This is a genomic window from Microbacterium daqui (assembly GCF_050408675.1).
Lineage (GTDB): Bacteria > Actinomycetota > Actinomycetes > Actinomycetales > Microbacteriaceae > Microbacterium.
The window spans coordinates 56,622-98,072 of sequence record NZ_JBNTKF010000008.1; the positions used below are offsets into that span (position 1 = coordinate 56,622).

Here is a 41,451-nt window from a genome sequence, read left to right on the forward strand (position 1 = left end):
CGGCGGCATCGGCCGGTATTGATGTCGAGTTGTTCCCCGGCTCGTGGAGCGCGTGGTCAAACACCCCGGGTGCCCCGATTGCGACGGGTGCCGAGACGGGCGGTACCGCGTGACCTTTGCTACGGCGTGAGGTTCATCACGGCGTGATGATGAGCTTGCCGTCGCGACCCGCCTGGCTGGCGGCCTGCGCATCGGCGGCGCGTTCGAGGGGATAACTCTCACCGATCTCAACCGTGAGCGTGCCCGTTGCCATGAGCGCGAGGCTCACCGGCATTGCTTCGATGCGCCACGCCAGCTGCTGCGCGGTCATGGGGTGGGGTGAGCCGCCCATAAAGGCGCGGATTCCCCAACTGTCGGCCTCCTTGCCGCGCACAATCGTCACGATGCGGGAGCGATCGGCGACAACGGCGAGCGACGTTTCAATCGCCTCGTGCGTGCCCGCGCAGTCGATGACCGCGGTGACCTCGATGCCCAGCGCGCGAACGCGCTGGGTGAGGCCCGCGCCGTAGGTCACGTGGGTGGCGCCGAGCGCGGTGACGGTGCCGGCCCGACGGTCGCTGGCGGTGGCGATAACGCGAGCGCCGAAAAGCCGCGCGAACTGAATCACAAACTGCCCGACCGAACCAGAACCGGCGTGCACGAGCACTACATCGTCCGTCGTTATCGCCAGCGAGCGCACCACCTGATACGCGGTGCCCGCGGGCACACCCAGTGCGGCTGCGGCCGCGGCCGAGACGCCCGCAGGCCGGGGGAAGACGTGCGCCGCGCTCACCACAACGTCGGTCGCGTACGCGCCCGCCGCATTGCAGAACGCCACCGCGTCACCCACCCGAAAACCGTCAACACCCTCACCAACGGCAGCAATGGTTCCGGCGCCATCCGATCCGGTGCCCCGCGGCCCCTCAAACGGGGGCGTCGCGCGCAGCCCGCTGCGCAGCTTCCAATCGATCGGGTTCACGCCCGCCGCCTCGACCCGCACCGTGACGGTGCCGGGTGCTGGCTCCGGAAACGGAACCTCTACAAGGGTCAGAACCTCGGGGCCACCGAGCTGGGTGTACTGGATCGCCTGCGACATGCTTCGAGCCTAACGGCCACCGCGGGCACTCAGGTGTTGAGCGCCTTCTGCACCCGCTGCTGCGAGACGGGCTCCGCCGTGCCGAGCGTCTGTGCGAACAGGCTGACACGCAGCTCTTCGAGAAGCCAACGCGCGTGTACGAGGCCCGTGCGCGCATCATCCGCGGGCGGAACCATGCCACCGGCATCGAGGAACAGCTGGTTGGCGCGCTCCCACTCCGACATCCACGCACGGTCACGCCCCGCATTGGCCGATAGATTGTCAAGGCGGTGCTTGACGGCGGCGAGGTACCGCGGAAAGTGCGCGAGACGGTCGAGGCCCGTGCGCGAGACAAAGCCGGGGTAGACGAGGCCGGCGAGCTGCCCGCGTACATCGTTGAGCGTGCCCAACAGCGGCATCGAGGTGATCTGCTTGATCGTGCGCTCCGCAGCACGGTGGCCGTCAAGAATGCGAGCCACGAGACTCACTGCGGTGAAGGTTCCGTCAACCATGGCTGCGCTCGCAGCATCGCGCACCGCGATGAACTCGGCCTCGGTACGAATCGGCCCCGTCGTGGTGGTCGCGATCACGCGATCGATCACGGCGGCACGGGCGTCTTCGATGAGGGCCTTGACCGACGGATACGGCGAGGCTGCCAGCGAGAGCTTTTCGGCCGACGTCATGTGCTCCTGCACGTACGACGCGGGCGAGGGCAGCGCGAGGAGCAACAGGCGGCGCACTCCGGCGTGGTGCAGGCGCTCGGCGATCGCCGGGTCGGTCTGCACACGAATTGACACACTCGAGCCATCGTCGATCAGGCCCGGGTAGCCACGCACCGTGCCTCCGGCGAGAGCCGTGTCGACGTGCGGGGGAATGGTTCCGAGATCCCATGTCGTAATGCCCTCGCGCTCGGAGAATCGTGACGCCGTGGTTGACCCCGGCTTCGGCGCCTTCTCCGAGCCGGGCTGTGCCTTGCGAATCTGCGCGGCGACACTGTCGCGTGCCTTTTCGCTGAGACGCTGCTGCAGGGCCGCAAGCGAGCGGTCGGAGTCGATCGCACGCCCGCGGGCGTCGACCGCGCGGAAGTTCATCTGCAGGTGCGCGGGTACGCGCTCCCACTCGATATCGCTCGCGCTCACCCGCTGATTCGCGATCGGCTGCACGAGAGCGGCGAGTGCCTCGCCGAGGCCCTTCGCGGGGCGCCCGGCATGGTTCTCCGGGCCATCGGCGGCGAGCTGGGCTGCGAACTTGATAGCCCAGTCGCCGGCCGGAACCACGTTGCGGCGAATGACTTTGGGGAAGGACCGCAGCATGGCGGTGATGAGCTCGTCGCGCATACCGGGAACCTGCCAGTCGAATCCGACCTGGTCGACGCTGGCGAGCAGGGGGAGCGGAATGACAACGGTGACGCCATCGTCTTTCGCACCCGGCTCGAAACGGTAGCCGAGCGAGAGCGTGAGATCGCCCTGGCTCCACCGCGACGGAAACTCGTCACCACCCGACCGCGAAGAACCTTCGAGGAGGTCTTCTTCGCGCATCGTGAGGAGCTTCGGGGTGCGCGTGATCGTCGCCTTCCACCACGCTTCGAAGGAGCGCACGTCACTGACGTCAGCCGGAATCCTGGCGTTGTAGAAGTCAAAGACCGCCTCATCGCCGACGAGAATGTCGCGGCGGCGCTCGCGCTCCTCCTGCTTCTCCAGGCGGCGGCGCAGTTCGTGATTCTGGCGCACGAACGCGGTGAGGTTTTGCGGGAGCTTCGTGGGATCCCATTCGCCCTCGACGAGCGCGTGACGCACAAACAGCTCGCGTGCCGCGGCACGGTCGATGCGCGAGAACTGCACGCGGCGTTTGGCCACAATTTCGACGCCGAACAGCGTGACCTTTTCGTAGGCGAGAGCCGCGCCCTGCGCCTTGGACCAGTGCGGCTCGCTCACACTGCGGTGCGCGAGATCGCCCGCAAGCGACTCCGCCCATGCCGTATCGATCGCGGCGACGGTGCGGGCAAACAGGCGGCTCGTCTCGACGAGTTCGGCCGCCATGACCGCCTGCGGTGCCTTTTTGCGGAGCCCGGAACCGGGGAAGATCGAGAATCGCACACCGCGCGAGCCGAGATACGTCGAGATCGGACGCGTCGGCTTGGCGGTGCGGGGCTGGGTGTTCGAGCGGGTGTCGAGCACGCCGATCTGTGACAGCAGGCCGGAGAGAATCGCACGGTGCACCGCGTCAGGATCAGCCGCGCCACCGCTGGGGCTTGCTCCCGTGGTTCCATTTGCCACAGCAACCGTCGTTCCGGAACCCTGCGCCGCGCGGCGAGGCGGCTTGCGATGATCTTTACCACGGCGCGATGAGCGGTCGAGGTCGCTCGTCAATCGTTCGAGCTGACGATGCACGTCAAACCATTCGCGCACGCGCACGTAGTTGAGCATTTCATCGCGGCACAGGCGCCGGAAAGCGCTTGAGCCGAGAGCCGTGCGCTTTTCTTCGAGGTAGAGCCACAGCGCGTACAGCGAGAGAAAGTCGCTTGTCGGGTCGGCGAAGCGCGCGTGCAGGCGCTCAGCTTCTTCGCGCTTCTCTTCGGGCCGCTCGCGCACGTCTTGAATCGACATGCCGGCGACGATCGCCAGAACCTCGCGGCTGACACCGGTGCGTGCCGCTTCGATGAGCATGCGGGCAAAGCGCGGCTCAATCGGGAGTCGGGCGAGTTGGGTTCCGATTTTGGTGAGTTCTTTGCCGTTGCCGCCAACCGCGCCGAGTTCGAGCAACAGATCGAGCGCGGCCTTAATGCCACGCGAGTCTGGCGGCGTGAGGAACGGGAACTCATCAATATCGCCGAAGCCGAGCGCGAGCATTTGCAGCACGACCGAGGCGAGGTTGGTGCGGAGAATTTCGGGGTCGGTAAACGCGGGGCGCTTGTCGAAGTCGTCTTCGGCATACAGGCGAATCGCAATGCCATCGCTCGTGCGGCCGGCACGGCCGGAACGCTGCTGGGCCGATGCTTGCGACACGGCTTCGATCGGCAGACGCTGCACTTTGGAGCGCACGGAGTAGCGCGAGATGCGTGCGGTTCCGGTGTCAACGACGTACTTGATACCCGGAACCGTGAGGCTGGTTTCTGCGACGTTGGTCGCCAAAATAATGCGGCGGCGCAAACCCGCGACCTGTGAGGGCTCGAAAACGCGGTGTTGATCCGCGGCGCTCAGCCGGCCAAACAGGGGGAGAACTTCGGTGCGGCTGGTCGCCCCGTTAAAGGCGCCCTTGAGGGCGTCCATCGCGTCACGGATTTCTGCCTCACCCGGCAAGAACACGAGAACGTCACCTCGTGGTTCCGCATCCAGCTCGCGGAGCGCCTGCACGATGCCATCGACCTCGTCGGCGTCTTCCTGGGGCTCGCGGTAGCGAATTTCGACGGGGAAGGTGCGGCCAGAAACTTCGATGACCGGGGCAGGTACGCCATCGCGGCCAAAGTGCCGCGCGAAGCTCTCCGGGTCGATCGTGGCGGAGGTGATGATGATTTTGAGGTCGGGGCGCTCCGGGAGGATGCGCACCAGATAGCCCATCAAGAAGTCGATGTTGAGGGAGCGCTCGTGGGCCTCATCGATGATGATCGTGTCGTAGCGGCGGAGTAGGCGGTCACGATGGATTTCGTTGAGCAGGATGCCGTCGGTGAGCAGCGCGATTGCGGTGTTCTCGGACACCTTGTCGGTGAAGCGCACCTTGTAGCCAACCGTGGTGCCGAGTTCGACCTCGAGCTCTTCAGCAATGCGCTCCGCAATCGTGCGGGCGGCAAGACGGCGGGGCTGGGTGTGCGCGATCTTCGTGCGGCCTAGCTCGAGGCAGATCTTGGGGAGCTGGGTGGTCTTTCCCGAGCCGGTGGCGCCGGCAACAATCACGACTTGGTTGTCGCGGATCGCGTCAGCGATTTCCTCCTTTGCGGCGCTGACAGGAAGCTCCGGAGGATAGATGATGCGCGGCTCAGACATAGCCTTTCAGTCTAAACCGATTATTCGAGGGTCGCGGGCGCGGGCACCCCACGCGCGGCGCTGTCGGTTGCGGCGCCACCGAACGACGCTGGCACAATCAGCGTGAGGGCGCCGGGGTCGACCGCGATCGTCGTTGGGAACGACGTAATCGGATCGCCATCTGCGTAGCCGCGAGTATCGGCCGTGTCGAGTGTGACCTCGGAGATGCGGCGCGACGTGAATAGCGGGTCAGTCAGGTGCTTGGACTTAAACACGCGACTGAGCAGGCGCACCAGGCGTACACGCCCAGCAGGCTTCACCATGATGAGCTCGAGTGCGCCGTCGGTCGGGTCTGAGTTCGGTGAGATCGGTACCCCACCGCCATACGTGGGGGAGTTTGCAACGGTTGCCATCAGCAACGTGGAGTCTGTGGTTCCGGTGCTGCCGTCTTCTGCCGTCCATGACGCGGTGTAGCGCACGCGCTTGAGCAGGAAGAACTCAATCGCGATCGCGACGTTGTAGCGCATGTGCCCGCGCGGCCAGCGGATGTTGTTGGCGCGGTCGTTAACGAGGGAGTCGAAGCCGCTCGCGAAGACGCTCGCGAACTTGCGTACCGTGCCGTCGGGGCGCGTGACACTCGCAAGGTCGACCGCGCGGGTCACGCCAGCAGCGATCACTTCAGCCGCCGCGTGCGTGTCGAGCTCGGCGATGCCGAACGCCGACGCAAAGTCGTTGCCGCTCCCGGTCGGCACAATGCCGAGCGGAATGCGTGTTCCGGCCAGCACGTTGACGGCGATGTTGACGGTTCCGTCGCCACCGACGACGACGACGAGTGCCGTCTCGGGGAGGAGGGCCGCGAGCTCACGCTCGGGCTCAGCGGCCGATGCCGGAGTGATCGTGACGACACGGTTGATGCCCTTAGCACCAACGCGGGAGCGCACGACTTCGACCGCGTCGGTGGGAGACCCGCCACGCGCGGCCGGATTGACCAAGACAACGGCGAGCATTGTTCGAGAATAGCGCGTGCGCGGGCCTGTCTCGTACGTCTCCGCGTCACGAAACGACGCAGGGGCGAGAGCAATGCTGCTCTCGCCCCTCCGGTTACGCGATGCGTTAGTTCAGTGCACGCTTCAGCAGGTCAGCCTGCTCGACGGCGTGAACCTTGCTCGAACCGGTCGACGGCGATGCCGAAGCCGTACGGCAGACGACGCGAACGTCGCGGCCCAGCTCCGGTGCCACGGTCAGTGCGATGAACGGCCAGGCACCCTGGTTCTCCGGCTCGTCCTGAACCCAAACAACCTCAGCGTTCGGGTAGGTGTCGAGCACAGCGCGCAGTTCGTCGACCGGAGCCGGGTAGAACTGCTCGAGGCGCACGACGGCGATCTCCGGGTTCGGTGCCTTGTCGAGCTCACTGACAAGATCCCAGTGGATCTTGCCTGAGTGCACGAGAACGCGCTTGACGGCGTTCTTGTCCAGGCCGCGAGTGTCGTCGATAACCGGCTCGAACTTGCCCGACGTGAAGTCTTCGACGGGGCTCGAAGCACCGCGGAGACGCAGCATAGCCTTCGGGGTGAAGACGATGAGCGGACGACGCGGGCGCGAGTACGCCTGACGACGCAGCAGGTGGAAGTACGACGCCGGCGTCGACGGACGAGCCACGGTCATGTTGTCTTGTGCACACAGCTGCAGGTAGCGCTCGATACGTGCCGACGAGTGGTCAGGGCCCTGACCTTCGTAGCCGTGGGGGAGAAGCAAGACGACGCTCGACTGCTGGCCCCACTTCTGGTCAGCCGACGAAATGTATTCGTCAATGACCGACTGAGCGCCGTTAGCGAAGTCACCGAACTGGGCCTCCCACAGTACGAGAGCCTTCTCGTTCTCGACCGAGTAGCCGTACTCGAATGCCATCGCCGCGTACTCGCTCAGCAGCGAGTCGTACACGAAGAAGCGCGCCTGGTTCTCGGAGAGGTTTGCGAGGGGCAACCACTCCTGACCGTTTGCACGGTCGTGGAGAACGGCGTGACGCTGCACGAAGGTTCCGCGGCGTGCGTCTTGACCAGCAAGACGAACCGGGGTGCCCTCAACAAGGAGCGAACCGAACGCCAGCAGCTCGCCAAAGCCCCAGTCGATCGAACCGTTGCGGCTCATGTCGACGCGCTTGTCCAGCAGCTGCTGCAGCTTGCTGTGAACCGTGAAGCCCTCAGGCTTGTTAGCGAAGGCGTCACCGATAAGCTCGACGACCTCCTTCGAAACACCCGTCACTTCGGGGTCACCGGCAAGCTCCGGCGTTGCCTCTTCATCGATGACGTTGATCGCACCCGTCTGAGCGGCGTGCGTGTCAGCGAAAGCAACCTCGAGGCGGCCCTGGAAGTCAGCCTTAGCCTGCTCGTACTCGTCTGCGGTGATGTCACCACGACCAACGAGGGCTTCGGTGTAGAGCTTACGAACCGAGCTCTTCGCCTGGATGAGGTTGGTCATCAGCGGCTGCGTCATCGACGGGTCATCACCCTCGTTGTGACCGCGACGGCGGTAGCAAACGAGGTCGATCACGACGTCACGGTGGAACTTCTCGCGGTATTCAAACGCGAGCTGTGCCACGTGGATGACGGCCTCAGGGTCGTCACCGTTCACGTGCAGGACAGGAGCCTGGATGGTCTTGGCAACGTCGGTCGAGTAGACCGAGGTGCGCGAGTCTTGCGGCAGCGTCGTGAAGCCGACCTGGTTGTTCACAATGATGTGAACGGTACCGCCGGTGCGGTAACCACGCAGCTGTGACATCTGCAGCGTCTCAACAACGACGCCCTGGCCGGCGAACGCAGCGTCACCGTGAATCAGAACCGGCAGCCACGTGAACGAGCCGATCGGGTAGGTGTCTTGCTTCGCGCGGACGATACCTTCGAGAACGCCGTCGACGGTCTCCAGGTGCGAGGGGTTTGCTGCGAGGTAGATCGGCAGCTCGCTACCATTGTCGCTGACGAAAGTTCCCTCGGTTCCGAGGTGGTACTTCACGTCACCCGAGCCGAGCTTGTTGCCCAGAGCAACCGAGCCTTCAAACTCGCGGAACACCTGACCGTACGTCTTGCCAGCGATGTTGGTCAGCACGTTCAGGCGCCCGCGGTGGGCCATACCGATCGCCGCGCCGTCCAGGTTGGCGGCGGCGGCACCCTGCAGAATCTCGTCCAGCAGCGGAATCAGCGATTCGCCACCCTCCAGCGAGAAGCGCTTCTGGCCGACGTACTTGGTCTGCAGGAAGGTCTCGAATGCTTCGGCTTCGTTGAGCTTGCCCAGCACGCGCATTTGCTCGTCGTGGGTCGGCTTCTGGTACTTGACCTCAACGCGCTCCTGGAACCAGGCACGCTGCTCGGGGTCTTGAATGTGCATGTACTCGATGCCGATCGTGCGGCAGTACGAGTCGCGCAGCACGCCGAGCACGTCGCGCAACTTCATAGCGCGCTTGCCACCGAAACCGCCCACAACGAACTCGCGGTCCAGATCCCAGAACGTGAGACCGTGCGACTCGATCTCCAGGTCAGGGTGCGAGCGCTGTACGTACTCGAGCGGGTCAATGTCGGCCATCAGGTGACCGCGAACACGGTACGAATTGATGAGATCTTGAACGCGAGCCTGCTTGTCCACCCGCTCGGCCAGGTCGACCTTGATGTCGGAGGCCCAACGGATCGGTGCGTACGGAATGCGCAGTGCCGCGAAGATGCCCTCGTAGAAGCCACGCTGGCCGATGAGCAGCTCGTGAACCTTCTTGAGGTACTGGCCCGAGCCCGCACCCTGAATGACGCGGTGGTCGTAGGTGCTGGTCAGCGTGATCGTCTTACCGATCGCCATTTCAGCCAGCAGTTGCTCCGAAGCGCCCTGGAACTCGGCGGGGTACTCGAGAGCACCGGCACCGATGATGCAACCCTGACCCTTGCTGAGACGCGGAACCGAGTGCACGGTTCCGATTCCGCCCGGGTTGGTGAGGGAGATCGTTGCGCCCTGGTAGTCGGCGGCGGTCAGCTTGTTGTCACGCGCACGAGCGACGAGGTCTTCGTATGCGGCGAGGAACTCGTTGAAGGTGAGGGTCTCAGCACGCTTGATGGACGGAACCACGAGTGCGCGGGTACCGTCGGGGCGCGGCAGGTCGATGGCGATTCCGAGGCCCACGTGTGCCGGAGCGATGACCGACGGCTTGCCGTTGATCTCGTCGTAGTACACGTTCTGGCTCGGGAACTCCTTCAACGCCTGAATCATGGCCCAGCCAATGATGTGCGTGAACGAGACCTTGCCACCACGGGCGCGAGCCATGTGGTTGTTAATGACGATGCGGTTGTCGATCATCAGCTTCGCCGGGATGGTGCGTACGCTCGTTGCGGTCGGCAACGTGAGCGAAATGTCCATGTTCGCGGCAATGGTCTTGAAAATGCCGCGCAGCGGCGTGACAACGTCTTCGTCACCGGTCTCGGCTGGCTCGTTCGTTGCCGTCGGCTTCGGCGCCTGTGCCGGAATCGGCTGCGGTGCGGCCGGCTTCGCGGTCGTCTTAGCCACAGGCTGTGATCCGATCACCGGAATCGGCGCCGTCACCGGCCGCGGTTCCGTGGCAGCTGGAGCTACAGGTTTTGCAGTAGTGGTGGGAGCGCTCACGGCACCCGTCGGGGGCTGGTAGGCCTCAAGAACGGGCCACCATGCCTTATCTACTGAGTTCTTATCTGCCTTGAACTGTTCATAGAGTTCTTCGACAAGCCATTCATTGGCTCCGAACTCTCCATCGTTCGAAGCACCGATGCCCGTCAACTGGCTCGACACGCTCGATCGCCCACTTTCGTCGTGATGATCCTGGAGCCCTGGGGGCACACTTCTACCCACACGCAGGACCCCTCAAGCCTAACGCAGATCCCGGGGTGCTCGTGCGGCGCGCTGATCGTTATGTTCACAATGAGGGAACAGAGTTATCTTCACGTGCGGATAAAAAATCTTCTCCACCGGTTTCGGCCGTTTTTCGCCGCGAGGCGGGGCTGGGGCGTACCGTGTGATCATGGAGTTCATCGGCGAACAACCTCAGGTTGACCTGACGTACAGCGACGTATTCTTGGTGCCTTCTCGCTCCAGCGTGACGAGCCGTTTTGACGCCGATCTCACGCCGCCCGACGGTACGCCGGCGCGCACGCCGCTGGTCGCGTCGAACATGAACTCCGTCACCGGAGCAGGCATGGCGGCCACGATGGCGCGGCGCGGTGGCCTGGCGGTGTTGCCGCAAGATTTGCCGTTGCAAGAGCTCGACGCCGCCATTCGCTGGGTGAAGCAACAGCCGGTGCTCTGGGATACCTCGATCGTCTTCTCCGAGGCCGCCACCGCGGCTGATGCGTTGCGCGTGGTTCCGGCGCTGGCCGGTGTTGGTGTCGTCGTGGTGCGCGACCCCGATGCGCCGTTAAACACGGCGAACGTGCGCGGTGTGGTGACCGGTGAGCGACTCGGTGGCGTGCTCAGCGACGCCGCTCTGGGTGATTTGGTGTCGGGCCCGGCGCCATGTGCACGACCCGCATGATGACGGCGGTTGGTCGGCCGCAGTTCTCTGCCGTTTTGGAGACGGCAGCGGCCGCCGCCGACATGGGTGCCCACGTGTGGGCCGACGGCGGCGTGCGCTATCCGCGCGACGTGGCGCTGGCGCGTGCCGCCGGTGCCGCCTCGATCATGATTGGGTCGTGGTTTGCCGGAACCATTGAGTCGCCGGATGCGCTGCTACGAGATGAGAGCGGCCGGGTCTACAAAGAATCGTGGGGCATGGCTTCTACGAAGGCGGTGCAGGCACGCTTCAGTCGCCTCGGCGCATACGAACGAGCGCGCAAAGAACTGTTTGCTGAAGGTATTTCGTCATCGAAGATCTACGTCGACCAGCTGCGCCCGGGCGTCGAAGACCTGCTCGACATGATCACCAGCGGGGTGCGCTCATCGTTCACCTATGCGGGGGCTCGCACGGTCGCCGAGTTTCACGACCGCGCCAGAATCGGCCTGCAGTCGGCGGCTGGCTATGAAGAGGATAAGGCGCTGCCGGTCAGTTGGTAGCGACCACGGAATGAGCGGAGCGCTGATCACAAGTGACAAAAAGCGGCTCTTCAGGAAGTTCCGTTAGACTGGCACGTACGATGGACGACCCTCCTAGTTGTAGACATACGCCCCTCTGTTCCTGCGCCCCGATGGTTGGGGGTGAATTGCTGTGGAGCTAGCGCCCTGGTTAGGAATGACCATCGGTCTCCTGCTCACGATCGGCACCGGCCTCTTCGTTGCCAGTGAGTTTGCCCTGGTCAACCTTGATCGCGCCGATCTCGAAGCGCGTCGCGAACGCGGCGAAACCCGGCTCGCGATGACGATCGCAGCGTTGAAGATCACCTCGACCCACCTCTCCAGTGCCCAGCTCGGCATCACGCTGACGACGCTGCTGACCGGTTACACGATGGAACCGGCCATGTCGAAGATGATGGCCCCCATGTTTGCCGCATGGGGTGTGCCGACAACCGTTTCAGGGCCGATCGCGACGGTCGTGGCGATGTTCGTGGCCACCGTGCTGTCGATGATCATCGGTGAGCTCGTGCCGAAGAACTTTGCCCTCGCGCTCCCGCGCCAGACGGCAAAGGTTGTGATGCCGTTCCAAACGCTCTTCACGACCGTCTTCAAGCCCGCAATCGTCCTGCTTAATGGTTCCGCCAACGGCATTCTTCGTGCCATGGGCGTGGAACCCAAGGAAGAGCTGAGCGGTGCGCGTTCGGCCGAAGAGCTGTCGAGCCTCGTGCGGCGTTCAGCAAGCGCTGGTGTGCTTGAAGCTGACACCGCGAGCCTGCTGAACCGCTCACTGACCTTTGCACGCCTCTCTGCTGACGACGTGATGACGCCGCGGCCGAGCGTGCAGGCGCTGTCGTCAGAAGAGACGGCAGACGACGTTGTGAACCTGGCGCGCACCACCGGTCACAGCCGCTTCCCGGTGTATGGCGAGTCGATGGACGACATCATCGGCATCGTGCACTTGAAGGCTGCGATTGGTGTGCCGCGTGAAAAGCGTGCGGGTGTTCCCGCGGCTGCTCTCAGCACCGAACCCCTGCGCGTGCCCGAGACAGTTCACCTCGATGTGCTGGTCTCCGAGTTGCGTTCGCGCGGCTACCAGATGGCCATTGTGGTTGACGAGTACGGCGGAACCGCGGGTATCGTCACGCTGGAAGACCTCGTTGAAGAGATTGTTGGTGAAGTGCTCGACGAGCACGACCGCATGCGTGCCGGTGTTATCCGTGGCAAAGAATCGATGACGTTCCCCGGCGATCTGCGCCCCGATGAGTTGGCTGATCGCGCAGGCGTGCACGTGCCTGAAGGCGATGTGTATGACACCGTGGGCGGCTACATCATGAGTGTGCTGGAGCGTATTCCGCAGGTCGGCGACGAGGTTAATCTCGCCGATGGCACCCTCACGGTGCAGCGCATGGACGGCCGCCGCGTTGATCGCGTCAAGTTTGTGCCCGCCGCAACCGGGGAGATTGAGATTCAGGGAGGTGAGAGCAAATGAGTGACTGGATGGGAATTGTCTGGTTGGTGATTCTACTCATCGGTAACGCCTTCTTCGTCGGCGCTGAGTTTGCCGTCATCTCCGCTCGTCGTTCGCAGATTGAGCCCCTCGCTGAGAAGGGCTCGCGTTCGGCGAAGACCGCCCTGTTCGCGATGGAACACGCGACCCTCATGCTGGCCACGAGCCAGCTGGGTATCACGATCTGTTCGCTGTTGATCCTGAACGTTTCTGAGCCCGCGATCCACCACCTGTTGGCGTACCCGCTGGGTCTCACGAACCTCGATGCTGGTGCGGTCGACACGATTGCGTTCATCATCGCGCTGCTGCTGGTCTCGTACCTGCACGTCGTATTCGGTGAAATGGTTCCGAAGAACCTCGCGTTCTCGGTGCCGGACCGCGCCGTGCTGTTGCTCGCGCCGCCGCTCGTCTGGGTATCGAAGGTGTTCCACCCGGTGATCTGGACGTTGAACTGGATTGCCAACGCGGTGTTGCGCCTGTTCCGTGTGGAGCCGAAGAACGAAGCCGCGTCGACGTTTACCCTCGACGAGGTTGCCACGATCGTGAACCAGTCACGTGCCGAGGGTGTGCTTGATGACACCACCGGAACCGTCTCGAACGTCGTGGAGTTCACCGACAAGAAGGCGATGGACATCGCTGTGCCGCTGGACCGCCTCGTCACGCTCGGTGAAAACACCACGCCGCATGAGGTCGAGAAGGCCGTCGCCACGTACGGATACTCGCGCTACGTGATCGTCGACGAGGACAGCCTGCCGGTCGGCTACGTTCACCTCAAAGACGTACTGCGCGTCACGCAAGACGGTGACCCCGACGGCGTGCGGGCGATTCCGGCGAAGCGCGTGCACGACCTCGTGCCGGTGCAGACGTCGACCGACCTGGAAGATGCTCTCGCGCTGATGCGCCGAGCCAGCAAGCACCTCGCCCGGGTTCGCAACGATGAGGGCGATACCGTTGCCGTGCTGTTCTTGGAAGACATCATCGAAGAACTGATCGGTGAGGTTCAAGACGCCACCGCGCGCAGCGGTCGCGCCGGCCGCTAACGCCCAGGGGCGAACGAGACGAACATCTCGTTCGCCCCTCGCGGTTTTGCCCGCCCGTGCGCGGTAGCGTTGACGCATGGCCTCCACGCGCGCGCAGACATTTACGATCGCGCACGCGCGCACGGTCATTCGCGCCGCAACGGCGACGGATGACAAGTATTCGCGCGGCGTCGTGGGGCTCTGCACCGGGTCGGCGACGTATCCCGGTGCCGCCGTGCTCGGCGTCGAAGGCGCGTGGCGGGCTGGTGCTGGTCTCGTCCGCTACGTGGGCGCTGCACCTGATCTCGTGCTCGCGCGTCGCCCCGAAACGGTGACGGTGACGGGGCGCTGTGACGCGTGGGTCGTGGGATCAGGCCAGACGCGTGAAGACGCTGTGGCGGCCGGAACCACGGAGCTGTTGGTGGGGGAGACTCCGGTTGTTGCCGACGCCGGTGCGTTAGAGCTCGTCGATTGCCCGCACGCCCTCACCGTCGTGACGCCGCACGCGGGCGAGTTTGCCCGGCTGGCCGCGCACCACAGCATTGCGTTGACGCCCGACACTGAGGCTAACGTCGTAGCGATGGCCACGGCCCTCCGCGTGGTTGTGGTGCTGAAGGGCTCGCGCACGCTTGTCGCGTCGCCGGGCACTCCCAACGTGTGGTCGATTGACGTTGAGACGCCGTGGCTGGCGACCGCCGGCACCGGTGATGTGCTCGCCGGAATGATGGGGTCGGTTATCGCGCAGGTGCGCCCGACAACACACGAAGAGCTCGCTCGTGCGGCTGCCACTGCGGTCTTTCTGCATTCGCGAGCCGGTGAGCTCGCGGCAGCCCATGGTTCCGCGGTTCCGCATCCCATCGTCGCCCTCGACGTTGCCGCGGCCGCTCCCACTGCTGTTGCCGAGGTTCTGGGCGGAACCGCGTGAGGCCGCATATTCGCACCGGCATGCGCTGGGCGGTGCTGCTGTGGGCGCTCTTCATCGGCGCTCACGTACTCGTGGCGTGGCTTGGGTGGGTTGAGCCGAATGCGCCGCGCAATGACGTGTGGAACGTGTATCAGCCGTGGTCGGCGTACGCGATGCGCGGCCAGGGCATCGTGGGTGTTACTGAGCCGTGGGTGTATCCGCCGCTCGCACTGATGCCGATGATTCTGGCGCAGTTCTTTGTGCCGTTCTTTGGGTATGAAGTGTCGTGGGTCGTCGTGGTCTTCCTGTTCGACGCCGCCGCGTTTTACCTGTTGGTGGGCGGCGGACGATCGCGCTCGCGGCGGGCCGCCGCTCTGTTTTGGATCATCTTTCTGGTCGCGCTCGGGCCGATTGCGTTGTTCCGTCTCGATGCCGTGACCGTGCCATTCGCTGCCGTCGGTGTGCTGCTGATTCGGTCACACCCCGTGGTGGCGTCGGCACTGCTCGCGATGGCCGCGTGGATGAAGATCTGGACCGGTGCGATTCTTGCGGCGGCCTTCGCTTCGCTCACGAGTAAACGTCGCATTGTCGAGGGCACGCTCGTGGTGAGCGCCGTCGTCGTGGCTATCGTCGCGCTCGGTGGTGGCATCAGCTTTTTGTTCGGTTTCATGTCGATGCAGAACTCTCGCGGGCTCCAGGCCGAGTCAGTGTTCGCGACCCCATTCTTGTGGAGTGCGATCGCGGGTGTTCCCGGCGCTGGCATCGAGTACGACTACGAGTTGATCACCTTCCAGGTCGCTGGCCCCGGCGTCGACGTGCTGGCCGACATTCTCACCCCGATGCTGTTGGTTGCCGCTTTCGCGCTCGCGGTGCTCGGGCTCGTCGCCCATCAGCGCGGTGTGATCGCACAATTGCTGATGCCGCCACTCGCGATGGCCGCGGTGCTGGCGTTCATCGTTTTCAACAAGGTCGGCTCACCGCAGTTTCAGACGTGGCTTATCGCCCCCATCGTGCTGTGGCTGCTGTGGGATCGGCGCCGCGCCCTGCCATATGCCATCACCGGCATCGTTATCGCGGCCTGCACCCACCTGCTGTACCCGTTGTTCTACGACCTGTTCTTGCAGACCGACGTCGTGGTCGTCACGATCATCACCGTTCGTAACCTGTTGCTGATCGCGCTGATGTTTGCCGCGACCACGCGCGTTGCGCTCCTCGCGATTCGGGAGCCCCTACCCGTCACAACGCTGACGCATCCCACCGCCAACGCCTAGAGTCGAGGCGAACCTCGAAAGGAACATCATGCTTCTCGCTTTCTCTGTCGCTCCCTCCGGTACCGGCCGCGCCGATGGTTCCGTCCACGACGCCGTCGCGGCAGCCGTGCGCGTCGTGCGCGAATCCGGACTCCCGAACCGTACGTCGAGCATGTTCACCGAGATCGAGGGGGAGTGGGACGAAGTTTTCGACGTCGTGAAGCGTGCGACGGCGGCGGTGGAACCATTCGGCTCCCGCATTTCGCTGGTCATCAAGGCCGACATTCGCCCCGGCTTCTCGGGTGAGATCAACAGCAAGCTCGACCGCCTCGAGCGGGCGATGGACGAACAGGAACAGCCGAGCGGCGAGTAGCTGCAGAAACGCCGAAGGGGCTTTCCGTCACTGCGATGGAAAGCCCCTTCGTGCGTTGCGTGGCGTTATGCCGACATCGTCGAGCCACCGTCGGTCATGAGCGTCTGACCGGTGAGGTAGCGGGAGTCGTCGGAGGCGAGGAAGGCGACAACGGGTGCGATGTCGTCCTTCGGGTCGCCGAGGCGGCCGAGCGGAACACCGTCAACAACCTTCTGATGAAGCGAAGTTCACGATCGAGACCTGGGTCTTCTTGAGCTCGGGGTAAGCCGCGCGCATCAGGTTGTACGTGGCGTACATGCCGGTGCCGAGGTTGAGGTCCCACATCTCCTGCGTGGTCTCCATCATCGGTGCCTGCTTCGAAGCGTGAGCGTTGTTGACGAGTACGTCGAGCTTGCCGAAGTGTTCGACGGCCTTCGCGATGATGGTCGCAGCGTTGGCCTCGACAGCCTGCTCTGCAGGCTCTTCAAGCCTCCTCTCGTGGTTCCGCCCGAGTGCCAGGGATTTTTCGCTAACAGGGAACGGCTGTTTGCGGCTCGGTGGGTAACGTGTGCGGGAGATCGTGAGTAGCGTGGGGGGCATGACCGATGCCGCTCCCGGAGCCGATGCCCTGCGCGCCTTTATGGCGCAAACCGAAGCCGCGGGGGAGGCGAAGGCGGAGCCGGTGCCCATCTCAGCGCGGGCGGCAACCGTTGTTGTGGCACGCGAGGGCGAGTTTGGCCCCGAGATTCTGATGCTGCGTCGCCCGGAGCGGGGTACGTTTGCCGGTGCCTGGGTATTTCCCGGCGGCAAGGTTGACCCGGAAGATGCGGTGCCGGGCGGAACCATGGCTGACGAACTCAAGGCGACAGCAATTCGTGAGACGAAGGAAGAGACGGGGCTCGACGTCGTGCCCGCCGACCTCGTGCAGATTTCGCAGTGGGAGCCGCCGGAGGTAACCGCGGTGCGCATTCGCACGTGGTTCTTCGTCGCACTGGCGTCGTCTGGCACGTTTGTGCCGTCGCCCGATGAGGTCGCGGAGTGGATGTGGATTCGCCCCATCGACATGCTGGAGCGTCATGCGCAGGGCTCGGTGACGCTGTACCCGCCGACGTTCATCACCCTCACCGCGCTGACCGGGTGTGGTTCTTCGATTGCCGAGTGGAGCACGCACTTGCGCGACCTGCAGTCGCGCGAGTACAGCACGCGCATGCGCAAGAGCGACGGAACCACGGCGCTGTTTTGGCAGGGCGACTATGAATACGATGCCGAGCAGCCGGGTGCCACCGGCCCGCGCCATCGCATCGTCACCGGTTCGTTGCCGTGGACGTATATCAACGAGGTCTGGGCCTCGTAACGCTGCCCGTTAGGAGGCGAGCAATCGGCGCAAGTGCAGGCTGACGGCTTCGTCTTCAATCAGGAAGCCGTCGTGGCCGAAGTCGCTGGAGATCACCACAGCGTGGTTTCCGTCGAGCGTGTTCGGAATGCCCTTGGCGATGCGGTGCTGCCCGTCAACTGGGAACAGACGGTCGCTGTCGATGCCGAGCACGAGCGTCGTCGCGGTGACGCGGGCGAGGGCATCTTCGACACCACCACGGTCACGGCCGACATCGTGCGAATCCATCGCGCCGACCAGGATGACGTAGCTGTTCGCGTCAAAGCGGCGCGTGAACTTGTTGCCGTGGAAGTCCAGGTAGCTCTCCACCGCAAAGCGGCCACCGAGGCCAAAGGGGGAGACCGGTGACTGCCACGAGCGCTGGAACCGCTGGTTGAGCTCTGACGGGCTGCGGTAGTTGAGGAGAGCCATGCGGCGCGCGAGTGCGAGCCCGCGGTTGGGGCCTTCGCCGTCGCCGGCGTCGTAGTACTCGCCGCCGTTGAAGTGTGGATCAATCGCGATTGCTTCCAGCTGCACCGAGTTGAGTGCGATCTGATCGGCCGTATTGAGCGGGGGCGATGACAGTACTGCGAGGCGCGCCACGCGATCGGGAGTGGTGACGGCCCACTCGAGGGCGTGCATGCCGCCCATGGAACCACCGATGACGGCAAAGAAGCGATCGATCTCAAGGTGGTCGGCGAGCAGCCGCTGCGCCGCGACCTGGTCACGAATCGTCAGGTACGGGAAGCGCGAGGCCCACTCGTACCCGTCGGGCGCGATGCTGGAGGGGCCGGTCGACCCCTGGCATCCGCCGAGAATGTTCGGTGCGATGACGAAGTATTTGTCGGTGTCGATCGCGGCACCGGGGCCGACGATGTCTTCCCACCACCCCGACGTGGGGTGCGCGCGGCTCGCGTCACCGCGCACGTGCGAGTCACCGGTGAGCGCGTGCAGAATCAGAATCGCGTTATCGCGCTCCGGGTTCAGCGTGCCCCACGTCTCATAGGCGAGACGGAACGACGGGAGCTGGCCACCAGACTCCGTGCGAAAAGCGCCGAAGTTCGCGAAGTGACGGTCGCCCGCCGGATCACCGTCACGCCACGCACCCGTCGCTGGCGGACGACCCAACAGCGACCGAGCGTCGGCCTCGGTAACCGGTGCCGACGGCACCGTATCTTCAGAGACCTGCCAATCCATGGTTCCATTCTGTCCCGTAACGGCACCCAAACGCGAAGTGTGACTTTCTCAAAGACCCTTGGCCGGAACCACGCGCGGAACCAGGAGCGCGGAACCACGGGTTGGCGGGTGAAGAGTTGGGTCACCCCGCGAGGGGCGCGGCCGGTGGTCGGTAATGTCGCGAAACCCGGTAAATCTCGCCCGAAAAGTACGGGTATCGCGACAGAGTACGGGTTTCACGACAACGGAACCGGGGGTACGGAGCCGGCGAATGTCTCCGCCCGCCCCGCGGGGGCGCGAGACGAAAACGCCCCGACCTTTCGAAAAAGGTCGGGGCGTTTTCGGTGAGCGAATTAGACGCGGGTCTGTTCGATCTGCTNGGGTACGGAGCCGGCGAATGTCTCCGCCCGCCCCGCGGGGGCGCGAGACGAAAACGCCCCGACCTTTCGAAAAAGGTCGGGGCGTTTTCGGTGAGCGAATTAGACGCGGGTCTGTTCGATCTGCTCGCGGGCGGCGGTGAGGCCGGCCTCGAGGTCAGCCTTGATGTCTTCGATGTTCTCGAGACCGACCGACAGGCGTACGAGGCCCGGCGTGACGCCAGCGGTGAGCTGCTGCTCGGGCGAGAGCTGCGAGTGCGTGGTCGATGCCGGGTGGATCACGAGCGAACGCACGTCACCAATGTTGGCGAGGTGGCTGAACAGGCTCAGGTTGTTGACGAACGCGCGGCCAGCGTCGACGCCGCCCTTGAGTTCGAACGACAGCACCGCACCGACACCCTTGGGGGCGTACTTGTTGGCGGCGGCGTACCACGGCGACGACGGCAGACCGGAGTAGTTGACCGTCGCGATGTCGGGGTGGTTGTCGAGCCACTCGGCGATCTCCTGTGCGTTCTGCACGTGGCGCTCGAGACGCAGCGACAGCGTCTCGATGCCCTGGATGAGCTGCCAGGCGCTCGCCGGAGCGATTGCCGAACCAAGGTCGCGCAGCAGCTGCACGCGCGCCTTGATGATGAAAGCGAGGCCGTCACCGACAGCGGCGGTGTAGCTTGCGCCGTTGTACGACGGGTCGGGCTCGGTGAGGCCCGGGAACTTCTCGACGTTCTCCGACCACTTGAAGCGGCCACCGTCGACGATGGAACCACCGATGACGGTGCCGTGACCGCCGAGGAACTTCGTGGCCGAGTGGATCACGATGTCAGCACCGTGCTCGAACGGCTTGATGAGGAAAGGCGTCGCGATCGTGTTGTCAGCGATGAGCGGAATGCCCGCTTCGTGTGCCACGCCAGCGATGCCAGCGATGTCGAGCACGTTGATCTTCGGGTTACCGATCGTCTCGCCGAAGAACAGCTTCGTGTTCGGGCGAACGGCTGCGCGCCACTCTTCGAGGTCGTCCTGGTTCTCAACGAACGTGACCTCGATGCCGAGCTTGCCCAGCGTGTACTTGAAGAGGTTGTAGGTGCCGCCGTAGATCGAGCTCGACGAAACAATGTGGTCGCCAGCGACGGCGATGTTCAGGATTGCGGTGGTGGCAGCAGCCTGGCCCGAGGCGACAAGGAGCGCGCCCGTTCCGCCTTCGAGGGCTGCGATGCGCTGCTCGGCGACATCCTGCGTGGGGTTCTGAATACGGGTGTAGATGTTGCCGAACTCAGCGAGCGCGAACAGGTTCGCGGCGTGGTCGGTGCTGTCGAACACGTACGACGTGGTCTGGTAAATCGGGGTGGCGCGAGCCTTGGTGACCGGGTCGGGCGCAGCGCCAGAGTGGATCTGCTTGGTCTCAAAACGCCAGTTCTCGGGTGCAGACATAAGAGGACTCCTTGTGTTGTCGGGCGGCAACAGGAGCCGCTCAGTAGAGATTAGGTAGCTACCCCATGGCGGCCAACTTTGGGGACATGTTACGTAACACGATCGACACGCACACCTTGTAGCGTGGAGGCATGACGAGGCGTGCAGTTGTAACGGGTGCAAGTAGCGGTATCGGCCGGGCGACGGTTGTCGCTCTCCGCGACGCGGGGTGGGATGTCGTCGGTGTCGCCCGCCGTGCCGAGCGTCTCGCCGAGGTCGCGGCCGAGACTGGTGCCGCCGTTTTTGCTGCTGACCTCACGAAGCAGGCCGACGTTGATGCGCTCGCGCAGTACCTGGAGAGCACCGGAACCACGCATGCACTTGTGCAGGTGGCGGGAGGAGCCGCGGGTACGGAACGCATTGAAGACGCACGCACCGAGGACTGGGAGTGGATGTTCCAGGCTAACGTGATGGGCACCCAGCGTCTCGTAGCCGCACTCTTGCCGCAGCTTCGCCAGGCAACGCTCACCGACGGCCACGCCGACCTCGCGTTTGTCACCTCAACCGCCGCACAGACCGCCTACCCGGGTGGTGCCGGCTACAACGCCGCAAAGGCGGGGGAGTCGATGCTCGTCAAGGCGCTACGTCTCGAGCTCGCCGGTGAGCCGCTGCGCGTCACTGAGATCGCCCCGGGCATGGTGTTTACCGAAGAGTTCACCCTCAACCGCAACCGCGGCAACACGGACGCGGTTGCCGCCACCTACGACGGCGTTGAAGCCCCGCTCGTCGCGAGCGACGTTGCCGACGTCATTAGCTACGCACTTAACGCACCCGGCCACGTCAACCTCGACCTCATCACGATGCGCCCGGTCGCACAGGCCGCACAGCACGTGCTGATCCGCGGTGAACTGAAGCCGCGCCTGTAACGTGACGACGCTCGATCAGCTCGCAGCGAGCGGAACCATTGACGCCGGGTGGGCGCAGGCACTTGCGCCGGTCGCCGCGGATATTGCCGCGGTTTCTGCGCGCGTGCAGGCCGCGCGTGACGCTGGTGTTGAGGTGCTTCCCGCCGCGGAGAACGTGTTTCGTGCGTTTAGCCGCCCGCTCGACGACGTGCGCGTGCTGATCGTCGGCCAAGACCCCTATCCGACGCCCGGTCACGCGATCGGTCTCTCGTTCGCCGTGAACCGCGACGTGCGCCCGCTGCCACGCAGCCTCAGCAACATCTACAAAGAGCTGACCGCCGACCTCGAGATCGCGCCGGCCAGTCACGGCGATCTGTCGGCGTGGGCTGATCAGGGTGTCATGCTCCTCAACCGCGTGCTCACCGTCGCACCCGGCGATGCCGGTTCCCACCGCCGCTGGGGCTGGGAGAAGGTCACCGAGCACGCCATTCGGGTGCTTGCCGCGCGTGACCAGCCGCTCGTCGCGGTGCTGTGGGGCAAAGACGCCGAGAACCTCCGCGGCTGGCTCGGTGACACCCCGGCAATCGTCTCCGCTCACCCGTCGCCACTGTCGGCATCGCGTGGCTTTTTTGGCTCGCGCCCGTTCTCGGGCGCGAATGACCTGTTGCGCGCTCAGGGCGCAGCGCCCATCGATTGGCGAGTGGAGTAGGCACATGAAGCCGGACGAGTACCTCAAGCCCCGCAAGCTCCCCAGGCACCTGCAGAAGGCTGAGGTGCCCGACGAGTTCTCGTTCTCGATCCGCGATGCGGTCGCTGCAGACTTGCCGGCGGTGCGCGAGATCTACAACTACTACGTCACCATCTCGTCGGTCACTTTCGACGAGTCGACGTGGACGCTCGCGCAGTGGAAAGAGAAGTTCGCGCACCTCACGAAACTCGGTCTGCCGTTTATCGTGGCGGTGTCACCGAGTGGCCAGGTTCTCGGATACGCCCTGCTGTCGCAGTGGAAGCCGAAGTCGGCCTACCGTTTCACGACCGAGAACTCCATCTACCTCGGCCCGAGCGCCGGCGGTAAAGGCATCGGGCGGGCACTGCTGACCGAGCTCATCGCCCGCGGCGAGGCAGCGGGAATCCGCCAGATCCTGGCGGTCATTAGCGACAAGGGTGCCGAAGCATCGATTGCCCTGCACGAAAAGCTCGGCTTCGTTGAAGTGGGCCGCATGGGCCGGGTGGGCTTCAAATTTGACCGGTGGCTCGGAACCATCATCCTGCAGAAAGAACTGCCGAAGACCCGCAAGAAATAGCGGTTACGGCGTGGTGTCGATCGTAGGGATCGCCGCCAGCAGGCGCTTCGTGTAGTCCTCACGCGGATGCTGCAGCACCTCGGCGACGGGGCCGCGCTCAACGATCGCCCCATCCTTCATAACCACCACCGATTCGCACAGCGACTGCACCACACCAATGTCGTGCGAGACGAACAGCATCGTCATGTTGTCTCGTGCCAACAGGTCGCGCATCACTTCGAGAATCTGGGCGCGCACCGTGACGTCGAGCGCCGACAGCGGCTCGTCACCGACGAGAATTGACGGCTTGTGCACGAGCGCACGCGCAATCGCGATGCGCTGACGCTGGCCACCCGAGAACTCGTGCGGAAAGCGCGACGCCATGTCAGGCTCGAGATCCACGTCTTCGAGCACTTCGGCAACACGCTTGCGGTGATCACCACCGATACCCAGTGCCCACAGCGGCTCGGCAACGGCGCGGCCAACCGACATACGAGGGTCAAGCGACGCGTACGGGTCTTGGAAGACGATGCCGGTCTCGCGGCGGAGCCAGTGCAGGCTCCGCGCTGACTTTCGGGCGTCCACCGGGCGACCGTTAATCTCAATGGTTCCGCTCGTCGGTGTATCCAGCGCGAGCAACAGTCGAATTAGTGTCGACTTGCCCGAGCCTGACTCGCCGATGATGCCGACGGCCTCACCGTCTTCGGCCGTGAAATCGACACCATCAAGCGCCGTCGTGTACGTGCGCTTCTCAAACGGTGTCTCTTTGGCGCGCGCGTAGCGGCGGGTCAGGTCTTTCGCAACGATCGTCATGCCGCACCACCGTAAGTCATGGTTCCATCCGGCGCCCGCCACAACGTTGCTTGCGCATCACGCAACAGTCCCTGCGTGATGGGGGACTGCGGCGTGGTCAGCAGGGTCTTGAGCGGCCCCTGCTCGATCACGCGGCCGTGCTTGAGCACGACGCCGTGGGTGGCAACCTGCCTGAGAACGGCGAGGTCGTGCGTGATGAACACGAGCGACATGCCGTCGTCAGCCACGAGCGAGCGCAGCAGCGTGAGAATGTCGGCCTGGATCGTGACGTCGAGCGCGGTGGTCGGCTCATCTGCAATCAGCAACTTAGGACGGCATGCGAGTGCCATCGCGATCGCCGCGCGCTGACGCTGACCGCCAGAAACCTGGTGCGGGTAGCGCTTCACGATGCGTTCGGGGTCTGGCAGCTTGACGCGGGCAGCCTCGGCAATTGCGCGGGTCTTCGCTTCGCCGCGCGATACGTTTTCGTGGATGCGGATCGACTCCGCGATCTGGCGCCCGAGCGTGCGAATCGGGTTGAGCGCCGTCTGCGGCTCTTGAAACACAATGCCGATTTCGTCGCCGCGGAGTTCGGCGAGCTTGCGATCAGGCATACCGATGAGCTCGGTGCCGTTCCACGTGATGCTGCCGGATACTTCGGAACCATCGGGCAACAGGCCGAGGATCGCGAGCGCCGTGAGTGACTTGCCGGATCCCGATTCACCGATCAGGCCGACGCGGGCACCATCGGGTACCTCGAAACTGATGTCTTCAATCACGGTCTTGCCGTGAATCGTAACGTGCAGGTTTTTGATGACGAGGCTCATGCGGTCACCGTCGGCATGGGTGCGGGCATGGCCTTTGCCATGCGCTGACTGAGCGTGGGGTCTGTGGTCTCACGCAACTTGTCTCCGAGTAGGTTCAGCGCGAGCACCGTCAGGGAGATCGCGAGACCCGGCCAAATCACGGCGAGCGGGTGAATGTTGATGAAGGCCTGTGTTTCAGCGAGTAGACGGCCCCATGACGGGTCGTTGGCCGAGGCGCCGAAACCGATGTAGCTGAGGCCCGCTTCGGCAAGCACCGCGACACCCATCGACCACGACAGCTGCACGATGTACACCGGCGCGATATTGGGGAGCACGTGACGGAACACGTTCTGTGACGTGGTGAGACCGGCAGCCTTGCCAGCGAGAACGTAGTCGCTCGAGAGCACGCGGCGCAGTTCGGGGCGGGTGACGCGCGCCATGTTGACGCCGAAACCGATACCCACAGCAAAGACCACGACCCACAGCGACTGGCCCGCGATCGAGGCGAGCATCGCCGCGATGATGAGCACGGGGAAGGCGAGGAGCACGTCGATGAGCGTTGCCATCGCTTCGCGTACGAGACGCGTCGTCAGCGTTGCGAGGCACGCGAGTGCGATACCGATGACGGTGGAGATCACGGCAGCACCAATAGCGACCACGACGGTGGTGCGGGCACCGAGCATGATGTGCGTCAGCATGTCGCGGCCAGCGTTATCGGTGCCGAGCACGTGCGGCCAGCCGGGGCCGAGCCACCGGTCATCGACGTTGGCGAGTTCGGGTGGGAATGGCGTCCAGAACAGCGAGACGAGTGCTGTCAGCGCCACGAGGGCCACGACGATGACGCCGAATTTTCCGGTTGTGGAGCGCCATAGCGGGCGGAACCATCCGGCACGTTGCGTGCTCATTCGGTTGCCTCCCGAAGTCGTGGGTCCAGAATGCGGTGCACAATATCGACCGCAAAGCCGATGAGGAGAACGACCGCGGTCAACACGAGCAGTTCGCCCTGCACGAGCGGCAGGTCGCGAGCGCCGACGTCATCAATGAGCATGCGGCCGATGCCTGGCAGGTTGAACAGTTTTTCAATCACCACGGCACCCACCACGATGCCAGCAACCTGCAGACCCAACACCGTGATGATGGAGAGACCAACGTTCGGTAGGCCATGCCGCAAGAGCGCCTGCGTACGGGTGAGACCCTTGGCCGCTGCAGTGCGTACAAAGTCACGTGTAATCGCGTCGAGCGTGGCACTGCGCACGAAGCGCATCAACACGGCACCCTCGACGATGCCGATCGTGATCGCGGGAAGAACGAGAGCCATAAAGGCTTTGCCCGGCTCTTCCCACCCCGAGCGGGGGAATCCCTGTGCGCGGAACCAGCCGAGCCACAGCGAGAAGACCAGGATGAGAACCATGCCTGCCCAAATTACCGGCACCGCAGCGACACCCTGCGCCCCAACGCTCAACGCGGTTCCGCTCAGCTTGTTTCGACGCAGTGCCGACAGAATGCCCAGCGGCACCGCGATGACGAGGGCAACGGCCATAGCCATGAGGCCGAGGGGAATCGTCACTTCGGCTTTTTCCAGCAGCTCGTCAACAACCTTGGTGTTGGTGATGAGCGATGTGCCCATGTCGCCGGTGACGACGCCACCAATCCAGCTGAAGTACTGCACCGGCAACGGCTGATTGAGCCCGAGCTCTTCGCGCAACTGCGCAACCTGCTCGGGTGTTCCTTCTGCCCCGGCGATCACCTGAGCGACATCGCCGGGCAGAACCCGCAGCGCCAGGAAGATCAGCAGGGACGCCACGATCAGCCCTCCAATGAGGAGGACTGATCGTGTCAGGATGTAGCGAATCACTCGACGATTGCTACGTTCGCCAGGTTGATGCGGGAGTTAACCGAGTTGACCGGGAAGCCGGTGACGTTCGGCAGGTGCGCCGTCAGTGTCTCGCCGGTGTACAGCCAGTCAGCGGCGTGGTCTTCGGAAACAATGCGTGCGGCTTCAGCGAGCAGCTTGTCGGACTCCGCTTCATCGGTGGTGGCGAGGGCCTTCGCGTATAGCTCCTGCACCTTCGTGTTGTCGTAACCGAAGTAGTAGTCCGGGTTTGCCCAGTTACTGAAGTCGCGCGGCTCAACGTGCAGCACGAAGCTCAGCTCGTAGTCGTGGTTCGTGTAGACGTCGTTGAGCCAGGTCGGGAACTCCACGTTCTCAATCTTGAGCGTGACGCCGACGGCGTTGAAGTCGGAGACGAGCTGCTTCGTGACCGTGGTGCCATAGAACGACGGGATCGTGAGCGTCAGCTCGAGGTCTTTCACGCCGGCCTCTTCGAGGAGCTTCTTGGCGCCTTCGGGGTCGTAAGACACAACATCCGAAAGGTCTTCGTAGCCCGGGTCAAGCTCCGGGATCGGACCAAACTGCTCGGCGCCCGAACCGACGGCGGTGATGACGGCTTCGTGGTTGATCGCCATGCGCAGTGCTTCGCGCACCTTAACGTTGTCGAGCGGTGCCTTCTTGTTGTTGAACGCGAGCGTCGCCTTGTCGGTCGTCTTACCGGTCGTGATGACGAAGTCGGTGCCCTCGAAGTTGGCGGCGAGGTTCGGGTCAACGGCGGACAGCACGTCAAGGTCGCCGGTCGTGGCGGCATTCACGCCAGCGGTGAAGTCAGGAATGTAGACGAACGTTACCTCGGCGAGCTTCGCGGCGTCGCCCCAGTAAGCGTCGTTGCGCTTGAACGTGATGCTGTCCTTGCGCTTCCACGAGTCGAACAGGAACGGGCCGGTGCCGTTGGCTGCCGTCTTGAGATCGGTGGTGTCGCCCGCGGAGAAAACCAGCCCCGCCGGAGTCGTGAGCGTGAACAGGAAGTTGATGTCTGGTTCCGTCAGCGTGATGACAACGCTCGATGCGTCCGGAGCCGTGATCGTGGCGACGTTGGCGAAGTCACGGTTGCCGATCACCGTGGCGTCGGTCTGAACGGCCGTGTACGACGCGACGACGTCAGCCGACGTCAGGGGCTGGCCGCCGTGGAACGTTACGCCCTCCTGGAGCGTGAACGTGTAGGTGAGGCCATCGGGGGAGATGGTGTAGTCGGTCGCGAGCTCAGGAACAATCTTGTTCTCTTCATCGCGGGTGACGAGACCCTGGTAGATGTTGTCGACGAGGATCTGCTCGAGAGCCGCACCAGAGGTGTGACGAATGTCGAGGTTGTCGGGCTCAAGCACCAGACCAACGACGAGCTCGCCGTCGGCTACCGGAGCGCCGGTGGCGGCGGGGCCGGACGTTGAGGGGGAGGGCTTTTCAGACGTAGCTGGCGCGCATGCGCTCAGTGCGATGGCGATCGCGGCCAGGCCAGCGACCACTGCGGTGCGACGGAACATGTCAGTCCTTTCCGGACATCAGGGTAAATGGATGACGGGCTGGGGGCGAGTGGCGTGCAGAGAATGGCGCCACCCGGAGCCCGTTAATCGGTGTCGGAACTAGCGGTAATGATGGCGCCCAGCGCAACCGGCTGGGTTTCTTGGACGTTATGGCCGGCGTCGACCGTGATGATGGTCGCGTCGGGGAGGCGCTGCGCAAAAGTGGCGAGGGCGGGCTCGTCGATGTAGCCATGGTCGCCACGCACGAGGGTGATGGGCGCCGTGATGGCTGCAAAGTTCTGCCACGACTGCTCGTTTTGTACGAGCGTGCCTTCGGCGGCCCCTTCGGGCAGGATTGCGAGGGCGAGCTGTGCGAAGTGGTGCTTCCATTCCACCCGGCCATCATCGCGAACGCGGGTGTTGAAAAGTACGCCGCGGGCGGTGCCTTCGCGGTCGCTTCCCATGCCGAAGCTCATCGCGTAGTCAACAACCTCATCGCGCGATGCGAAGTCTTGCTGCGAGTAGAACGCCCGAAGCTCGGCAGGACCCACCTTCGGGTCAAGCGCCGGCACGATGTCAACGAAGACGATGCGCTCGACGAGGTCAGGGCGGCGGGCGGCAATGGCGGCGGAGGCGAGGCCACCGAGCGAGTGGCCGACCAGAATCTGCGGGCGCGACGTCAATGCCTCAAGTGCCTGGATCACGTCGTCGGCGAGATTGCTCGGCGAATACGTCGCGTCATCCCGCCACGAGCTGTCACCGTGCCCCGGCAAATCAATCGCCAGCGCGGGCAGGCCCATGCTGAGCACGGTCGCATCCCACGTGTGGGCATTGAGGCCCGCGCCGTGCAGCAGGGTGACAACCGGCTCATCGTCGGTGTACTTCAAAGCGCTGACGGTGCGGCCCTCGCCGGCGGTGACCGAGACGCGCGTCATCGGCTGCGCGTCAACGCCAAGCACACCGGCTTGACCGGCAAGAAACGAAAACTCACTCACTGCTTCGATGGTCACAGGGTGCCTTTCGGGGCGGTAATAGGATCGATTGAATTATCGACCCGTTTTTGGCGCTCGCGGAAATCGAAGATCAATATGCACAGTAATGAAGAGGTTTCTTTGCGCATAACTACTAGATTCCTCTTAAATTGCTTGTCATGTTGAATTTTGACCCGACGGAACCAGCAATGCGGCCCGCAATGAGCGGAGCGTCGTAGAGTTGGTGCATGGCAGAGACGCGCGTACACCTTTCTAAGACTGAGCCCACCGCATACAAGGCGCTCGCAGCTTTTTCGTCGACGGTGTCGCAGATCTGCGCCGACAACGGCATCGACAATCGCATCAAAGAATTGCTGATGCTGCACACATCGCAAATCAACGGCTGCGCCTTCTGCGTACGGGTGCACGTCGACGGGGCCCTCGCCGCGGGCGTCACCGCCGATGAGATTGCTCAGATTCCGGTCTGGCGCGAGACGGGGGTCTTCTCAGAGCGCGAGTGCGCGGCGCTGGAGCTCGCCGAGGCCTTTGCTTACATCCATGAGGGTGGCGTGCCTGATGATGTCTATAACCGCGTCGGAAGTGTCTTCACTGAAAAGGAGTACGCCGCATTGTCGTGGGCTGCTGTGTCGATCAACGCGTTCAATCGTGTCGCGATTGCTGGCCGCTACCCGGTTCCGGCGAAGTCATGATGGCTAATTCTTTGGTTCAGGGCACGGTCAATTTCCGTGACACCGGTGGTCTGCCGGTCGGCGATAGCCTGACCCGCCACGGGGTGCTGTTTCGCTCCGGCAACCTGGCCACCGTCACGCCTGAGGGTGAGACCGACCTGGCATCGCTGGGGCTCAAGCGCATCATTGACCTTCGTGATGACGAAGAGGTCAATCGCCAGCCCAGCCGTGCTGGCGACATCCCCATTTCGCGCGTGCCTCTCTTTGTTGGTTCCGTCGCCTCCTTCTTCACGGAGAGCCTCGGTCTGACAGAGATGTACCGTACGCTCATCGACGACTCGTCGGACCGGGTGCTTGACGTCGTGCGCGGCGTGCTGGCCGATCAGCCGGTGCTCGTGCACTGCACGGTCGGCAAAGACCGTACGGGTGTGACCGTAGCGTTGACGCTTGCGGCAGCCGGTGTCGACGAGAGCGCGATCATTGCCGACTACGCCCGCACTGAAGGGCTGCTGCCCGCGGAGCGCAACCGTGCGGTGATCGAACTTGTGCGCAAGGTGCACCCCGACTCTGAGAGCATCGTTGAGCTCGCTACGAAGTCTCCGGCGCACATCATGCAGGGGCTCCTCGCTGACCTCTCCACCCGGTTTGGTTCGCCGACTGATTACTTGCGCGCCAACGGGTTGAGCGACGACGAGATCGCCGGGCTCCGTGAAGTTCTGATCGATCGCGGAACCCGCACGATGCTGTAGGCGCGCGTAGCTACCGGCGGGGGCGAGATACGCTGGTGAGGTTAGGCATACCTATCTTTAGGTATACTGGTGGTGTTATGACGAACCCGATCCGCCGAGTCTCCCGCCGCGCAGCCGCTCGCGCCGCGCGTGTTCAGGTATTGGTTACAGCTGACGAAACATCGTTGACCGACCTCGAGTTGCTGGCTGCGACGCTTCCGCTGTGCTCCACCGGCCGTGTGTTTGTCGAAGTGGCCGATGAGTCACAGATCACCACGATCGATCTGCCCCCGCGCATGACGATGACGTGGCTCGACCGCTCGGCGCGTGCCGCCGAAGCGGGCCAGCTTGCCGGCCGTGCCGCGCTCGCTTGGGCGAACGAAATGCTGTGCGACGACGACAACGCGAACCGTGTCTACCTGCTGAACGGCGCGTCAGCCGAGCACCTGCAGCGTCACCTGACGATTGGGCTCAGCCTCGGCGCTGACCGCATTCACGCACGGTGATGCCGCGGCACATAGTTGCCGTCTTCTAGACCCGCTTCGATCTCGAACCGGTTCGTGAGTGCGTTTCTGCCCGCGATTGTGTAGAGCAGCGGCATGAGAAAGCCGTAGCGCCGCCACTGCCGCATGTGCACGCGCTCGTGCTTGAGAACGGCGGCTGACGGAACCCTGGGACCGGTGAGAAAGCATCGACCGACACACACGCCACCCCGCGGAAATGCCCACGATGGCAGGCCTCGGAAAACCCAGAGGCCTTCGCTCTCGGTGATCTTGCCGCGGCTCCAGATGAAACCCCATGTCATGCCGACGGCCGTGCCCCACCAGTAGCCCACGCGGCTGATGGGGGAGTCCAGGAGAAAGGGCGGGATGAGGTGATCGATGCGGCGGCCTTTGATGAGCGCCTGGTCTGCGTCGTGCTTCCAGTGGGGTTCGTGCGGATCCGTCATGCGGCTGCCAGCGCCCCAATAATGCGCAGGATGGTTCCGAGGTCTTCAACGGCCGCCGCCGGCGTCGACGGCGCGAAGCCGGCAAGTGAGGCGCCCGAAAGTTCGAAAGCGTCGCGCAGCGCCACAATCGTCGCGGTGAGTTCAGCGGGGTCGAGGCCAAACGGCATCGGGTTCTGCACGCCGGTGACGTGTGCCGGGTCGAGCACATCAAGGTCAACGTGGATGTAGATGCGCGAGGCGCCACTGGCTCGCACGGCGTTAACGAGCGCGACGGGGTCGCGCAGCGCGTCGACGGGGAAGAGCGAAACCTCGGATTCCTCGACGAAGGCGGCTTCGTCATCATCCAGCGCACGAGAGCCAGCCACGAACAGACGGTGGGCGGCGAGGTTTTCGCCGCTGAGAGCGAGCTCGGAGGGGACGTCGCCGAGGAGCGCCCGAGCAGCCATGCCAGCGAAGGCGCCGGAGGGGGAGGAACTGGTGGAGTTGAGGTCGGCGTGAGCGTCAAACCAGATCACGGCGAGATCGGGGTGGTAGACGTGGTCAATACCGGCAACAGCGATGCTGCAGTCGCCGCCAATCAACACGCAGCGGTCGGTCTCGGAGACCAAAACGTCGGCGATACCGCGGCGAACCTTTTGTAGGGAGCTGGCCCGAAGAACGCCGCTCTGCAGCGACTCACCGGCTTCCACCGGTACCTCGACACGGACGACGGCAGATCGGGGCAGGTCGCCGGAGATGGCGTCTGCGCCATCGGCGAGTGCCATCGCTCTCGGGGAGGGGGAGCCCTGCCACTGCGGAACAATCACAAAGCGGGTCATGTTCTCATCTTCTCACCGGGACGAGCCGTGCGGGGCAGATCCACAGCGGCTCATAGCAAATGCAAGAGGGGTGCCGGCCAAAGCCGACACCCCCTGGGAAAGCGAAGTGCCTAGTCTTCGATTGCGGACTGGTTGCCGTGCTTGAGCGCAGCGAGACGTGCTTCAACTTCGGTCAGCTCGCCCAGGTCTTCCAACTCGTTGAACTGCATGTCGAGCGACGAAGCAGCGATCTCCTGCTTGCCCTGTGCGATGGCCTCCTGGCGGCGCACCTTCTCTTCGAAGCGACCCAGGTCGCTCGTCGGGTCGAGAACGTCGATCGACTTGACCGCGTCGTGAACGCGCGACTGTGCCTCGGCCGTCTTGGCGCGAGCAACGAGTTCGGAGCGCTTGTTCTTCAGCTGCTCCAGCTTGTCCTTCATGCCGTTGAGGCCGTCCTTGAGCTTGTCAACGACCTCGGTCTGCGAAGCGATGGTGGGCTCAGCCTGCTTGGCTTCGGTCTCCGCACCAATCTGGCGCTGCAGGGCGATCTTCGCGAGGTTGTCGAACTTGTCAGCGTCAGCGGTGTGACCGCCTGCGCGCAGTTCGTCTGCCTTGCGGCTGGCAGCGAGTGCCTTGTTGCCCCACTCACCAGCGGCCTTGACGTCTTCAGCGTGGTCGCGCTCGATCAGGCGCAGGTTGCCGATCGTTTCTGCGATCGCCGACTCAGCGTCAGCGATGCTGTTGGTGTAGTCGCGCACGAGCTGGTCGAGCATCTTCTGCGGGTCCTCGGCGGAGTCGAGGAGCGCGTTGATGTTCGCACGAACGAGGGTTGAGATACGACCGAAAATGGACTGCTTAGCCATCGGTTTTCCTTCCTGGTGTTTTCTGAAGATTGGGATTAAAGACTGTTAGAAGCGCCCGCCGCCACGACGGGATCGTGTGCCGCCGCCGCCGAAGCTGCCGGGACGGAACCCTCCGCCGCTGGGTCGGCTGCCGCCACCGGAACCACCAAAGCCGCCGAAGCCGCCGCCGGACGACGAACTGCGGCGGCTACCGCCCCCGAGCACGTTGTTGAGCACAATACCGCCGAGCACAGCGCTCAGAACATCGTTGTTGCCGCCGCCCCCGCCATAGGAGGGCTGGTTGAACATGCCGACATCCTGTTGGGCGGCGTTCATGGCGTCGTTCGCGAGCTGGGCGGCGCGCTGTGCATCGCTAAGCGCGCGCTCGGGGTCAGTGGACTGCAGACCGCGTGCACGAGTCAACGATGCTTCGGCCTCGGCAACGCGGGTGCGTGCTGTGGCACCAATCGCTCCGCGTCGCGTCACGATGAAGTCTTGTGCGGCGTTGATCTTGGCCTGCGCGGTCATGATCATGTCAGAAAGCTGACGGCGGGCACGCTCGGCGCGAGCCAGGGCGTCGCGAGCGTCTTTCACAACGGTATCGATCGCTTCGTTCGCAGTCTCAAGAAGTTCGACGGCCTGAATCGGGTTGGCCTGCGACTGCGCGAGCGCACTCTGCGCGGCTCTAATTTGACCCTGCGTGGAGGCGATGACCTGAGCGATGCGGCCGTCGGTGTCAGCCAGTGACTGCGCCGTGATGATGTCACCCTGAAGCTCGGCGACAAGCGCGGTGCTGCGCTGGACCGCCTCGCTGAGGTCGGTAGCCATCGTCTGCAACGCAGCGTGGAGCTGACCTGCTTGTGTCACCGCATCTTCGGCGGCACGAATTGCGACCGCGGCGCCTGCGGAGTTGCCTTCGGTGATGGCGGAAGTCGCGTGGGCAATCTGCTCATTCGCAAACTGCAGTCGCAACTCTGCTTCGGAGACATTCTGATCGACCGCGTCGAGCGCCGCGGCGGCGTACGTCTGCTGCAGCTTTTGCCACTGACTCACTGCTGTTGCGTGCTCGGTCTGACGCTCGTCGCGTGCCGCGGTGACCGCCTGCAGGGCCGCGGGTGCGTTCTGTTCTAGTCCGCGCAGTTCGTCGAAAGCGGCTGCCTTTTCATCGAGCCAGCCGTTGGCTTCGTTCAGCAGCTGAATGATCTGCTGGTTCCACGCGATCTTTTGTTCTTCGCTGTCGGGAACGTCATCGTCGAGCTGCTGCTTAATGCCGAACGCGTCATCGAGGTGCTTCTTCGCCGCGGTGACCGTTTTCTCGTACTCGGCGGTCGCAGCTTCACCGAACTGTGCGCGGGCAAAGCCCAGCTCATCGGTGCTGGTCTTAATCGCATCATCGGTCTGCACGAGCGCCGAACCTGCGGCCCGCTCCAGTTCGGCCAGTGAAGGTGCGCCGCCGCTCAGGCCCTTTTTGTTCTTCTTGCGGCGCTGCAGGAAGAAGAAGATCAGTGCGATGACCGCGACACCGATTGCGGCGTAGATGATCCACGAATAGTCAGCGGCGGGCTTTGTGCCCGGGGTGCCAGACGATGAGCCGTTGAGCGAAGTCGTCATGTCATCGGCTGCCACGATCGGCGCGCCGGCCCAGTCGTCATCTCCCAAGACATCCAGCGCCGCGTTCTCGGCAGAGACCACTTGGGATTCGGTCAGCGGGCCAGCCGAGTCGGCCGACAGGTACATCGTGCGGCCGTCAACGGCAATCGCTAGGAGGTACTGGTTGGGGCCGAGGCCGCTCGCTTCGGCAACCTCGTTGGCCCAGCCTTCGGGGTCTGACGGGTTCGTGAACTCGTCGACGTAGAGCACGTAGAGCTTGGCGTCGGTTTCGGTGCTCAGCTTTTCGAGGCGTTCGGCGACGGTGGCTTCTTCGGCAGGCGTCAGGGCGTCAGCCTCGTCGTGCACGTATCCGGGGCCGGTCAGGGAGCCCGGATCAACCGCGTGGGCGGCGGGCGCAATCGCGATGCCAGCGCACACCAGTGCGGCACTGAACGCGAGGGTCAAGATCCCCTTCCCCCTCGTAACTGGCGAATGCTGAGTCCACATCACTGTCACGATCCATACTCTAGGGGGAGTCGCCGCCGGAAAACAGCCATCTTGTGAACCGCAATCCGAGATATCAGCCAATTCTCTGGTTCCGGAACCATATCTGCACGCCACGTGGGGAGGTTCCGTTCAAAACGGGTGAAGTCGCCATAGGGTTTTCGGATGGAGTCTTGCCATGGATGATCGGTACGGGGCGGATGTACTTGCCGCGGGCTGGCGGCAGCAGGGGCGGCCGAAGGCCGTCAAGGTGGCTGCTGAGCTGGATCTTGTTGTCGAGGTCGCGGATGACGGCTACTGCGGTGCGGTGACCAAGGCGAATGCGCGCGAGGTTGAGTTGGAAGATCGCGCGGGACGCAAGCGCCTATTCCCGTTGGGGCATGGGTTCTTGATTGATGGCAAACCGGTCGAGCTGGTTGCGCCCGTGCCCACCGCGTCGCGGCAGCCGACGAAGCGCACCGCGTCGGGCTCGTTCGTCACCGAAGACCAGCGTGCTCGCGTCGCGTTGCCGAGTCGAATCTTCGTTGAGGGCCGGCACGACGCCGAACTCGTTGAGAAGGTGTGGGGTGCCGACCTGCGTGCCGAGGGCGTCGTCGTCGAGTATCTGCAGGGCATTGACGTGCTTGACGAGGTGCTGCGCGACGCACCGCCGAGCGCGACGACCCGCTACGGGATTCTGGTTGACCACTTGGTTCCGGGGTCCAAAGAGACGCGCATGGTCGAGCAGTTCATGCGCGGCCCGCACGGCAAACACATGAAGTTTGTCGGGCACCCGTATGTGGATGTGTGGCAGACGGTGACCCCGAAGGCGATGGGGATCGCGGCGTGGCCGCAGATTCCGCGCGGTATTGAGTGGAAGGTCGGCATCTGTCAGGCGTTCGGGTGGCCGCACGCTGAGCAGGCCGACATTGCGGCTGCGTGGCAGCGGATTCTCGGTTGCGTGACGACGTTCCGTGATTTGGAGCCGTCGCTCATTGGCCGCGTGGAAGAGCTCATCGACTACGTCACAGCGCCGGAGTAATGCCGGTCTGAGTTCGCGTGTTGCGGAGCGCTCTCGTAGCCTTATGTAGTGTCTGATGCTCCTGAACGCCGTTTTCGCGATGAACCCGTCTCCTTTGTGCGCCGTTCGGGCCGCATGTCTGACGGTCAAGAGGCCGCGTGGGAGACGCTGAGCGACACCTACATGTTCCCGGTCGAGCGTGATGCTGCGGCGACGAGTGTGCACCCCGACCAGCGTCTCGACCCGGCTGAGTTCTTCGGCCGGGATGCGGAGCTGATCGTTGAGATTGGCTCGGGCCAGGGCCACGCCATCATTCACGCCGCGACGCAGGCGCCGGAGAAGAACTTCCTTGCGGTTGAGGTTTTCCGTGCTGGGCTTGCCCGCACAATGCTCGACGCCAACACGGCGGGTCTCACGAACGTTCGCGTCATTGAAGCGAACGCCCCCGAGGTTCTCGAGCACCTGTTGCCCGAAGGTTCCGTCTCCGAGGTGTGGGTGTTCTTCTCTGACCCGTGGCACAAGAAGCGTCACGCGAAGCGTCGCCTCGTGCGCTCGGGCTTTGGCCCGGTTGTCGCGCGTGCGCTGAAGGATGGCGGCGTGCTGCGCCTCGCCACCGACTGGCAAGATTACGCCGACCAAATGGTTGAGGTTCTCGATGCTGACCCCGATTTTGAGCGCGGATTCGAGGGGGAGTGGGCCGAGCGTTTCGACGGCCGCATCCTCACCGCGTTCGAGAAGAAGGGCCTGCGCGTCGGCCGCGACATTCGCGACCTCACCTACATTCGCAAGGCGCGCTAACCGGGCGGTGCGGGTGGATCACTGACCGCGCGCATCGTGCGCGGATGTCGGAAGAATGTGCGCAGTTCGGCCCCTGCAGCCGATTTTTCCGTGTGCCGATTGGATTCCCCCGCCGGCGGTGCATGAATTGTCGTGTGACGCGCAAATTAGCCACTTGCAGAACCGAAAGTCGGCGTTCTGTCTGCTGTCATGGTTCCGGAACCGCCCCAGCGGTGCTGTGATTTAACAAACGTCGAACTTCGGTGCTGGGGAAGTGCCCCGGGGCGAGGTTGACGGCGTGTCGGCGCGGTTTGTTCGACATTTGGTAAATCTGCCGCGGCTCTCCCCGTTACCGGGAGACGGAACCATGTGTGCGGCGAAAACGTCTGCTGCGGTGGGTGCGTGGCGGGTGACACGCCCGAGCTCACCGCTCGACGCCCGCTGGCGTGGTCGCGGTGCCCGCGGGTGATAGTCTCGATCGGTACGCCTCTGTAGCTCAGTGGATAGAGCGCCGGTTTCCGGTACCGTAGGTCGCAGGTTCGACTCCTGTCAGGGGCACAATGGGTTGTTCGCGTAACCACCGTGTGTACGTTCGCACAACCTCGTAGTGAAAAAGAATCCCGCCCTCGTTGGGCGGGATTCTTTGGTTTGTGGCTCGTTTTTGGCGCTGCGAGTCTGCGTTTTTGGGTGTTCAGGTCGGTCAGCGGCTTAAGTCGGCGTTTCATGGATGCGGAAAGCCCTGCGTGGCGTGTTTTTGGGCAGGCTGGCGCAGGGCTTTGAGCGTGTGTGGATTGCGGTGTGCTTTAGGTGCGCAGTGGCGAGTTCTGTGGGCGGAGGCGGCCTCGGCCGCGTTCCGCGACGCGCTGCCCGGATGTGGAGCGGCGTGTGCGGCTCTTTCTTGGCAGGGGTGCTGCGATGCCATCAGCCGTGTCGTGTGTGATTTCTTCCTGTTGAAGTACGAAGTCACGGATTTTTTCGATGTTTGCAGCGACGACGGCGACGGTTGCGAGCAGGAATTGCGCGGTAGCTCCGCGCAGACGACGTCGGCTGGGGTCGGCGAGGGTGTAGCGTGCACCGTCTTTGATGTACGCATTGAATCCTTCAACACAGTTACGGCCGTGTGAATAATGGGCTTGCCATTCTTCGGAGCGGTACTGGTAGTGCTGGGCGTGTTTTGCTCCGGCTTCGAGGGGGATGGCGATGCTGGACTTGTTGCTGCAGACGCGGGGTAGTTCTTTCGGCGGGTTCGTGATGACGGTGAGCGCGACTTTCCCGGCGGGGATGTCAGAGATGCGTCGCGTCGATGCCGCGCAGGTCGCTGTCGCGGACGGCCCGACTGCGGGGCACATCATGGGAGTCGTGCCTCGTTCGTCCATCCGTTCCTTTGCGCGCAGCAAGTACGGGGCGCGTGCTTCTGCGTCTCGGCGTCGTTGCAATGCGATTTCACGCGCTCGCGCGACGCGCTCGCGGCGTGGCGTCGACAGCTCGGTGGCGTCTTCGGCGCCGCGGGTGACTTGTGTCGCGTTGACGAGTTGCGTTGGCATTACGGGGCAGTACCAGGAGCCGTCGACTTGGATGGCGCCGCCGTGTGTGGCCTGGAAGCCCAGTTCAGTTTTCTTGTAATCCATGACGAGTTTCGCTCCGGCGAGGCGGAGGAAGTTTTGGAGCTCTTCGGGTTTTGCGCCCGGAAGGTAGGCGCGGTCGCTGACGACATGGTCAAGTTTGAGGCCGCGGGCGACGATGTTTTCGAACATGGCTCGGGCGGCTTTGCCGGGCCCGTATCCGGGGGCGTGGTGGCCGATGCCGATGGCGATATGTGGGACAGCGTCGGGGCGGGTGGGGTCGTTGCTGTTGAGGACTCCGATTTCTAGCTCGTACGCGTATTTCGTTTTCGAGCGTTTCGCTTGGCCGGTGTCTGTGTGGTCTTCTGTTTGGCGGTTCCAGAAGCCGGCGTCGGGTTCGATTGAGACCAGTTCGTCGGGACCGCGATTGGCGAGGGCTTCTTTGCCGACTCCGTGTGCGTGGATGGGGAGGGCAGTCGCGTCGATGGTGACGGATACGTCGTCGATGCGGTGTTTCGTGGGGATGAGGAGGCGGGTTGCTTCGAGGAGTCCGTTCATGAGCGTGTCGGCGCGCTGGGTGCGAATGGCGAGGACGTCGGCGTTTCGCTCTCGCTCTGCCAGGGCGTTTTCCCACTCGGCCTTGGTGAGAGCGCGCTGGCGGTTGGGGAGGGGCTTGTCGTCGATGAGACGGAGGAGCCGATTGTGGCTACGGCGCGCGCGCTCGTACCAGGCGGATGCCGTGATGTTTCGGTCCCGACGAATCTCGAGAAGTCGGAGGCCCTTCTTCCTGAGTCTTTCGGTGAGGAGATATTGAATCTCGCGAAGATGCAGGGGGCGCTCTTCCAATGCCAGGACGAGCCAGAGGGTGAGGATTGCTCGAATCGGGATGGATGCGGGGCGACCGCCTTCGCGTGCGGGGTTGTCAGCGGCGTCCCACTCATCCACGAGGTTCCCAACGCCGTTGGTGTCAATGATGTTCTTGGCGCTCTGAAGTGTTGCGAGGGGCACGGGGCCTCCGAGCGCGGGGTTGTGAAGCGCATCTTCGAAACTCATGCCTTCTGCGGTCGGGGTCATGAGGTTGCTCCCGCAAGGCGAAGAGCGTTCATGGCTGCCGCATAGGGGAGGGGAGCGAGATGGTGCAGGTTGCGGCGCAGAGTTTCGAGGGAGGTAAGGCCCGCTGCTGCGAGCACGGTGGAGAGGTGAGTGCCGGCATCAACGTGAGTGAGGAGCCACGTGGTGCGCATGCGGCGCGGGTTGGGGACGAAGTTTGGGGTGCTTTTGAGGATGGCGCGGAGCGCTGCGTCTCTGCTGGCGGCGTTCGGCGCGATGATGAGTTCGTCGTCCGGAACGAGGGATTTGAGGGCGGCAAGTTCGTCATGCCATCGAGCCATCACAGGAACCGTGCGTCCGGCGATTTGAACGGCGAGAGCGGAGTACTCTGCGATTTCGATGATGTCGCGCCCGCGCGTTGCTAATGCTTCGCCCGCGGTGAGTCCGCATCCCAGGCACAGGGTGAAGATAGCGAGGCAAGCACGGTGGAGGTATTCGGTGCGCTGGTGGAGCGCCCAGCTATGAAGCTCGATGATGTCGGCTTCGTGGTACGGCGCTGCTGGCGTGGAAGGTGCGGCGAGCTTCGAGGTCGAGAAAGTGTTCTCCAGCCCCGCGAGCCTGCGCAGCATGGCACGTTCGCGCGTCGCAACACTGCCTTTGATTTCGCGCGCACGCTCAACGATGTACGTGTCGATAACGTCAGCGCGCAGGCTCTGCTCTAGCGGCACCATCTGGGTGGCGATGACCCAGTCGCAGAAGTAGGTAAGGGCGTGGAGGTGCTGGTAGCGCCACGCGTGCGTGCTCTGGCTGCATCGCGCCTCGACGGTCGCTTCGACAAAGCCCGCGATTTGCGTCCAGGAAGCGGCACCAATCAGCGGCCGATAAGAGGAGTTCTTCATACCGGTCGTGTACGAGGCGCTACACAAGCATCGACGTGGTGTGCGTCTTAAAAACACAAAATAAAGATATGTGTCGTTCAATGGCGCAAATCGGGAGATAATCGGGGTATGTCGAGATCGAGGTACGTCCCGCGCTCCTACCTTCCGGTTGGTCACGTGTTCGGCGCTGCGAACCGTCCTATGCGCCAGGAAGCGCCAGCCGACGCCGTGGAGCGGGCTCGCATGCGCGCCAGCTACTTGCAGGAAAAAGCCGCGTACCTGGTGCTGGTGAGGGTGCGGCGCCGGGAAATCACCCGCACCGAAGTCCAGGCTCGAACGGGGTGGAGCCGCGAAAGGCTTTCGCGGATCCTGAACGGTGCCGTGGCCACGGACCTGGAGGACCTCCATTTGTTGCTCGACGCCGTGGGTATTCCGTTTGCTGAATTGGCGTGGACGGGCGCGCGCGCGGATGCTGAAGAACGCCAACGGCTCACCCTCCTCATGGACTACTTCACGGAACAGCAAGAAGCGATGACGGCAAAAATCGCTCAAATCGAGCGAGCGCGTCGAGCGACTTCACCCCGGCGACATACAAAAGGTCCTGAATCGGTAAACCGTCTGACATGACGGCGACAAGCCACGTCGCACGCAAACGCTGCACGGTCGGGCGAGGGCCATCACCCCACGATGAGCGAACAAAATCACCAATCTTGTTCGCGTAGGTCGCGATGTGCGGGCGGAACAGCGGCGCGGTGGCATCGACCTCGGCGGTCAGTGCTGACAGCTCCGGCCACCATTCGTGACGCACCGGCACCCGACGCGGGTTTGCGCCCCGCACTAACACGGTGCCGTCGGTGTCGATGTCGGCCGCACTGGTTGTCATGAGTTCCCGTGCCGTAAGGCCCGCGCCCAGCCCGAGGCTGAGGAGCATCCAAGCGTCCCGGACCCGGTCTTCACGCTGCACCGAAGCCCACACCCGCAACGACGCGATCTCCTTCAACCCATACGGGCTACTGGGTGTGGAGCCAGCGAGCGGCGGCAGGGAACGTTCCGTAACTCCCAGCGCTTCAGCAACGCGCAGTAGAAGCGCACGACGACGCGCAAGGGTGGCCGGGGACGAGTACGGCAGCTGGGAAACAGCAACACCAATTACGTCGCGGCGAAACAAAACCTCCACATCGAGAGGTAAGCGCCGGTCAACGTGCGCCCACATCGCATGCTCTTGAAGAACTGCGACCGCCACCGACAGCGAGTACGGAATCCGGCGCGCCGTTCGACGATAAACATCAGCAGCGAAAACGACCGCCGCCTGCGCTGACTGCCCGTACACACGCTCCAACGGTTGGGCCGTCGTGTCGCGCGTCAGACTATGTGGCAGGGGTAGTTAGTTGCTGAGGCAGCGCCCCTATTGAAAGGTCTGAATCATTATGAGTCGTCCCCCGACGATCCCGGCGGAGAAGAAGCTCCGCATTGTGTTGTCCGTGTTGCAGGGTGAGATCTCGATCGCTGAGGCCGCCCGGCGTGAGAAGGTCTCGGAGCAGGCCATCGGGAA

At 63.8% G+C, this 41,451-nt stretch carries 37 protein-coding genes, 1 tRNA gene and 1 pseudogene (1 of these 39 cut by a window edge); 18 read left to right on the plus strand and 21 right to left on the minus strand.

What is annotated here, in order from left to right; all coding sequences use genetic code 11:
- Window positions 1-113, plus strand: the 3' end of a protein-coding gene (locus tag ACQUSY_RS07180) for a sulfurtransferase (protein WP_428903805.1). 730 nt of this gene lie to the left of the window's left edge; 113 of the gene's 843 nt are visible here — the last part of the coding sequence; the start codon falls outside the window, past its left edge; it ends in the stop codon at window positions 111-113.
- 23 nt (window positions 114-136) lie between these two features.
- On the opposite strand, the gene ACQUSY_RS07185 is transcribed toward ACQUSY_RS07180, so the two are convergent.
- The 4 genes from ACQUSY_RS07185 to ACQUSY_RS07200 all read right to left on the minus strand — a co-directional run bounded on the left by ACQUSY_RS07185 (window position 137) and on the right by ACQUSY_RS07200 (window position 9,810).
- The gene (locus ACQUSY_RS07185; RefSeq protein WP_428903806.1) at window positions 137-1,075 is read right to left on the minus strand and encodes a quinone oxidoreductase family protein; all 939 of its coding nucleotides are present in this window, start codon (window positions 1,073-1,075) and stop codon (window positions 137-139) included.
- A gap of 29 nt (window positions 1,076-1,104) precedes the next feature.
- Complete coding sequence (gene hrpA / locus ACQUSY_RS07190; RefSeq protein WP_428903807.1) at window positions 1,105-5,034, minus strand: ATP-dependent RNA helicase HrpA; 3,930 nt, start codon at window positions 5,032-5,034, stop codon at window positions 1,105-1,107.
- Window positions 5,035-5,054: 20 nt separating this feature from the next.
- Window positions 5,055-6,020: a diacylglycerol kinase family protein gene (locus ACQUSY_RS07195; protein WP_428903808.1), complete on the minus strand. Its 966-nt coding sequence runs from the start codon at window positions 6,018-6,020 to the stop codon at window positions 5,055-5,057.
- 106 nt (window positions 6,021-6,126) lie between these two features.
- A complete protein-coding gene (locus ACQUSY_RS07200; RefSeq protein ID WP_428903809.1) occupies window positions 6,127-9,810 on the minus strand; it encodes a multifunctional oxoglutarate decarboxylase/oxoglutarate dehydrogenase thiamine pyrophosphate-binding subunit/dihydrolipoyllysine-residue succinyltransferase subunit in 3,684 nt (1,227 codons plus the stop codon).
- A gap of 229 nt (window positions 9,811-10,039) precedes the next feature.
- Here ACQUSY_RS07200 and ACQUSY_RS07205 point away from each other — a divergent pair.
- The 6 genes and pseudogenes from ACQUSY_RS07205 (at window position 10,040) to ACQUSY_RS07230 (ending at window position 16,117) form a co-directional block, all read left to right on the plus strand.
- A pseudogene (locus ACQUSY_RS07205) lies at window positions 10,040-11,067 on the plus strand (IMP dehydrogenase).
- A 175-nt stretch (window positions 11,068-11,242) separates the two neighbouring features.
- On the plus strand, window positions 11,243-12,553 hold the full coding sequence (locus tag ACQUSY_RS07210) for a hemolysin family protein (RefSeq protein WP_428903810.1): 1,311 nt from the start codon (window positions 11,243-11,245) through the stop codon (window positions 12,551-12,553).
- A complete protein-coding gene (locus ACQUSY_RS07215) occupies window positions 12,550-13,611 on the plus strand; it encodes a hemolysin family protein (RefSeq protein ID WP_428903811.1) in 1,062 nt (353 codons plus the stop codon). Before ACQUSY_RS07210 ends, ACQUSY_RS07215 begins: the two co-directional genes overlap by 4 nt.
- A 76-nt stretch (window positions 13,612-13,687) precedes the next feature.
- Window positions 13,688-14,515 carry an ADP-dependent NAD(P)H-hydrate dehydratase gene (locus ACQUSY_RS07220; RefSeq protein WP_428903812.1) on the plus strand — a complete coding sequence of 276 codons (828 nt, stop codon included), beginning with the start codon at window positions 13,688-13,690 and terminating at the stop codon, window positions 14,513-14,515.
- Window positions 14,512-15,765 carry a hypothetical protein gene (locus ACQUSY_RS07225; protein ID WP_428903813.1) on the plus strand — a complete coding sequence of 418 codons (1,254 nt, stop codon included), beginning with the start codon at window positions 14,512-14,514 and terminating at the stop codon, window positions 15,763-15,765. Before ACQUSY_RS07220 ends, ACQUSY_RS07225 begins: the two co-directional genes overlap by 4 nt.
- 28 nt (window positions 15,766-15,793) lie before the next feature.
- Window positions 15,794-16,117, plus strand: coding sequence for a thiamine-binding protein (locus ACQUSY_RS07230; RefSeq protein ID WP_428903814.1), 324 nt, complete (start codon window positions 15,794-15,796; stop codon window positions 16,115-16,117).
- Window positions 16,118-16,182: 65 nt separating this feature from the next.
- Here ACQUSY_RS07230 and ACQUSY_RS07235 read toward each other — a convergent pair whose 3' ends face one another.
- Together ACQUSY_RS07235 and ACQUSY_RS07240 are read right to left on the minus strand one after the other, a co-directional pair.
- Window positions 16,183-16,278, minus strand: coding sequence for an SDR family oxidoreductase (locus tag ACQUSY_RS07235; RefSeq protein WP_428903841.1), 96 nt, complete (start codon window positions 16,276-16,278; stop codon window positions 16,183-16,185).
- A gap of 40 nt (window positions 16,279-16,318) precedes the next feature.
- Window positions 16,319-16,696 (minus strand): SDR family oxidoreductase, encoded by a 378-nt coding sequence (locus ACQUSY_RS07240; RefSeq protein ID WP_428903815.1) that lies wholly within the window; start codon window positions 16,694-16,696, stop codon window positions 16,319-16,321.
- On the opposite strand from ACQUSY_RS07240, the gene ACQUSY_RS07245 reads away from it, so the two are divergent.
- On the plus strand, window positions 16,695-17,450 hold the full coding sequence (locus ACQUSY_RS07245) for an NUDIX hydrolase (protein WP_428903816.1): 756 nt from the start codon (window positions 16,695-16,697) through the stop codon (window positions 17,448-17,450). The genes ACQUSY_RS07240 and ACQUSY_RS07245 overlap by 2 nt on opposite strands.
- A gap of 9 nt (window positions 17,451-17,459) precedes the next feature.
- Here the strand turns inward: ACQUSY_RS07245 and metX are convergent, their stop codons facing one another.
- Together metX and ACQUSY_RS07255 are read right to left on the minus strand one after the other, a co-directional pair.
- Window positions 17,460-18,665, minus strand: coding sequence for a homoserine O-acetyltransferase MetX (gene metX, locus ACQUSY_RS07250; protein WP_428903817.1), 1,206 nt, complete (start codon window positions 18,663-18,665; stop codon window positions 17,460-17,462).
- A 458-nt stretch (window positions 18,666-19,123) separates the two neighbouring features.
- On the minus strand, window positions 19,124-20,446 hold the full coding sequence (locus ACQUSY_RS07255) for a bifunctional o-acetylhomoserine/o-acetylserine sulfhydrylase (RefSeq protein WP_428903818.1): 1,323 nt from the start codon (window positions 20,444-20,446) through the stop codon (window positions 19,124-19,126).
- Window positions 20,447-20,577: 131 nt separating this feature from the next.
- On the opposite strand from ACQUSY_RS07255, the gene ACQUSY_RS07260 reads away from it, so the two are divergent.
- Genes ACQUSY_RS07260 through ACQUSY_RS07270 form a run of 3 tightly spaced genes read left to right on the plus strand, consistent with a single transcriptional unit; the run spans window position 20,578 to window position 22,634 of the window.
- Window positions 20,578-21,351 (plus strand): SDR family oxidoreductase, encoded by a 774-nt coding sequence (locus tag ACQUSY_RS07260; protein ID WP_428903819.1) that lies wholly within the window; start codon window positions 20,578-20,580, stop codon window positions 21,349-21,351.
- 1 nt (window position 21,352) lies between these two features.
- Entirely contained in the window at window positions 21,353-22,039 is a 687-nt protein-coding gene (locus ACQUSY_RS07265) for a uracil-DNA glycosylase (protein WP_428903820.1), read from the plus strand.
- A gap of 4 nt (window positions 22,040-22,043) precedes the next feature.
- Entirely contained in the window at window positions 22,044-22,634 is a 591-nt protein-coding gene (locus ACQUSY_RS07270; protein WP_428903821.1) for a GNAT family N-acetyltransferase, read from the plus strand.
- Between the two features lie 3 nt (window positions 22,635-22,637).
- On the opposite strand, the gene ACQUSY_RS07275 is transcribed toward ACQUSY_RS07270, so the two are convergent.
- The 6 genes from ACQUSY_RS07275 to ACQUSY_RS07300 all read right to left on the minus strand — a co-directional run bounded on the left by ACQUSY_RS07275 (window position 22,638) and on the right by ACQUSY_RS07300 (window position 28,572).
- Window positions 22,638-23,426, minus strand: a complete 789-nt coding sequence (locus ACQUSY_RS07275; protein WP_428903822.1) for an ABC transporter ATP-binding protein — start codon at window positions 23,424-23,426, stop codon at window positions 22,638-22,640.
- Window positions 23,423-24,232 (minus strand): ATP-binding cassette domain-containing protein, encoded by an 810-nt coding sequence (locus ACQUSY_RS07280; RefSeq protein ID WP_428903823.1) that lies wholly within the window; start codon window positions 24,230-24,232, stop codon window positions 23,423-23,425. Before ACQUSY_RS07280 ends, ACQUSY_RS07275 begins: the two co-directional genes overlap by 4 nt.
- Window positions 24,229-25,116 (minus strand): ABC transporter permease, encoded by an 888-nt coding sequence (locus ACQUSY_RS07285; RefSeq protein ID WP_428903824.1) that lies wholly within the window; start codon window positions 25,114-25,116, stop codon window positions 24,229-24,231. Before ACQUSY_RS07285 ends, ACQUSY_RS07280 begins: the two co-directional genes overlap by 4 nt.
- Entirely contained in the window at window positions 25,113-26,066 is a 954-nt protein-coding gene (locus tag ACQUSY_RS07290) for an ABC transporter permease (protein WP_428903825.1), read from the minus strand. The genes ACQUSY_RS07285 and ACQUSY_RS07290 overlap by 4 nt, the downstream gene beginning before the upstream one ends.
- Window positions 26,063-27,583, minus strand: a complete 1,521-nt coding sequence (locus tag ACQUSY_RS07295; protein WP_428903826.1) for an ABC transporter substrate-binding protein — start codon at window positions 27,581-27,583, stop codon at window positions 26,063-26,065. The genes ACQUSY_RS07290 and ACQUSY_RS07295 overlap by 4 nt, the downstream gene beginning before the upstream one ends.
- Window positions 27,584-27,666: 83 nt before the next feature.
- Complete coding sequence (locus ACQUSY_RS07300) at window positions 27,667-28,572, minus strand: alpha/beta fold hydrolase (protein ID WP_428903827.1); 906 nt, start codon at window positions 28,570-28,572, stop codon at window positions 27,667-27,669.
- A gap of 209 nt (window positions 28,573-28,781) precedes the next feature.
- On the opposite strand from ACQUSY_RS07300, the gene ACQUSY_RS07305 reads away from it, so the two are divergent.
- From ACQUSY_RS07305 to ACQUSY_RS07315, 3 genes are all read left to right on the plus strand, one after another.
- The gene (locus ACQUSY_RS07305; protein WP_428903828.1) at window positions 28,782-29,243 is read left to right on the plus strand and encodes a carboxymuconolactone decarboxylase family protein; all 462 of its coding nucleotides are present in this window, start codon (window positions 28,782-28,784) and stop codon (window positions 29,241-29,243) included.
- Window positions 29,243-29,971 (plus strand): tyrosine-protein phosphatase, encoded by a 729-nt coding sequence (locus ACQUSY_RS07310; protein WP_428903829.1) that lies wholly within the window; start codon window positions 29,243-29,245, stop codon window positions 29,969-29,971. The genes ACQUSY_RS07305 and ACQUSY_RS07310 overlap by 1 nt, the downstream gene beginning before the upstream one ends.
- Before the next feature lie 77 nt (window positions 29,972-30,048).
- A complete protein-coding gene (locus ACQUSY_RS07315; protein WP_428903830.1) occupies window positions 30,049-30,456 on the plus strand; it encodes an SIP domain-containing protein in 408 nt (135 codons plus the stop codon).
- Here ACQUSY_RS07315 and ACQUSY_RS07320 read toward each other — a convergent pair.
- The 4 genes from ACQUSY_RS07320 to ACQUSY_RS07335 form a co-directional block, all read right to left on the minus strand.
- A complete protein-coding gene (locus ACQUSY_RS07320) occupies window positions 30,444-30,899 on the minus strand; it encodes a Fe-S oxidoreductase (RefSeq protein WP_428903831.1) in 456 nt (151 codons plus the stop codon). The two genes, ACQUSY_RS07315 and ACQUSY_RS07320, sit on opposite strands and share 13 nt — an antisense overlap.
- Window positions 30,896-31,717 (minus strand): arginase family protein, encoded by an 822-nt coding sequence (locus ACQUSY_RS07325; protein ID WP_428903832.1) that lies wholly within the window; start codon window positions 31,715-31,717, stop codon window positions 30,896-30,898. Before ACQUSY_RS07325 ends, ACQUSY_RS07320 begins: the two co-directional genes overlap by 4 nt.
- 110 nt (window positions 31,718-31,827) lie before the next feature.
- Entirely contained in the window at window positions 31,828-32,559 is a 732-nt protein-coding gene (locus ACQUSY_RS07330) for a PspA/IM30 family protein (protein WP_428903833.1), read from the minus strand.
- 45 nt (window positions 32,560-32,604) lie between these two features.
- Complete coding sequence (locus ACQUSY_RS07335; protein WP_428903834.1) at window positions 32,605-34,593, minus strand: TPM domain-containing protein; 1,989 nt, start codon at window positions 34,591-34,593, stop codon at window positions 32,605-32,607.
- A gap of 217 nt (window positions 34,594-34,810) precedes the next feature.
- Here ACQUSY_RS07335 and ACQUSY_RS07340 point away from each other — a divergent pair, with 217 nt between their 5' ends.
- From ACQUSY_RS07340 to ACQUSY_RS07350, 3 genes are all read left to right on the plus strand, one after another.
- Window positions 34,811-35,653, plus strand: coding sequence for a DUF3097 domain-containing protein (locus tag ACQUSY_RS07340; RefSeq protein WP_428903835.1), 843 nt, complete (start codon window positions 34,811-34,813; stop codon window positions 35,651-35,653).
- A 114-nt stretch (window positions 35,654-35,767) separates the two neighbouring features.
- Complete coding sequence (trmB, locus tag ACQUSY_RS07345) at window positions 35,768-36,430, plus strand: tRNA (guanosine(46)-N7)-methyltransferase TrmB (protein ID WP_428903842.1); 663 nt, start codon at window positions 35,768-35,770, stop codon at window positions 36,428-36,430.
- Between the two features lie 464 nt (window positions 36,431-36,894).
- Window positions 36,895-36,967: transfer RNA gene (locus ACQUSY_RS07350), tRNA-Arg, on the plus strand.
- Window positions 36,968-37,212: 245 nt separating this feature from the next.
- Here ACQUSY_RS07350 and ACQUSY_RS07355 read toward each other — a convergent pair.
- Both ACQUSY_RS07355 and ACQUSY_RS07360 read right to left on the minus strand, forming a co-directional pair.
- A complete protein-coding gene (locus tag ACQUSY_RS07355; RefSeq protein ID WP_428903836.1) occupies window positions 37,213-39,045 on the minus strand; it encodes a hypothetical protein in 1,833 nt (610 codons plus the stop codon).
- A complete protein-coding gene (locus ACQUSY_RS07360; RefSeq protein ID WP_428903837.1) occupies window positions 39,042-39,920 on the minus strand; it encodes a hypothetical protein in 879 nt (292 codons plus the stop codon). Before ACQUSY_RS07360 ends, ACQUSY_RS07355 begins: the two co-directional genes overlap by 4 nt.
- Window positions 39,921-40,142: 222 nt before the next feature.
- Here ACQUSY_RS07360 and ACQUSY_RS07365 point away from each other — a divergent pair, with 222 nt between their 5' ends.
- On the plus strand, window positions 40,143-40,526 hold the full coding sequence (locus ACQUSY_RS07365; RefSeq protein WP_428903838.1) for a helix-turn-helix domain-containing protein: 384 nt from the start codon (window positions 40,143-40,145) through the stop codon (window positions 40,524-40,526).
- On the opposite strand, the gene ACQUSY_RS07370 is transcribed toward ACQUSY_RS07365, so the two are convergent.
- On the minus strand, window positions 40,411-41,229 hold the full coding sequence (locus ACQUSY_RS07370; RefSeq protein WP_428903839.1) for a hypothetical protein: 819 nt from the start codon (window positions 41,227-41,229) through the stop codon (window positions 40,411-40,413). The genes ACQUSY_RS07365 and ACQUSY_RS07370 overlap by 116 nt on opposite strands.
- Window positions 41,230-41,451 lie beyond the last annotated feature (222 nt).

Bases quoted from the DNA above. Each gene is read 5' to 3' on its own strand.
- ACQUSY_RS07185 (WP_428903806.1), bottom strand. From the start codon at position 1,075: ATGTCGCAGGCGATCCAGTACACCCAGCTCGGTGGCCCCGAGGTTCTG.
- hrpA (WP_428903807.1), bottom strand. From the start codon at position 5,034: ATGTCTGAGCCGCGCATCATCTATCCTCCGGAGCTTCCTGTCAGCGCC.
- ACQUSY_RS07195 (WP_428903808.1), bottom strand. From the start codon at position 6,020: ATGCTCGCCGTTGTCTTGGTCAATCCGGCCGCGCGTGGCGGGTCTCCC.
- ACQUSY_RS07210 (WP_428903810.1), top strand. From the start codon at position 11,243: ATGACCATCGGTCTCCTGCTCACGATCGGCACCGGCCTCTTCGTTGCC.
- ACQUSY_RS07215 (WP_428903811.1), top strand. From the start codon at position 12,550: ATGAGTGACTGGATGGGAATTGTCTGGTTGGTGATTCTACTCATCGGT.
- ACQUSY_RS07220 (WP_428903812.1), top strand. From the start codon at position 13,688: ATGGCCTCCACGCGCGCGCAGACATTTACGATCGCGCACGCGCGCACG.
- ACQUSY_RS07230 (WP_428903814.1), top strand. From the start codon at position 15,794: ATGCTTCTCGCTTTCTCTGTCGCTCCCTCCGGTACCGGCCGCGCCGAT.
- ACQUSY_RS07245 (WP_428903816.1), top strand. From the start codon at position 16,695: ATGACCGATGCCGCTCCCGGAGCCGATGCCCTGCGCGCCTTTATGGCG.
- ACQUSY_RS07240 (WP_428903815.1), bottom strand. From the start codon at position 16,696: ATGCCCCCCACGCTACTCACGATCTCCCGCACACGTTACCCACCGAGC.
- metX (WP_428903817.1), bottom strand. From the start codon at position 18,665: ATGGATTGGCAGGTCTCTGAAGATACGGTGCCGTCGGCACCGGTTACC.
- ACQUSY_RS07255 (WP_428903818.1), bottom strand. From the start codon at position 20,446: ATGTCTGCACCCGAGAACTGGCGTTTTGAGACCAAGCAGATCCACTCT.
- ACQUSY_RS07260 (WP_428903819.1), top strand. From the start codon at position 20,578: ATGACGAGGCGTGCAGTTGTAACGGGTGCAAGTAGCGGTATCGGCCGG.
- ACQUSY_RS07270 (WP_428903821.1), top strand. From the start codon at position 22,044: ATGAAGCCGGACGAGTACCTCAAGCCCCGCAAGCTCCCCAGGCACCTG.
- ACQUSY_RS07275 (WP_428903822.1), bottom strand. From the start codon at position 23,426: ATGACGATCGTTGCGAAAGACCTGACCCGCCGCTACGCGCGCGCCAAA.
- ACQUSY_RS07280 (WP_428903823.1), bottom strand. From the start codon at position 24,232: ATGAGCCTCGTCATCAAAAACCTGCACGTTACGATTCACGGCAAGACC.
- ACQUSY_RS07285 (WP_428903824.1), bottom strand. From the start codon at position 25,116: ATGAGCACGCAACGTGCCGGATGGTTCCGCCCGCTATGGCGCTCCACA.
- ACQUSY_RS07295 (WP_428903826.1), bottom strand. From the start codon at position 27,583: ATGTTCCGTCGCACCGCAGTGGTCGCTGGCCTGGCCGCGATCGCCATC.
- ACQUSY_RS07305 (WP_428903828.1), top strand. From the start codon at position 28,782: ATGGCAGAGACGCGCGTACACCTTTCTAAGACTGAGCCCACCGCATAC.
- ACQUSY_RS07310 (WP_428903829.1), top strand. From the start codon at position 29,243: ATGGCTAATTCTTTGGTTCAGGGCACGGTCAATTTCCGTGACACCGGT.
- ACQUSY_RS07315 (WP_428903830.1), top strand. From the start codon at position 30,049: ATGACGAACCCGATCCGCCGAGTCTCCCGCCGCGCAGCCGCTCGCGCC.
- ACQUSY_RS07320 (WP_428903831.1), bottom strand. From the start codon at position 30,899: ATGACGGATCCGCACGAACCCCACTGGAAGCACGACGCAGACCAGGCG.
- ACQUSY_RS07325 (WP_428903832.1), bottom strand. From the start codon at position 31,717: ATGACCCGCTTTGTGATTGTTCCGCAGTGGCAGGGCTCCCCCTCCCCG.
- ACQUSY_RS07330 (WP_428903833.1), bottom strand. From the start codon at position 32,559: ATGGCTAAGCAGTCCATTTTCGGTCGTATCTCAACCCTCGTTCGTGCG.
- ACQUSY_RS07340 (WP_428903835.1), top strand. From the start codon at position 34,811: ATGGATGATCGGTACGGGGCGGATGTACTTGCCGCGGGCTGGCGGCAG.
- trmB (WP_428903842.1), top strand. From the start codon at position 35,768: ATGTCTGACGGTCAAGAGGCCGCGTGGGAGACGCTGAGCGACACCTAC.
- ACQUSY_RS07355 (WP_428903836.1), bottom strand. From the start codon at position 39,045: ATGACCCCGACCGCAGAAGGCATGAGTTTCGAAGATGCGCTTCACAAC.
- ACQUSY_RS07360 (WP_428903837.1), bottom strand. From the start codon at position 39,920: ATGAAGAACTCCTCTTATCGGCCGCTGATTGGTGCCGCTTCCTGGACG.
- ACQUSY_RS07365 (WP_428903838.1), top strand. From the start codon at position 40,143: ATGCGCGCCAGCTACTTGCAGGAAAAAGCCGCGTACCTGGTGCTGGTG.